This is a genomic window from Paraburkholderia sp. SSBN10T, assembly GCF_056619545.1.
In genome coordinates this window covers 1-57,235 of record NZ_JBWQQI010000015.1, presented here as the reverse complement: position 1 = coordinate 57,235, position 57,235 = coordinate 1, and the positions used below count along the sequence as shown (strand labels likewise).

49 protein-coding genes and 1 pseudogene (1 of these 50 cut by a window edge) are annotated in these 57,235 nt (G+C 61.5%); 33 read left to right on the top strand and 17 right to left on the bottom strand.

What is annotated here, in order from left to right:
• From AC1ECK_RS22330 to AC1ECK_RS22320, 3 genes are all read left to right on the top strand, one after another.
• Positions 1-891 carry the 3' portion of a formimidoylglutamate deiminase gene (locus tag AC1ECK_RS22330; RefSeq protein ID WP_480322804.1) on the top strand. Its footprint begins 576 nt before the window's first position, so 891 of the gene's 1,467 nt are visible here — the last part of the coding sequence; its start codon lies beyond the left edge, outside the window; the stop codon is at positions 889-891.
• Between the two features lie 93 nt (positions 892-984).
• Positions 985-1,797, top strand: a complete 813-nt coding sequence (hutG, locus tag AC1ECK_RS22325; RefSeq protein ID WP_480322802.1) for an N-formylglutamate deformylase — start codon at positions 985-987, stop codon at positions 1,795-1,797.
• 553 nt (positions 1,798-2,350) lie between these two features.
• Positions 2,351-3,016 carry a hypothetical protein gene (locus AC1ECK_RS22320; RefSeq protein ID WP_480323048.1) on the top strand — a complete coding sequence of 222 codons (666 nt, stop codon included), beginning with the start codon at positions 2,351-2,353 and terminating at the stop codon, positions 3,014-3,016.
• Positions 3,017-3,124: 108 nt separating this feature from the next.
• Here the strand turns inward: AC1ECK_RS22320 and AC1ECK_RS22315 are convergent, their stop codons facing one another.
• Both AC1ECK_RS22315 and AC1ECK_RS22310 read right to left on the bottom strand, forming a co-directional pair.
• A complete protein-coding gene (locus AC1ECK_RS22315) occupies positions 3,125-4,153 on the bottom strand; it encodes a D-alanine--D-alanine ligase family protein (RefSeq protein ID WP_480322800.1) in 1,029 nt (342 codons plus the stop codon).
• 266 nt (positions 4,154-4,419) lie between these two features.
• Positions 4,420-5,274: a LysR substrate-binding domain-containing protein gene (locus AC1ECK_RS22310; protein WP_480322798.1), complete on the bottom strand. Its 855-nt coding sequence runs from the start codon at positions 5,272-5,274 to the stop codon at positions 4,420-4,422.
• Between the two features lie 156 nt (positions 5,275-5,430).
• Here AC1ECK_RS22310 and AC1ECK_RS22305 point away from each other — a divergent pair, with 156 nt between their 5' ends.
• Positions 5,431-6,654, top strand: a complete 1,224-nt coding sequence (locus AC1ECK_RS22305) for an aspartate aminotransferase type Ic (protein WP_480322796.1) — start codon at positions 5,431-5,433, stop codon at positions 6,652-6,654.
• 206 nt (positions 6,655-6,860) lie between these two features.
• Entirely contained in the window at positions 6,861-8,249 is a 1,389-nt protein-coding gene (locus tag AC1ECK_RS22300; RefSeq protein ID WP_480322794.1) for a DHA2 family efflux MFS transporter permease subunit, read from the top strand.
• 15 nt (positions 8,250-8,264) lie between these two features.
• On the opposite strand, the gene AC1ECK_RS22295 is transcribed toward AC1ECK_RS22300, so the two are convergent.
• Positions 8,265-8,834, bottom strand: a complete 570-nt coding sequence (locus tag AC1ECK_RS22295) for a hypothetical protein (protein WP_480322792.1) — start codon at positions 8,832-8,834, stop codon at positions 8,265-8,267.
• Positions 8,835-8,951: 117 nt separating this feature from the next.
• Here AC1ECK_RS22295 and AC1ECK_RS22290 point away from each other — a divergent pair, with 117 nt between their 5' ends.
• Together AC1ECK_RS22290 and AC1ECK_RS22285 are read left to right on the top strand one after the other, a co-directional pair.
• Positions 8,952-9,884 carry a helix-turn-helix transcriptional regulator gene (locus tag AC1ECK_RS22290; protein WP_480322790.1) on the top strand — a complete coding sequence of 311 codons (933 nt, stop codon included), beginning with the start codon at positions 8,952-8,954 and terminating at the stop codon, positions 9,882-9,884.
• A gap of 29 nt (positions 9,885-9,913) precedes the next feature.
• Positions 9,914-11,959 carry a DUF3857 domain-containing transglutaminase family protein gene (locus tag AC1ECK_RS22285; RefSeq protein WP_480322788.1) on the top strand — a complete coding sequence of 682 codons (2,046 nt, stop codon included), beginning with the start codon at positions 9,914-9,916 and terminating at the stop codon, positions 11,957-11,959.
• On the opposite strand, the pseudogene AC1ECK_RS22280 reads toward AC1ECK_RS22285, so the two are convergent.
• The 3 genes and pseudogenes from AC1ECK_RS22280 to AC1ECK_RS22270 all read right to left on the bottom strand — a co-directional run.
• A pseudogene (locus AC1ECK_RS22280) lies at positions 11,953-12,336 on the bottom strand (undecaprenyl-diphosphatase); the annotation flags it as partial. The gene AC1ECK_RS22285 and the pseudogene AC1ECK_RS22280 overlap by 7 nt on opposite strands.
• 269 nt (positions 12,337-12,605) lie before the next feature.
• Positions 12,606-13,760, bottom strand: coding sequence for a branched-chain amino acid ABC transporter substrate-binding protein (locus AC1ECK_RS22275; RefSeq protein ID WP_480322786.1), 1,155 nt, complete (start codon positions 13,758-13,760; stop codon positions 12,606-12,608).
• A gap of 568 nt (positions 13,761-14,328) precedes the next feature.
• The gene (locus AC1ECK_RS22270; RefSeq protein WP_480322784.1) at positions 14,329-14,790 is read right to left on the bottom strand and encodes a hypothetical protein; all 462 of its coding nucleotides are present in this window, start codon (positions 14,788-14,790) and stop codon (positions 14,329-14,331) included.
• A gap of 268 nt (positions 14,791-15,058) precedes the next feature.
• Between AC1ECK_RS22270 and AC1ECK_RS22265 the strand changes: the two genes are divergently transcribed.
• Positions 15,059-15,253, top strand: a complete 195-nt coding sequence (locus AC1ECK_RS22265; protein WP_480322782.1) for a hypothetical protein — start codon at positions 15,059-15,061, stop codon at positions 15,251-15,253.
• 95 nt (positions 15,254-15,348) lie between these two features.
• Here AC1ECK_RS22265 and pdxY read toward each other — a convergent pair whose 3' ends face one another.
• The 3 genes from pdxY to glgC form a co-directional block, all read right to left on the bottom strand.
• Complete coding sequence (gene pdxY / locus AC1ECK_RS22260) at positions 15,349-16,212, bottom strand: pyridoxal kinase PdxY (protein ID WP_480322780.1); 864 nt, start codon at positions 16,210-16,212, stop codon at positions 15,349-15,351.
• A gap of 272 nt (positions 16,213-16,484) precedes the next feature.
• On the bottom strand, positions 16,485-17,945 hold the full coding sequence (glgA, locus tag AC1ECK_RS22255; RefSeq protein WP_480322778.1) for a glycogen synthase GlgA: 1,461 nt from the start codon (positions 17,943-17,945) through the stop codon (positions 16,485-16,487).
• A gap of 52 nt (positions 17,946-17,997) precedes the next feature.
• A complete protein-coding gene (glgC, locus tag AC1ECK_RS22250; protein ID WP_480322776.1) occupies positions 17,998-19,269 on the bottom strand; it encodes a glucose-1-phosphate adenylyltransferase in 1,272 nt (423 codons plus the stop codon).
• Between the two features lie 466 nt (positions 19,270-19,735).
• Between glgC and AC1ECK_RS22245 the strand changes: the two genes are divergently transcribed.
• The 4 genes from AC1ECK_RS22245 to AC1ECK_RS22230 all read left to right on the top strand — a co-directional run bounded on the left by AC1ECK_RS22245 (position 19,736) and on the right by AC1ECK_RS22230 (position 27,232).
• The gene (locus tag AC1ECK_RS22245) at positions 19,736-20,824 is read left to right on the top strand and encodes an alpha/beta fold hydrolase (protein ID WP_480322774.1); all 1,089 of its coding nucleotides are present in this window, start codon (positions 19,736-19,738) and stop codon (positions 20,822-20,824) included.
• An 809-nt stretch (positions 20,825-21,633) separates the two neighbouring features.
• Positions 21,634-24,810: a S8 family serine peptidase gene (locus tag AC1ECK_RS22240; RefSeq protein WP_480322772.1), complete on the top strand. Its 3,177-nt coding sequence runs from the start codon at positions 21,634-21,636 to the stop codon at positions 24,808-24,810.
• Complete coding sequence (locus AC1ECK_RS22235; protein ID WP_480322770.1) at positions 24,807-25,985, top strand: trypsin-like serine peptidase; 1,179 nt, start codon at positions 24,807-24,809, stop codon at positions 25,983-25,985. Before AC1ECK_RS22240 ends, AC1ECK_RS22235 begins: the two co-directional genes overlap by 4 nt.
• Positions 25,976-27,232: a hypothetical protein gene (locus AC1ECK_RS22230; RefSeq protein WP_480322767.1), complete on the top strand. Its 1,257-nt coding sequence runs from the start codon at positions 25,976-25,978 to the stop codon at positions 27,230-27,232. The genes AC1ECK_RS22235 and AC1ECK_RS22230 overlap by 10 nt, the downstream gene beginning before the upstream one ends.
• Positions 27,233-27,531: 299 nt before the next feature.
• Here the strand turns inward: AC1ECK_RS22230 and AC1ECK_RS22225 are convergent, their stop codons facing one another.
• Together AC1ECK_RS22225 and AC1ECK_RS22220 are read right to left on the bottom strand one after the other, a co-directional pair.
• On the bottom strand, positions 27,532-27,966 hold the full coding sequence (locus AC1ECK_RS22225) for a GNAT family N-acetyltransferase (protein WP_480323046.1): 435 nt from the start codon (positions 27,964-27,966) through the stop codon (positions 27,532-27,534).
• Positions 27,967-28,374: 408 nt separating this feature from the next.
• On the bottom strand, positions 28,375-30,189 hold the full coding sequence (locus AC1ECK_RS22220; protein WP_480322765.1) for a methyl-accepting chemotaxis protein: 1,815 nt from the start codon (positions 30,187-30,189) through the stop codon (positions 28,375-28,377).
• A gap of 293 nt (positions 30,190-30,482) precedes the next feature.
• Between AC1ECK_RS22220 and AC1ECK_RS22215 the strand changes: the two genes are divergently transcribed.
• From AC1ECK_RS22215 to AC1ECK_RS22200, 4 genes are all read left to right on the top strand, one after another.
• Entirely contained in the window at positions 30,483-31,286 is an 804-nt protein-coding gene (locus tag AC1ECK_RS22215; RefSeq protein WP_480322763.1) for a lipid II flippase Amj family protein, read from the top strand.
• A gap of 202 nt (positions 31,287-31,488) precedes the next feature.
• On the top strand, positions 31,489-31,995 hold the full coding sequence (locus tag AC1ECK_RS22210; protein WP_480322761.1) for an N-acetyltransferase family protein: 507 nt from the start codon (positions 31,489-31,491) through the stop codon (positions 31,993-31,995).
• Between the two features lie 220 nt (positions 31,996-32,215).
• A complete protein-coding gene (locus AC1ECK_RS22205) occupies positions 32,216-33,061 on the top strand; it encodes a protein-L-isoaspartate O-methyltransferase family protein (RefSeq protein WP_480322759.1) in 846 nt (281 codons plus the stop codon).
• Between the two features lie 487 nt (positions 33,062-33,548).
• On the top strand, positions 33,549-34,148 hold the full coding sequence (locus AC1ECK_RS22200; protein WP_480322757.1) for an extensin: 600 nt from the start codon (positions 33,549-33,551) through the stop codon (positions 34,146-34,148).
• A 313-nt stretch (positions 34,149-34,461) separates the two neighbouring features.
• Here the strand turns inward: AC1ECK_RS22200 and AC1ECK_RS22195 are convergent, their stop codons facing one another.
• On the bottom strand, positions 34,462-35,367 hold the full coding sequence (locus AC1ECK_RS22195) for a LysR family transcriptional regulator (protein WP_480323044.1): 906 nt from the start codon (positions 35,365-35,367) through the stop codon (positions 34,462-34,464).
• Positions 35,368-35,530: 163 nt separating this feature from the next.
• On the opposite strand from AC1ECK_RS22195, the gene AC1ECK_RS22190 reads away from it, so the two are divergent.
• The 10 genes from AC1ECK_RS22190 to AC1ECK_RS22145 all read left to right on the top strand — a co-directional run bounded on the left by AC1ECK_RS22190 (position 35,531) and on the right by AC1ECK_RS22145 (position 44,317).
• Complete coding sequence (locus AC1ECK_RS22190; RefSeq protein WP_480322755.1) at positions 35,531-36,283, top strand: SDR family oxidoreductase; 753 nt, start codon at positions 35,531-35,533, stop codon at positions 36,281-36,283.
• Positions 36,284-36,571: 288 nt separating this feature from the next.
• Entirely contained in the window at positions 36,572-37,234 is a 663-nt protein-coding gene (gene nthA / locus AC1ECK_RS22185) for a nitrile hydratase subunit alpha (RefSeq protein ID WP_480322753.1), read from the top strand.
• Positions 37,231-37,902 carry a nitrile hydratase subunit beta gene (gene nthB / locus AC1ECK_RS22180; RefSeq protein WP_480322751.1) on the top strand — a complete coding sequence of 224 codons (672 nt, stop codon included), beginning with the start codon at positions 37,231-37,233 and terminating at the stop codon, positions 37,900-37,902. The genes nthA and nthB overlap by 4 nt, the downstream gene beginning before the upstream one ends.
• A gap of 1 nt (position 37,903) precedes the next feature.
• Positions 37,904-38,272 (top strand): nitrile hydratase accessory protein, encoded by a 369-nt coding sequence (locus AC1ECK_RS22175; RefSeq protein WP_480322749.1) that lies wholly within the window; start codon positions 37,904-37,906, stop codon positions 38,270-38,272.
• A gap of 459 nt (positions 38,273-38,731) precedes the next feature.
• A complete protein-coding gene (locus AC1ECK_RS22170) occupies positions 38,732-39,976 on the top strand; it encodes an alkaline phosphatase family protein (RefSeq protein ID WP_480322747.1) in 1,245 nt (414 codons plus the stop codon).
• Positions 39,973-40,209 (top strand): hypothetical protein, encoded by a 237-nt coding sequence (locus AC1ECK_RS22165; RefSeq protein WP_480322745.1) that lies wholly within the window; start codon positions 39,973-39,975, stop codon positions 40,207-40,209. The genes AC1ECK_RS22170 and AC1ECK_RS22165 overlap by 4 nt, the downstream gene beginning before the upstream one ends.
• A gap of 134 nt (positions 40,210-40,343) precedes the next feature.
• The gene (locus AC1ECK_RS22160; RefSeq protein ID WP_480322743.1) at positions 40,344-41,207 is read left to right on the top strand and encodes a tetratricopeptide repeat protein; all 864 of its coding nucleotides are present in this window, start codon (positions 40,344-40,346) and stop codon (positions 41,205-41,207) included.
• A gap of 578 nt (positions 41,208-41,785) precedes the next feature.
• Positions 41,786-42,241 carry an NUDIX hydrolase gene (locus tag AC1ECK_RS22155; protein WP_480322741.1) on the top strand — a complete coding sequence of 152 codons (456 nt, stop codon included), beginning with the start codon at positions 41,786-41,788 and terminating at the stop codon, positions 42,239-42,241.
• 142 nt (positions 42,242-42,383) lie between these two features.
• Positions 42,384-43,538, top strand: a complete 1,155-nt coding sequence (locus AC1ECK_RS22150; RefSeq protein ID WP_480322739.1) for an epoxide hydrolase family protein — start codon at positions 42,384-42,386, stop codon at positions 43,536-43,538.
• A 383-nt stretch (positions 43,539-43,921) separates the two neighbouring features.
• On the top strand, positions 43,922-44,317 hold the full coding sequence (locus tag AC1ECK_RS22145) for a tautomerase family protein (protein WP_480322737.1): 396 nt from the start codon (positions 43,922-43,924) through the stop codon (positions 44,315-44,317).
• A gap of 12 nt (positions 44,318-44,329) precedes the next feature.
• Here the strand turns inward: AC1ECK_RS22145 and AC1ECK_RS22140 are convergent, their stop codons facing one another.
• Positions 44,330-45,277 (bottom strand): GlxA family transcriptional regulator, encoded by a 948-nt coding sequence (locus tag AC1ECK_RS22140; protein WP_480322735.1) that lies wholly within the window; start codon positions 45,275-45,277, stop codon positions 44,330-44,332.
• 179 nt (positions 45,278-45,456) lie between these two features.
• On the opposite strand from AC1ECK_RS22140, the gene AC1ECK_RS22135 reads away from it, so the two are divergent.
• From AC1ECK_RS22135 to AC1ECK_RS22125, 3 genes are all read left to right on the top strand, one after another.
• On the top strand, positions 45,457-46,266 hold the full coding sequence (locus tag AC1ECK_RS22135) for an SDR family NAD(P)-dependent oxidoreductase (protein WP_480322733.1): 810 nt from the start codon (positions 45,457-45,459) through the stop codon (positions 46,264-46,266).
• A 33-nt stretch (positions 46,267-46,299) separates the two neighbouring features.
• Positions 46,300-47,166, top strand: coding sequence for a type 1 glutamine amidotransferase domain-containing protein (locus AC1ECK_RS22130; protein WP_480322731.1), 867 nt, complete (start codon positions 46,300-46,302; stop codon positions 47,164-47,166).
• 514 nt (positions 47,167-47,680) lie between these two features.
• Positions 47,681-48,184, top strand: a complete 504-nt coding sequence (locus AC1ECK_RS22125) for a lipocalin-like domain-containing protein (RefSeq protein ID WP_480322729.1) — start codon at positions 47,681-47,683, stop codon at positions 48,182-48,184.
• A gap of 302 nt (positions 48,185-48,486) precedes the next feature.
• Here AC1ECK_RS22125 and AC1ECK_RS22120 read toward each other — a convergent pair whose 3' ends face one another.
• The gene (locus tag AC1ECK_RS22120) at positions 48,487-49,461 is read right to left on the bottom strand and encodes a zinc-binding dehydrogenase (protein ID WP_480322727.1); all 975 of its coding nucleotides are present in this window, start codon (positions 49,459-49,461) and stop codon (positions 48,487-48,489) included.
• A gap of 92 nt (positions 49,462-49,553) precedes the next feature.
• On the opposite strand from AC1ECK_RS22120, the gene AC1ECK_RS22115 reads away from it, so the two are divergent.
• Entirely contained in the window at positions 49,554-50,459 is a 906-nt protein-coding gene (locus AC1ECK_RS22115; protein WP_480322725.1) for a LysR family transcriptional regulator, read from the top strand.
• Between the two features lie 114 nt (positions 50,460-50,573).
• Positions 50,574-51,155 carry a hypothetical protein gene (locus AC1ECK_RS22110; protein ID WP_480322723.1) on the top strand — a complete coding sequence of 194 codons (582 nt, stop codon included), beginning with the start codon at positions 50,574-50,576 and terminating at the stop codon, positions 51,153-51,155.
• Between the two features lie 364 nt (positions 51,156-51,519).
• On the opposite strand, the gene AC1ECK_RS22105 is transcribed toward AC1ECK_RS22110, so the two are convergent.
• On the bottom strand, positions 51,520-52,389 hold the full coding sequence (locus AC1ECK_RS22105; RefSeq protein WP_480322721.1) for a sulfotransferase family protein: 870 nt from the start codon (positions 52,387-52,389) through the stop codon (positions 51,520-51,522).
• Positions 52,390-53,084: 695 nt separating this feature from the next.
• On the opposite strand from AC1ECK_RS22105, the gene AC1ECK_RS22100 reads away from it, so the two are divergent.
• On the top strand, positions 53,085-53,678 hold the full coding sequence (locus tag AC1ECK_RS22100) for a hypothetical protein (RefSeq protein ID WP_480322719.1): 594 nt from the start codon (positions 53,085-53,087) through the stop codon (positions 53,676-53,678).
• A 101-nt stretch (positions 53,679-53,779) separates the two neighbouring features.
• Here the strand turns inward: AC1ECK_RS22100 and AC1ECK_RS22095 are convergent, their stop codons facing one another.
• Together AC1ECK_RS22095 and AC1ECK_RS22090 are read right to left on the bottom strand one after the other, a co-directional pair.
• On the bottom strand, positions 53,780-54,187 hold the full coding sequence (locus AC1ECK_RS22095) for a GFA family protein (RefSeq protein WP_480322717.1): 408 nt from the start codon (positions 54,185-54,187) through the stop codon (positions 53,780-53,782).
• 170 nt (positions 54,188-54,357) lie between these two features.
• Positions 54,358-55,353 carry an LLM class flavin-dependent oxidoreductase gene (locus tag AC1ECK_RS22090; RefSeq protein WP_480322715.1) on the bottom strand — a complete coding sequence of 332 codons (996 nt, stop codon included), beginning with the start codon at positions 55,351-55,353 and terminating at the stop codon, positions 54,358-54,360.
• 639 nt (positions 55,354-55,992) lie between these two features.
• Here AC1ECK_RS22090 and hpnI point away from each other — a divergent pair.
• A complete protein-coding gene (hpnI, locus tag AC1ECK_RS22085; protein ID WP_480322713.1) occupies positions 55,993-57,213 on the top strand; it encodes a bacteriohopanetetrol glucosamine biosynthesis glycosyltransferase HpnI in 1,221 nt (406 codons plus the stop codon).
• Positions 57,214-57,235 lie beyond the last annotated feature (22 nt).

Genomic DNA, 57,235 nt, shown 5'->3' with positions numbered 1-57,235 from the left:
GGCTTCGGCGCCCGTGAGCCGCGCGCCGACCAGCAGCGCTTCATCAATACGCCCGAGAGCCTGCTCGATCTGCTGGGCACGCTGCGCGCGGCACGCCCGGAAAACACAGCTTTGCGTTACGGCGTCGCGCCGCATTCGCTGCGGGCGGTCTCGGAGAGGTCGCTGCGCACGCTGCTCGACGGTCTCGATACGGACTTGCCGGGCGCGCCGGTGCATATTCATATCGCCGAACAGACTGCGGAAGTCGACGCATGCCTCGAAACCGAAGGCGCGCGGCCGGTGCAATGGCTGCTGGAGCGTTTTCATGTCGATGCCCGCTGGTGCCTCGTGCACGCGACCCACGTCGACGCGGATGAAACCCGCGCGCTCGCGAGCAGCGGCGCGGTGGCAGGTCTGTGTCTGACCACCGAGGCCAATCTCGGCGACGGGATTTTCCCGGCGCACGCCTACCTCGATCAACAAGGGCGCTTCGGCATTGGCTCGGACAGCCATATCGGCGTCGACTGGCGCGCCGAACTGCGCCTGCTCGAATACGGTCAGCGTTTGTCGCGCCGGCAGCGCAACGTGCTGGCCTCGGAAGATGCGCCGTTTGTTGCCGATCGCCTGTTCGCCGCCGCGCTCGACGGCGGCGCGCATGCCACCGGCCGGGCGGTCGGCGGTCTGAGGGCAGGGCAGCGTGCCGACTGGCTGGTGCTGGATGCGGCACACGCGAGCATTGCCGAACACGCCGCGCAATCGTGGTTGTCGGGCGTCGTATTCTGCGAGCATGGCGAGACGCCGATTCGCGACGTCTACAGCGGCGGCGAGAAGGTCGTCGACAATCGCCGGCATCGCGATGAAGAGCGTGCGTATGCGCAGTATCGGGCGGCGCTCGCCGAATTGCTCAAGTGAGCTGCGTCACTCTTGCGCCGCTCAGTTACGCCGCTGCGCGACTCGGGTAAGCTGCTGCAATCACACCTCCGATCCCACTGATTCCGGACTGACATGACTGCTTCGAACACTCCACCGGTTTTCTCGCTGCACGAGGGAAGCCTGCCGCTACTGATTTCGATTCCCCACCTGGGTACGCGCATTCCCGACGACATCGCCGCGACGATGACGCCCGCCGCCCTGCGCACCGAAGATTGCGACTGGCATCTCGATCGCCTGTACGCCTTTGCGCGCGACCTCGGCGCCTCGATCCTGACGCCGAGCCTTGCGCGCTACGTGATCGATCTGAACCGCCCGCCCGACGGCGCGAATCTTTACCCAGGGCAGGACACGACGGGCCTGTTGCCGGTCGACACCTTCGACAAGGAGCCGCTGTACCTGGATGGGCACTTGCCGGACGAGGCCGAAGTCGCGCGCCGCCGCGAGATCTACTGGAAGCCGTATCACGAGGCGCTGGCCGCTCACCTGGCAGAGTTGAAGGCGCGCCATGGCAAGGTGCTGCTGTGGGAGGCGCACTCGATCCGCTCGCACGTGCCGCGTTTCTTCGAGGGACGCCTGACGGATTTCAATTTCGGCACCTCCAACGGTGCGAGCGCCGCAGCGGGGCTGGCGGAGGCGCTTGCCGCGATGGTCGAGCGTCACGGCGGCTACACGGCGATCGCCAATGGACGCTTCAAGGGCGGCTACATCACGCGCCAATACGGGCAGCCCGCCGAGGGCGTGCATGCGGTGCAGCTCGAATTGACGCAGATTACGTATATGGAAGAGCAGATGCCGTATGCGTATGACGAAACGCTCGCGGCACAGGTTCAGCCGCTGTTGCAGGCGTTGGTGAAGACGGCGCTGGAGTATGTGGCGGCCGCTTGAGCGGCATGTTGAAGAAGACGCGCCGGAGCCATATTACGGCCGCATGGGGCGCGCTTTAGCGCCCGAGTGCGGACGGCATACATGGCATGGACCGAGCCGCGTGTGCCGGCGCGGTGGCGCTGAGCGCGACGACGAGCGCCGCCGCGCAGGCAAGAATCGCGTTCTTCGTCATCTTTCCCTCTTTTCATGGGTGAGGCGCAATCCCCTCATCGGCACCTCATGAGCACAATGCGTGCCGCATAGGTGTGACCCATGCCGCGCTCCCCGTTCTATTGGCGTTGCGGCGCCATGCCCCGCGTGGCGCGCTGCGCCGCGGCGAACTCACCGCTGAGGAACGCCGCTGGGTGCAGCCTGTCAACACACAGGACATATGCGGCGCGACCCGCGTCCCGGCCAAACGTCACATGACGCCGGCCACCTGACGGACATACCGGTTGCGTGTCGCACGGCGAAGCGACTACCCTTTCATCACCACAATGACGCGCAGGCCGCGAGCCTCTGGAGACGTCATAGACTAATACTAATCGGGCGAGAAGAGATGGAAGACCCAGCAATGGAAGATTCCGACGAGTCCCTGCTTCCGATCTGGCGGGCAAATCTGGTGGTGCTGACCCAGGAGGTGGGGGCGGCCATGCGCCTTGCGCGGATGATGACGTTCTCTGCGAGCTACCTGAAACTGATGCTGTCCGGCCAGCGCGAATTCAGCGAGGAGTTCGTGCGCGGTGTCGAAGCGGTGACGGGCTTGCCGAACGGTTGGATGAACACGCCGCACGAGGTGCACGAGATTCCCGCCAACGCACGCGAGGCGATCGATAACGAAATGCCGCTCGCGCGGTTTCGCGGCACCGCGCATCCGGCGCGTAAGAAATCGGTGTTGCGCCCGCCCGAGCCGATCTTCGGCCAGCCGGCGCCGGCGCGCCGCGCGGAGGAGGAGGCCTTCGATGCCGAGGCGCATCGGCGTCAGGTCCACTTTCGCCAGGTGCGCGATCTGGCGGTGCAGGACGTGCGCCGTTTCGAGCGGCATCTGGCGAGCCCGCCGGTCGAACTGGCCGCCCTGCGGGCCAAGATCGAGGACGTGATTGCCGCCGCCGAACTGGAAGACACCGATCACGCCGATCTTGCCGGCCGGCTCGAGCAGATCGAAAAACACCGCCATCTGCTGCTGCGGCATGTGGAGAAACTACAGGCACTGCTGGTTCGGTTGGGCGAAAGCGAGTGAGGTGCCGCTGGGCAAACGCCCGGAGCGCAAACAGCGGGCGTCGGCACCGCGTGGCGCGCTAGCACACGTACACGCGCGCTAGCATCCGCGGACAGCCACGTTGCCCCGTTACTTGCGCGTGCGATGCCGCTCGATCGCCAGCCGGCAGATCCGCTCGCACAGTTCGCCGAATGCGATGCCCCGCGCCTGTGCCGACTGCGGCAGCAGGCTGGTAGCCGTCATGCCCGGCAGCGTGTTGACTTCGAGACACCACAGCACGCCGTGGCTGTCGAGCCGGAAATCGGTCCGGCTATAGCCATCCAGTTTCAAGGTGCGATGCGCCCGCAGCGCGAGCGTCCGGGCGTTCTCTGCGATCTCTTCCGGCAGGTCGGCCGGAAAGATTTCGCGCACGGCGCCGGGCTGGTACTTTGCCTTGTAATCGAACACCGCATCCGGATCGATGACGATTTCACCCACGCTGAGGGCTTCGTCGCCGAGTACGCCGACGGTGATTTCCCGCCCGGCGACGAATTGCTCCAGCATCACTTCGCTGTCGTACGAGCCGGCCAGTTCGATCGCCGCGGCCAGTTGAGCGGCGCTGCGCACGACGGAAAGGCCGACGGTCGAGCCCTGGCTGTTCGGCTTGACGACGAGCGGGTATCCGAGTTGCGCGCCGGCGGTTTCCGCGTCGACCGGCGCCATCAGCCAGCGGGCGGTGGGAATGCCCGCGCTCACGAACAGCCGCTTGGAGATGTCCTTGTCCATGGCCATCGCGCTACCCAGGTGTCCGCTGCCGGTATACGGCAGTTCCGCGAGGTCGAGCATGGCCTGAATCGTGCCGTCTTCGCCGGTGCCGCCGTGCAGGGCGACGAATACCACGTCCACGCCGGCCAGCGTCGCGGCCTGCAACGCGCTGTTCTGGCCCGAGCGGATCATCGCCAGCGCTTCGGAGGCGGGCGGCGCTTCATTGACGCGGGCGCTGAGAAAGCGCACTTCTTCCTCGCCGCTCAGCAAGCCGCGCGATGTGTCGATGGGCAGCACTTCGTGTCCCGCCGCGCGCAACGCGCGCACGACTTGCGCGCCGCTAGCGATCGAGACTTCGCGTTCCTCGCTGGTGCCGCCGAACAGGACGGCAATCTTGAGCGGGCTGGTTTGCATATCGACGGGCCTTCGGTTTGTGGGTGTGACGGGGGAGGTTGGGAGTAACCGGTGGCGCGAAATGGTCAAGCGCACGGCGCGTTATTTTACAGGCGTCCTGCGCTACCGATGCGTATTCCACGCTGCAGAGTTTGCTTTGTGCTTCATCGCGGATCTTGCCGCGAAGCTCGCCTCCAGCCTCGGATATTTTCCCGGATCTCGCTTCCAGCCTCGCGCCTTAGATCCGTCCTCATATCGCGCCATCACGGACTGCCTGGCGACGCGCCTCACAACCGCAGTTCGCTCAGGATTTGCTCAGCGAGGAAATCGCAGGGCGGACGGTTCGAGCGGGCGCTGCGCGCCAGCACGATTTCCAGTTCGGGCAAGACAGGCAGGCCGTGCGCGCGGCCCAATTGCAGAAAGTGCCCTGGCATCGCGCAACGCGCGAGCGGGGCGATCGCGAGCCCAGCCTCGACCATGCTGAAGAGGCCCATCAGACTCGGGCTTTCATAGGAGGTGCGATAAGCGATCTTCGCCCGCTCAAGGGCGTGAATCGCGTTGGCCCGCGCCAGGCTGCCGGCGCCGAACAGCGCCACCGGCAACGGCCGCTCTTTCCAGATCTCGCGCCCGCTTGCCACGGCGCCGGCCCACACCATCGGTTCGAAGCGTATAAAGTCGCCGCTCAGATTCTTCAGGCGCGTCACGCAGGCGAGATCGATCTTGTTGTCCTTGACGAGCGGGGCGAGCGCGTGACTCGGCAGGCCGATCACCTGAATCTCGACCTTCGGATAGCTCGCCGAGAACTTGCGCAGTACCGCGGGCAGCAGCGAGGCCGCGTAATCGTCCGGCACGCCGATGGCGACGCGCCCCTTCACCTCGGGATGCACCATCGACGCCCACGCTTCGTCGCGCAAGGCCAGCATGCGACGTGCATAGGCGAGCAGAACCTGGCCGTCCGCCGTGGGCGTGACGCTGCGCGGGCCGCGCACGAACAGCGGCTTGCCGAGCGCGTTTTCCAGCGTGCGGATCTGCATGCTGAGCGCCGACTGCGAGCGGTGCACGAGCGCTGCGCCGCGCACGAAGCTGCCGGCATCGGCGATGGCGACGACCATCGACAGCACGTCGAGATCCAAGGTTTTCATAGGTATCAGAAAAGCTGATCGAAACGTTCAATATAACGCGTTTGTCTGAACGCATGGGGCTCGGCATACTGGCCTCGCTGCTGAGTGGCCGGGGCTTTGCCCGCTGCGGCCGCCTTTCTCAAACGATGCACCGCACAACGAGCGGAGACCTTCACGATGCCGATGACTTACGACGACTTCAAGCAACTGGGCATGCGCCTCGACATGTCGCGCGGCAAGCCCGCGCCCGAGCAGCTCGACCTCTCGCGCGCCTTGCTCGACGAGGCGGGCACGGTAGGTTTTGTGTCGCGCGACGGCATCGACTGCCGCAACTATGGGCACGGGCTTGGCTTGCCCGAAGCGCGCGAGCTCGGCGCCGAACTGCTCGACGTGCCGGCCGCGCAGGTGGTGGCGGGCGGCAATTCGAGCCTCGAACTGATGCATGACGTGCTGGCGTTCGCGATGCTGTTCGGCGTGCCGGGCGGTACGGCCTGGCGCAAGCAGGACGATGTCGCCGTGCTGTGCCCAGTGCCCGGTTACGACCGGCACTTCGCGATCTGCGAGGCACTCGGCATCCGCATGATCAACGTGCCGATGCACGACGACGGCCCGGACATGGACTTCGTCGAAGCGCAGGTGATGCACGATCCCGCCATCAAGGCGATCTGGTGCGTGCCGCTCTACAGCAACCCGAGCGGCGCGATCTACTCGGCCGAGGTGGTGCGGCGTCTCGCGGCACTGCCGGCCGCCGCGCCGGACTTCCGGCTGTTGTGGGACGACGCCTACCGCTTCCATCATCTGACGTCGCAGCGGCACACGACGCCCAACATACTCGACGCTTGTGCTGCCGCCGGGCACGAGGACCGCGCGCTGGTGTTCGCCTCGCTCTCGAAGGTGACCTTCGGCGGCGGTGCGATGGCGTTTCTCGCCGGCTCGCCGCGCAATGTGAGCTGGTGGCAGCAGCGCGTCGCGCTGCGCACGATCGGGCCGGACAAGCTGAACCAGTTGCGTCATGTGCGCTTCCTGCGCGACCGCGCCGGGCTCGAGCGGCTGATGGAGCGGCATCGTGCGATCGTGAGCCCGAAATTCGCGGCGATCGCGGCGGCGTTCGGCGAGCACCTCAGCGGGCTGGACGGTGTGACGTGGAACGAGCCGGCGGGGGGCTACTTCATCAGCCTCTACACGCCACCGGGGTTCGCGAGGCGGACCGTTGCGCTTGCCGCTGAGGCCGGCCTCGTGTTGACGCCGGCGGGCGCGGCCTATCCGTATGGGCGGGACCCCGAGGACCGGCATCTGCGCATTGCCCCGACTTTCCCGGCGCTCGACGAGGTGCGGCTGGCGGCGCAGGGCATTGCGCTGTCGCTGCGGCGGGCGCTGGAGGAAGGTGCGGTTGCGGAGTAGTAGCCGGGCGTGCCGAACCGAGGCGGGCCGCAGGCGCCTTGGGCATACGCGCGGCCTCGCACAAATACCGCGTGATCCGTAGACGGCATCGTGCGTACGCGGCATCGCGCATGCACGACGTTGTACATGCATGGCCCTGCACCATACCCGGCGCTGCGCGCGCCCGGCGTTTTGCTGCCGCCGCGTTTTGCGGTAAAAGGGAGCGCATGACCGATCGCTCCCGACTGATTCCCGTTATCGTCGCCTGTCCGCTGTTCCTGCAGAATCTCGACACGTCGATCATGGCGACGGCCTTGCCGTCGATTGCCCGCTCGCTGCAGGTTCAGACGCTGCATCTGAATCTGGCGATTACCTCCTACCTGCTCAGCCTCGCGGTGTTCCTGCCGGCGAGCGGCTGGCTCGCCGACCGCTTCGGCGCACGCCGCGTCTTCTGCGCGGCGATTGCGCTGTTCTCGCTGGGTTCGGCCCTATGCGGACTGGCCCAGTCGCTGCCGCAACTGGTGCTGTTCCGCGTCCTGCAGGGCATGGGCGGGGCGATGATGGTGCCGGTCGGACGGCTGATCCTGCTGCGCAGCGTGCCGCCCGCGCGGATGGTGGCGGCGATGGTGTGGTTCACCGTGCCGGGCGCCATCGGCCGGCTGGCCGGGCCTTTGCTCGGCGGCCTGGTGGTGACGATTACCTCGTGGCGCTGGATCTTCCTGTTGAACATCCCGTTCGGCGTGCTGGGCGTGCTGATGGCGCTGAGCTTCATCGACGATAGCCACGAACCGGTCTACGAGCGCTTCGATCTGACCGGTTTCATCCTGCTGTCGAGCGGGCTCGTCGGCCTCGTGAGCGGTCTCGATACCGCAGGGCGCGGACTGGTGCCGCAGGCGGTGACCTTCGCGCTGGCGGGACTCGGCGCGCTGTCGATCTTCGCCTACTGGCGCTACAGCCGCCGGATCGACGATGCGATCATCGATCCGGGCCTGTTGCGCTACAAGGCGTACCGGACCGCCGTGGTGGGCGGCATGCCGCTGCGCATCGCGATTGGCGCCTCGCCGTTTCTGCTGCCCTTGATGCTGCAGCTCGGCTTCGGCCTGTCGCCGCTGCAATCCGGCTCGCTCAGTGTGGCGACGGCAGTCGGTTCGCTCAGCGTGCGCGCGGTGATGCAGCAGGCGATCCGGCGCATCGGCTTTCGCACGCTGCTGATCGGCGCGACCTCGCTGACCGGCTGCTTTTACGCCTGCTACGGGCTGTTCCGGCCGAGCACGCCGCATCTGCTGATCTTCGTCGTGCTGCTGTTCGGCGGCTTGTTCAATTCTCTCGGCATGGTCACGCTCAATACGCTCGGCTACTCCGATATGCCCAAGCCGATGATGAGCCGCGCCACCGCGCTATCGAGCATGGCGCAGCAACTCTCGATCAGCATCGGCGTGGCGTTCGCCGCGTCGCTGCTGGCTCTGACCGCGCATCTGCATGGCGGCAGCGCGGCGCATCTGACGGCGCGCGATTTTTCGCCGGCCTTCGGCGTGGTCGGCGCGCTGACGCTCAGCTCGCTGTTGTTCTTCACCCGGCTTTCGCATGACGAAGGGGCGGAGTTGCGGCAGCGCTGAGGGCCGCGGCTTCGATCAGCGCGGGCGCCGCCGCGCCTGAAACTCCGCTTCGAGCGTCCACGTGATGCCGTCGGGCGCGAGCGCGACGCCGCTCCAGCGAAACGAGTCGGGCGTGATATCGGTGAAGCTCCAGCGGATCGGCGTGCCGTTCGCGTGCGTGCCGATCTGCACGACCTCCGCGCCGACGCGGCGGCCCACCAGTTCGTCGCGCTGGCCGGTGGCCGGGTTGAGATAAGTGATGCGCCAGGCGCGCAAGGCAGGATCCCATACACGTAGCGTGGTGCCGTACATCTTGTCCGCGACGGTGTCGGCGCCGTCCGGGTTGTACGCCGGCGTGTCCGGTTCGCTGCGCGGCGGCATGATCCACACGTCCTGCACCGCGAGTCCTTCCAGCACCCAGGCGAAGTGGATTTCGCCGCGCCGCCGCTCGGCGCGCACATCCTTGAGGTAATGAATCACGTCCATCTCCCAACTGCCGATCAGCCAGCCGTAGACGTCGTCGGCGGCGTCGATCGAGGCCGAGCGGCCGGGGGCGCACAAGGCAAGCGCGAAGCCGTGCGCCGGTTGCGTTTCCTGTGGAATCATCACGCGGACTCCTTCTATGGGCGAACAATCGTCGAGCGGCACATAGCGGCGCTGCGGCAAACCGGGTCGCGCGCCGATGTGCTACAACCACAATACCGGAGCGGACGAGGTGCGATCTTGGGGAAAATTGCCGCGCAGTTGCAGCAGGCGCTCGCGCAGCGCACGTTCGAAGGCACGCCTGGCCGCATCGTTGCGCGCCCGCTGGCCGAGGGCGACGGCTGGTCGGTCGCCGACGTCCTGTGCACGCACGGCCCGCGCGACCGGCCGTTCGAGGAGCAGCACGGCGGCACGTGCATCGCGATGGTGGTGGCCGGCGCGTTCGGTTATCGCTGCGCCGCCGGGCAGGCCTTGCTGACGCCCGGCGCGCTGATGCTCGGCGAGACCGGCATGTGCTTCGAGTGCGGCCACCGGCACGGCGCCGGCGATCGTTGCCTGTCGTTTCATTACGCGCCGGCGTATTTCGAGCGGCTGGCGGCCGATGCGGGCATGAGCGGCGGCGACCTGAGATTCCAGCATGCGCGGATTCCGCCGTTGCGCTTGCTGGCGCCGCTGATCGCTAGGGCTTGTGCGGGTCTGGTCCAACCCTGCGGGCCAGATGACGCTTCCTGGCACGAACTCGCTATCGACCTGGCTGCCGCCACGCTGCAGGCAGCCGGCGCGCTCACCCGGCCGGCTGCCGACGCCGGCACCGCTGCTGCGTCACGCGTCGCGCAGACCGTTTGGCTGATCGATGCGTCTCCGGAGGCGCCTCATACCCTGGGCAGTCTTGCCCGCGCTGCTGGCCTGAGCGAGTTCTATTTTCTGCGTACCTTCCAGCGCGTCACGGGCGTGACGCCGCATCAATACCTGCTGCGCGCGCGTTTGCGCGCGGCCGCCCTGCGGGTGGCGGACGACACGGCCAAAATCGTCGATATCGCGCTGGAATGCGGCTTCAACGATCTGTCGAATTTCAATTACGCTTTTCGTCAGGAGTTCGATGTAAGTCCGCGCGCATGGAGAACCCGTGGCGCACGCAGTCGGCGTGCGTCAGTCAAGGCGCGTGCAATATGAGGCGCTTCGCACGGCGCTGGTGTGCCGCCATGGCATGGGCGATCTGCGGCGCCTGCGTGGCGTCGGCGTCCTCGGTGGCCAGGGCGGACGGCAACGCAGACCCCCGGCCGTCGGGCGACGACCTCGCCCCGTCCACCATCGAACGCGACGTGCATTACTTCGTGATCCAGAAGGACGGATCGGTCGAGGAACACGACGACACCGTACTGCGTGCGAACACGACGAGCGGTGTCGACGACATCGCGCAGCGCTACGTCTGGTTCAACAAGGATATCGAGCAGGTGCAACTGCTCGCCGCCGAGACCATCGACGCGGACGGCACCGTGCATCCGGTCGGCGCGGACGGCATTCGCGACGTGCAGGAGCCGCGCTCGGCCGGCGCGCCGACCTTCGAGGACGGCGTCTTGCGCACGGTGATCTTCCCGGGCGTGGAGCCGGGCTCGCGGATCCATCTGGCGTTTCGCAAGACCCGCACCCGAGCGCTGCAGGCGGGCACGTTCGCGTACCTCGTCGAGCCGACCCGCGATCCGGTCGAACTGCAGCGGCTGATCTTCGATCTGCCCGCCGACGTGCCGCTGTACGCGGATGCACGCGGTTACGCGGCGCTGCCGCCGGTGACGGAGAACGGCCGCACGCGTTACGAGTTCGACTACCGGCACGGCCCGTATGCGCCGCTCGAATCAGGTGCGGTGGGCTATGAGACGTGGGGCGACCGGCTGATGGTCTCGACGGTGCCGGACTATGCGACCTTCGCCGCGCGCTACAAGGCCCCGGCAGTCGATCCCACCGTGAACGATCCGGCCATCGTGCAGCTCGCGCAGTCGCTGACGGCGGGAACCTCCGATCCGCGCGACAAAGCACGCACCCTGTACGACTGGGTGCGCCTGAATGTGCGCTACGTGGCGCTGTTTCTCGGCGAGACGGCGGCGGTGCCGCATAGGGCGATCGACATCCTGCGCAACCGCTATGGCGACTGCAAGGATCAGGTCGCGCTCTATGGCGCGCTGCTGGCGGCGCTCGGGATTCGCAGCGAAGCGGTGCTGCTCAACCTCGGCCCGTACTACAACCTGCCGGACGTGCCGGGCTACGGCGAAAGCGCCATCAATCACGCGATCGTCTGGATTCCGCAATTCTCGCTGTACGCCGACACCACCGCGGGCGGCATCGCGTTCGGTTATCTGCCGCTCGTCGTGATGGACCGGCCGGTGCTGCTGGTCGACGACGGCGTCATGTCGCGCACGCCGGCCGTGCAGCCGCGCGCGCGCTCGGTGCGCTTGCAGATCGACGTCGATGAGAGCGGGGCGGCTTCGTACGCGTACCGGGTCGAAGACGCGGGGGCCACGGCCGAACTGGAGCGCAACGTGTTCCGCCGCGCCACCCGGCAGCGCGCCCAGGCGATTGCCGCGAGCCGGCTGCTGCAAACCGGCTTGCACGGCACCGCGCATTTGCGCACCAGTGACGTTGCGACCACCGTGGGGCCGTTCACCACCACGATGCTGGGCACGCTGCAACACTTCACGTGGACTGACGGCACCACCGCCTTGCCGGCGCTATCGAGTTTCGCGGGAGGGATTGCAAGCCAGGTGCAGTCGTGGCTGGCCGAGCCGCAGCGTACCCAGCCGTGGGTCTGCGTGGGCGGCGACTTCGAGGAGACTTCACAGATCAGCTTGTCCGCCACCGTGCGCGTGACCGATCTGCCGGTCGATGCGAGCGTGCAGGACCGCTTCTTCGATTACGCCTCGCACTATGTGTTCGATCCGGCAACGCGCGTGCTGCAGATCACGCGCCGCTTGCACGCCGATTTCGGCCATCAGGTCTGCTCGGCCGATGAGTTCAACGAAGTGCAGGCGTCGCTCGTGAGGATCGAGCGCGATGCCTCGTCGCAGATGGTCGTGCGCGCGACACCGCCGGTTTACCGTTTCGCGCAGCCGAGCCGGATCAACGGCGCGAAGGCGAACCGGTACAGTCGCACGCTCGCGCCGAACAGCGTATCGAATACGCGTCCTTCGCAAAGTGCGACGCCGCTCGCGGCGATCAGCGCGACCAGCACGGCGCCGAGCATGTCGAGAGGGTAGTGCACGCCGAGATAGATGCGCGCCCACGCCATCGGCAGGCCGAGCAGCGCCAGTACGAGGCCTGTGACGCGAATCTGCGGCAAGCCATGCCGGCGATGCGCGGGCAACAGCAGACTGAAGGCGACCGCCCACCAGAGCGTCAGATGGTCGCTCGGAAACGAGGCATCGGGCGCATGCTGGAGCAGGTTGGTGCCGATGCCGAGGACGAAGGGTCGCGGATGTGGCCACACCACGCCGATTGCGTAGCTGATGAGACAGGCCAGCAAGGCGGTCAGCGCCGCGCGAAACGCCGCACGCCGCCACGGGCCGCGGCCGGCTAGCCACGCGGCGACGAGTCCGCAGGGAATGACCCAGATCAGGTATTCGGCGAAGAACATCGCCATGGTGACGAGTGCCGGGCGCGCCGGCAGGCTTGCGTTGACAATCAGGAAAAGTGAGCTGTTAAGGTGTTCGATGTAATCCATTGCATTCGGGCAAGCGGCGGCATCAGTCTGCCGGTTCTAGACGTGTCGCGGGCCATGCGGGTCTCGCCGTCATGCACGAAACCCACATGGCCCGCGGGGGCAAGCCTGTGAGACACGCCGCTTGCCGAAGGGTTCAGCCGGTCAGGCGCTCAGATGCTCAGATGTGCGCGCAGACCTACGGCTTAGCTGCCGCCGCCCTTGGTCACGATCGGCACCCACGTGCCGCCCTTGACCTGGTAGAGCGTGGAGCCGGCGTTCTTCAGCGAACCGTTCGATTCGAAGGCAATCGGACCGGTCACGCCTTCGAAGCTGATCGCCTTCAGCACCGGGCGATACACCGCGGGCGACGACGACTTGGCCTGCTGCATCGCCTTGATTGCCGCCCACGCCGCGTCGTAGCCGAACGGCGCATACGAGAGGATGTCGACGCCAAAGCGCTTCTTGAACTTCGCCGAGAAGTCCTTGCCGCCCGGCAACTGCGCGAGCGGCCGGCCGTATTCCCATGCCATCGCGCCGTCGGCTGCGTCGCCCGCCAGCTTGATGAACTCCGGATCCATCACGCCGCCGCCGCCCACCAGTTGCGCGGTGATGCCGAGCTGCTTCATGCGCTTGATGACGCCGGCGGCCTGGGTGTCGAGCCCGCCGAAGAAGATCAGATCGGCGTTGGCCGCCTTGATCGCGGTGAGCTGGGTGCTGAAGTCGACGGCCTGGTTGTTGGTGTACTCGTGCGCGACGATGTTGCCGCCGTGCGCCTTCACGGCCTTCTCGAACTCGTCGGCCTCGCCCTGGCCGAAGGCGGTGCGGTCGTCGAAGATCGCGATGCGCTTGGCCTTGGTGACCTCGACCGCGTAGACGCCCGCATTGCCGGCGTTCTGCGCGTCGGTGGAGATCACCATGAAGGTGTTGGCAAAGCCGCGCCCGGTAATGATCGGATTGGTGGCGGCCGGGTCGATCACCGGCGTGCCGGCCGTTTCATAGATCTGCGAAGCCGGAATCGTCGTGCCCGAATTGAAGTGGCCCACCACCACCGAGACGTTGGCGTCCACCAGTTTCTGCGCCGCCTGCACGCCGACGCGCGGGTCGGCCTGATCGTCCTCCGAGACGAGCTGGAAGTTGGCGACCTGGTCGCCCACCTTGATCTTTTGCGCGTTGGCTTCCTCGATGGCGAGCAGCGCGCCGTTTTCGAGGTCCTTGCCGTAGCCCGCATTGACGCCCGTCAACGGCGCCGCGAAGCCGATCTTCACCGGCAAGTCGTCCGCAAAGCCGGACAGCGGCGCGACTGCGAAGATCGCGCCCAACATCACAGCGAGGGGTTTCAGCGTATTGCGAAAACTCATGGTCTCTCCTTGCTTCGACAGGTTCAGTTATGAAAATCGAAAATCGCTAAGGGTGCAGCCGGCCAGGGCGGCCGGGTAGGGCTGTCATGTCACGCTGAAGCAGCGCCCCGCGCGGTCGACGCGAATACGAAGACGCAGGCGTTGGGGCTCAGGCTTTGCAATGAAATGTCAAGGGCGGCTCGATGCGTGCGGCGTGGTCTCCTTTAAATGGGGCCGAAGTGAGTGAGGGTACGAAGGATCGTACGCCGGGAACAATGATGGAAAACACCGGGAAGCGGGCGCTGCGGGCAAGCCCTGGTCACGTGCGCGGCTTCTTGCGTTTGCCCATCGGCATGGCGCGAATATAGAAAGCCAATTTGCGAGCGTCTTGGCAGTTCACGGCGCTTTGGATGAGAATTTCGGCATAGCCGCCGAAGCGGGCGGGCGACAGGCGGGTGTCAGGCGAATGGCGCGTGCCGATGCCGGCACACGTGAGAGGTCCGGCGCGAGACCGCCGGTTGAGCGGAAGGGAGGGCGGTGCGGGAGCGGCGGCGCCGCTTGGCGCTGACGGCCCCGTGTTACTGCCCGTTTACTGCTCGCCCTGCAATCGCAGCACTTCTTCGCGCAGGCGCACGAGCGGTTCTTTGGTTTCGTCGTCGGCCCAGGTTTCGAGATCGTCGATGGCGCGCTGGCAGCCGTCGAGCACCAGGTCGAGATCGACCGGCACGCCGTTGGCGAGCGCGAACTGGAGGGTCTGTGCGAACTGCTGGCACTCGTCTTCGCCGTACGAGATGTCGAGATTGTCCGCGATCACTTCGGCGATATTGCTGCGGGCCTTGTCGTCGGCCGTCACCAGATCGATGATGCCGCGCGCCACCGCGGGCGAGTAGTAGAGCGCGATATCGAGCCATTGCGCCGGGTCGAAATCCGCCTCGCCGAACTGGTTCTCGAAGTACTCGATGGCTTCCTGTTCGTGCGTTTCGTCGGCATCGACGCTGATGCACAACTCCTCGAAATATTCTTCCCGCTCGCTGCGGATCTGACCGTCCATCTGTGCCTCGTTTGCCTGTAGCGGGTGCTTGAAAAGGACTGCGTGCACCACGCGGCACGCATTATAGGACGAGCCGCTGACAATCGCGCGCGCGTGCGGTTCGCGGCGGGATTGCGCGCGGATTGCAGCGCGGCGCTGCAATAGTGTGTTCCGTCCAGGGGGGATGCGCCGCGGCGCGCCGGTTGTTAGACTCGCGGGCCGCGACGCCCGGTGCAGGACGGCTGGTTTGCGGGGCGGCTTTTTGTTTGGACTTGTCTGGAGAAATACGATGAAGGGAGTGTGGTTTTCGCTTGTTGCCCTCGCGCTAGGCGTAGCGGGGGTGGTGAGCGTGGTGCCGACGATTGCGGATGCGGCCGGTTTGACGCGTGCCGGGGTGCTGGCGGTGATCGCTGGTCATGATTTTCCGGGCACGGCGCCGTTGGCTGCGAGTGGCGGCAGCGGTGGAGCTGGCGCCGTCAAATAAGGCTGTCGGATAGGGCCGTCAGATAAGCTTGTCAAGCAAGGCTGTCAGGCGAGGCTAGCAAGCAAGTCTGCCAAACAAGGCCGTCAAGCAAGGCATCACACCGTCTCGACGGTCCACGCATCGAACCACTCGCGCGGCTGGGCGATTTCGTCCTGCGCGGCGATCAGTTCCAGTTCATAGCGGCCCGCCTGCCAGGTGGCCTTCACCACCGCGTTCACCGCAGCGAGCGTATGTTCGAAGGCTACCCGGACCGGGTCGCCGAGCAATGTGCGGGCGACGAACACCGCGCTCGTCAGATCGCCCACCCCGACCGGCTGCCGCGCAAACGGATAGAGCGGGCGCTGGACCATCCACGCTTCGCTCGCAGTGACCACCAGCATGTTGAAGCGGTCCGCGAGACTGTTGCGGTCGAGCAGATGCTTGACCAGCACGATCTTCGGGCCACGGCTGAGCACCTCGCGGCAAGCTTCCACGGCTTCTTCGACCGTATCGATCTCGCGGCCTACCAGCCGCTGCAATTCGCTGTGATTCGGCGCCATGCCGTCGCTCACCTCGGGCATGGTGCGCACGAGAAACTCTTGGATGCCCGGTTCGACCTTGTAGCCGGTGGTGGTGCCCATCACCGGATCGCAGAAGTACCAGGCGCGCGGATTGGCCGCCTTGACGGCCTTGACGATTTCGATCACCGCCTGGGCCTGCTCGGGTGTGCCCAGATAGCCCGAGAGCACGGCATCGCAGCGCGGCAGCACGCCGATCGCGCCGATCCCCTCCACGAGGTCCTGCATCTGCGAAGCGTCGATGGCGCTGCCGGTCCAGTGGCCGTATTGCGTGTGATTCGAGAACTGCACGGTATTGAGCGGCCAGACGTTGACGCCGAGACGGCACATCGGGAACACCGCGGCGCTATTGCCCGCGTGTCCGAAGACGACATGTGACTGGATGCTCAGGACGTTTTTCATGATCGGTTTGCCGGCGCGATGGAAGGGGCGCCGTTCTTGACCGTTTGCGACCCAAGGTGCGTCAGCGCCTAGGTTCGCTTGCGGCCGGATTCGGTGTGCAATAAACAATACATGAGTTTTCGCGCGGCTGGCTTGATCCGGCCCCGTGGTGTTGCGCCGAGCCATCATTGCGCGCCTGACTGGCACGCGTCGGCACGTGTGGCGGTCCGCCGCCGAGCGGCGGCAGAGGAGGGGAGCAGGCGCCGGGCAGGGCTCGCCGGCCGGCGTCTGCCTCAGGTCAATTCGCGGTATAGCGCAAGATAGCGTTCCGCCGAGGCGCCCCAGCCGAAGTCCTGGTGCATCGCGCGCCGTTGGGTCGCCTTCCATTCGCCATGCCGCGCATAGAGCGCGAAGGCGCGACGGATCGCGGCGCCGAGCGCCTCAGGTTCGAAGCGCTCGAACGCGAAGCCGGTGGCCAGATCGTCGGCGAGATTTTCCAGCGACGCGTCGACCACGGTGTCCGCCAGCCCGCCCACGCGGTGCACGAGCGGCAGCGACCCATAGGCGAGTGCATAGAGTTGCGTGAGTCCGCACGGCTCGAAGCGCGACGGTACGGCGACCACGTCGCTGCCGGCGATGATGGCGTGCGCGAGCGCCTCGTCGAAACCGAGTTCGACCGCCACCGACTCGGGATGCGCATGGGCCACCCGTTGCAAGCCGTTTTCGAGCGCGGGATCGCCGGTGCCGAACACGACCAGTTGGCCGCCACGCTTGACGATCTCCGGCAGCGCGGCGAGCAGCAGGTCGAGGCCTTTCTGCTCGGTGAGGCGGCTCACCACGCCGAACAGCAGCGCATCGCTCTTGCTTGCGAGGCCGAAGCGTTTCTGCAGGGCGGCTTTGCAGGCGTGCTTGCCGGACAGCAGGGTCGAGGTGTAGTGCTCGGCGATCAGGCCGTCGGTCGACGGGTTCCACACCGAGTAGTCGACGCCGTTCAGAATCCCGGAGAGGTCGTGCGAGCGGGCGCGCAGCATGCCGTCGAGCCCGCCGCCCTGGGCGAGCGTCTGGATTTCACGGGCGTAGGTGGGGCTCACCGTGGTGATGCGGTCGCTGTAGTACAGGCCCGCTTTGAGAAACGACAACTGGCCGTAGAACTCGATACCGTGCATGCCGAAGAAGTCGGCCGGCAGCGCCAGTTGACCGAACTGGTGAGCCGGGAAAATGCCCTGATAGGCGAGGTTGTGCACCGTGAAGACGCTGCGTGCGACAGCCCGGCCATGCTGGCGCTCGGCCGCTTTCAGATAGGCCGGAGCGAGGCCCGCATGCCAGTCGTGCGCATGGACGATCTGCGGCGCCCAGGCCGGATCGAGCTGCTGCGCGAGTTGCGCGGCCGTCCAGCCGAGCAGCGCGAAACGTTGCGCGTTGTCACCGTACGGCACGTGCTCCGCGTCGAGATAGGGGTTGCCTGGCCGGTCGTAGAGCGAGTCGGCGCGGATCACGTAGACCACCAGACCGTTGGCCGGCAGCGTGCCCTGTTCCAGCGTCACCTGCGGCGCGTCGAAGCGGCGCCCCAGGCGGGCGACCGGGCGCAGGTCGGTGAGGCCCGCCACGACCGCCGGAAAGCCCGGCAGCAGAACCCGCACATCCGCACCACGCTCGATCAGTGCCGGGGGAAGGGCGCCCGCCACATCGGCAAGACCGCCTGTTTTCAGGAGGGGATACAGCTCGCTTGCGACGTGCAGGGCGCGAATCGTCATGGGCAATTTTCCGGTTGTGCTGAGCGTGAGCTCGGGTTTGCAGGTCGCCGTTCTACTGGTCCGCTGGCTTGCCCCTGAGCGCGTCCGGCGTCACCAGCACCACGCCGCTGTCGGTGCGGTAGAAGCGTTCAGCGTCGAGCGCCGGGTCTTCGCCGATCACCGTGCCGTCGGGGATCGTGCAGCCGCGGTCGATCACCACCCGGCGCAAACGGCAACTGGCGCCGACGGTGACCTGCGGCAACAAGACTGCCTCATTGATGTTACAGAAAGAATTCACCACCACATTCGACGACAGCACCGAGCGCGAAATCTGCGACCCGGAGATCACGCAGCCGCCGCAGACGATCAGGTTGGTGGCCGAGCCTTGCAGCCCGTTCATGTCGCGCACGAACTTGGCGGGGGGCAACTGCTGCTGTTGCGTCCAGATCGGCCAGTCGGGGTCGTAGAGGTCGAGCGTCGGGATGGTCGAGGCCAGATCGAGATTGGCGGACCAGTACGCGTCGATGGTGCCGACATCGCGCCAGTACGGCTCGACCTTCGGGTCCGACGACACGCATGACATGCTGAATGGATGCGCGATCGCATGACCTTGCGTGACCACACGCGGCAGGATGTCCTTGCCGAAGTCGTGATCGGTTTCGGCGCTGCTGATGTTCTCTTCCAGCAGCGTGTACAGGTAGTCCGCGTTGAACACGTAGATGCCCATGCTGGCGAGCGCCGTATCGGGCCGCCCCGGCATGGCGGGCGGGTCGGCCGGCTTTTCGACGAAGCCGGTCACGCGGCGGTTTTCGTCCACATGCATGACGCCGAACGCCACCGCGTCCATGCGCGGCACCTCGATACAGCCGACCGTGCAGTCCGCGCCGCTGCCGACGTGGTCGCGGATCATCCGCGTGTAGTCCATCTTGTAGATGTGGTCGCCGGCCAGCACGACGACGTATTTCGGCCGGATCGAACGGATGATGTCGAGGTTCTGGAACACCGCGTCCGCCGTGCCGCGATACCAGTGTCCGCCTTCCACGCGCTGCTGCGCAGGCCACAGGTCGATGAATTCGTTGAACTCGCCGCGCAGGAAACCCCAGCCGCGCTGCACATGCCGGATCAGCGAGTGCGCCTTGTACTGCGTGACGACTGCGATCCGCCGGATGCCCGAATTCAGGCAATTGGACAGCGCGAAGTCGATGATGCGGTACTTGCCGCCGAAGTGCACGGCCGGTTTGACGCGCTTGTTGGTCAGCGGGCCGAGCCGCGTGCCGCGTCCGCCCGCGAGGACGATTGCCAGGGTGGCGCGTTGCAGATCGTTGAGGCTTGCCGGAGTTTCCATGCTTTGTCTCCATTGTCGAGCGGAGTGGGCGCTTTAGCGCTTGCCCCGGTTCCATGCAACTTGGTTGCCGATCTCGTACCCCGGATGATGCTGGCTTTTTTTCTTATCGATTCTGGTCCAGATATTCGCTTCTGTCGCGCTGCCGTTGACAATTGTTTGCTATTTCTAGCACCGATTTGCGGCCTGCGAATAGTCTGGATTATGTGGATGCCCAACCTGTCGGTGTCCTGCGCAAGATCGCAGCCTGCCGTTCAGGCGTCCGTACGGAACGGCGCATAGCGTGGCGAATGGTGCGGCGCAATAGGAGGATAGGGGGCACGCGTGCCGGGCTCGCAGCAGGATTCGGATGGGAAACGTAAAATCGGCCGCTCGATTGCGCGGCGGCTGCGCTGCGCTCCGCTCGAGCCGCTTGGTCCGCCCGTGGACACTGCCTCGCTGAACCCGGATACGCCGGACCCTAACGCCTATGAATTTCAGCCGCCACAACCTGTTAGCCCTCGCGAGCGCTTGTGCGCTGGTTATCTCCGTTGCGTCCCACACGGCGTTCGCCGCGAGCGATAGCGCGGACAGCAATCTCGCGGCGGCGAGCACGGCGGCCGGCAACGACGGTCCCGCCTACGGACCCGAACTGCAAGGTTTCGACTATCCGGCGCCGGTCGAACAGTTCGACTTCACCTCGCAAGGCGTGGCTTTGCACATGGCCTATATGGATGTCAGGCCCGAGCATGCGAACGGCCGCACGGCAGTCTTGCTGCACGGCAAGAATTTTTGCGCCGCTACCTGGGAGCCGACTATCCAGCGCCTGAGCCAGGCGGGCTACCGGGTGATTGCCCCGGATCAGATCGGCTTTTGCAAATCGAGCAAGCCCAAGCACTATCAGTACAGCTTCCAGCAACTGGCGCGCAATACGCATGCGCTGCTGGCTTCGATCGGAGTGCAGCGCGCCACGCTGATCGGCCATTCGACCGGCGGCATGCTGGCGATCCGCTACGCGTTGATGTATCCGCAGGATACGCAGCAACTGGTGCTGGTTAATCCGATCGGGCTCGAGGACTGGAAGGCGAAAGGGGTGCCCTCGCTTTCCGTTGATCAATGGTATGAGCGGGAGTTGAAGACTACCGCCGACAGCATTCGCCGCTATGAACTGGCTACCTACTATGCGGGCCATTGGCGCGCCGACTATGAGCCGTGGGTGCAGATGCTGGCGGGTATGTATCGGGGGCCGGGCAAGCAGATCGTGGCTTGGAATTCGGCGCTGCTTTACGACATGATCTATACGCAACCGGTTGTGTATGAGCTGGGTGAGCTGCAGATGCCGACGCTGCTGCTGATTGGGCAGAAGGACACTACGGCGATCGGCAAGGATGCCGCGCCGCCGGAGGTGCGCGCGCAGATTGGCCATTATCCGGAACTGGGCAAGGCTGCCGCGAAAGCGATTCCGCACGCAACCTTGGTTGAATTCCCCGACCTCGGTCATGCGCCACAGATGCAGGATCCGCAGGCGTTTCATAAGGCGCTTTTGGATGGGTTGGCAGTGGTGTCGATGAACCGCTGAGCGTTCGAACGGGTTTCTGTCCCGTCGCCGTACTTCTGCGTCGTTCACCGCTAGGTGAAATTGCCTGAGGCTATTTTGCGGTTCTTCGCGGAGTTCCGGGGAGTTTGCTTGCGGACAGGTTGTAGTCGGCCATGATGAGTCATTCGTCGTCACAATTTTCCGGAGGCTCAGATGGCGGCTCAGCACGTGGAAGCAGTCGATGCTCGCTGAAAAATTCGAAGGGTTAGATAAGATGAGCGTTCTCAAAACTTCTGCGTCTGTACGTGCGGCCCCACATATATCGAAAGGTATGTGAAATAATCGCGAAGTATTTTTTTGGCGGCAATAGGCACGCCGGTAAATCGAAGAAGATGCGGTCACATTTTAGATTCTTTGCGGTGGAAGAACTCGGTTGCTGAATTTTCGGCCAAAAAACGATCGTTTAGAAACTAAGTCTGATGATACGTGTGCTAGCCAACGCAGATAAACGAAAGGTACAGAACCAACGTCTGAATTAACCTAGAATTATCAGAGATGGTCGCAGAAGGTTAAATTCAACTGATCGAACAAGTGGGTATTGGTGATCGAAAGTTGATCGACTAATATCAAATGGGCATGACCTTGCGACAGCTAAGCACGTTGGGTATGCATCAACCACACGCAATTAACGTCAGAATCGTAAGATTGTCGAGCTTCCTTTAGGCGCTTAATTGATCCTTGCCGCTGAAATGGACGGCACGTCCGTATGATCGCGAATGAGTTCGCGCGAGAAGTACTCATCCTTTTAATAACAAAGTTCTTCAAGTCGCAAACGAAGCGGGGGACGCGCCATGTTCAATCGCCTGTTCGTGATGTTGGTAATCGCACTGATATCTTCAAGTGCCTTTCCGCAAGACCAGCAGGTTGTTAGAGGCCAGGTTTCGCTGAGCAAAGACGAAGTAATCGCGGCGAAAAAGCTTGTGCTCGCTCCAGGCGCAGAGATCGTGACGAACGGTTACAACCTTCTGCTTAAGGCCCAGGAGATCACGGTTGGAGAGGGTGCGGCGGTGCGGGCGTTCGATTCCCCGGCCGCGGTCAACAGCGACGGAAGGGATGCGGGTACGTTGGTTCTGCGCGCGAGCCGCGTCTCCGGGTCACAATTGAGTGTCGATCTGACGGGTCAAAAAGGTGGGATACGGTCTATTCCCGACTACAGAGAGTATTCACCCTCTTCAGCGGCAGTTCAGGTGGTCTGCCCTCCCACCGGGCCAACCGCTGGAGGTGATGGTGGTGTGGCGACTGTTGACGTTTCAGAGGGAGGCAGCAAAGTTGTTGTGGCTGTGCAGGGTGGTCAGGAAGGTGAAATGCCCACGTTGCAGCGCAACGTGCAGGCAGGCTGCCCGTCACAAGTCGCGGGCGATGATAACAGTAGTGGTCTCGCGAACGGTCAATCTTCAACGGCAGGAAAGCCAGGTCACTTGGTCAATAGTGACGGTTATCTGACGATTTCGATTACAAATCGAAATGCCGCGCCGGGACTGGCGGAGTCTCTGATTCAATTGTCCCAACTGGCTCGCTCCGAAACGTTTGCCACATTGCGGCGTTCCGGCCAGCAAGCCGATACTGATTGCGAGTCGGTTGCGCGGTCGGACATCAGCGGCAGAACATTCGACCTGGCTCGGTGTGCTGCAGTCTGGCCGCCGCGCACCGAGGCACCCGAGATTAGAAAGTTCGAAAAGGCGTTTGCGGGGGACGTGAAACTCAAGGGCATTGATGCGTTCCCCGCGGTACAAGTTACGAGCTTTCGATATCAACAACGCTTAACTCTTAGCGAAATAACCAACAGGAGTGCCAATCAGGTCTACCGGGCCGACGCGCAAGGCGTGTACCAGATAACAGAAAAATATAGGAAAGTCCTCTGCAACCCGAATGTCACGTTCATTCCAGAAGCCGAATGCACTGTTAGAGTGAGTCCCCAGTTACCTGGTGCGGCGCCGGTCTTCTATGTCTCACAGACCGGTTACAAGATTCGGGCCCTCACCAAGATGCCCCGTATTTCCGTTGCCCAAATCGCCGAGAGGTTGCAAGGCCCCGTCGAGAACGCTATTTTCGGTCGAACGCCGCCACCTCACGGATCCGTCGCATTGCTTGTCAATATCACTCGTACGGAATCCAACGCAGTCTCGGAGGTGTCCGCGCTGGTTTCGGTCTCTCAAACGAATCCAGCCCGAACTGCTTCCGAATTGTGGAAATCGGCTGGCACTGCCCCGACGGACGTCGAGCTGGCCGAGAAAGACAATTCACCCGCGTTTCTGCTCTTCGATCAGATCAAGGATGATCGCTCGATGCAGCTTGAAGACTGGGTGAATACGTTTGAGACAGGCGTGCGATCTGCGACATCTTCCGGTTGCAAGTTTGGCCCAGCCACGGACTGGCACGTGGATGGAGCCGCGAGCGTCCTTTTCCCGAGGACAAGTGAGGCGCTATTTAGCCAAGGCTCGAGCGCGACAGGAGGGGTCAGTCCGGGCACGGTCAAGGGTTTCATCCTGACCGATCGCCATTTTATTGGCGATTCGGAATTCGATGACGGCCAGAAATGGTGGTTGTCCCCGAACTACGGCGACGGCCATCCGGTAGTCGGAGTCGTGGTGTTTAGCGACCCGTTTGCCGACGAGGAAGCGATTGATATGGACTCAGCCCTGCACATGTTGGATTCGAGCGAGTCGAGGCTGCTCGTCATGTCTGCGCACCAGAGTCGGGACGGAAGTCCCCCAGCTCGGTATGACAGTCAACCTTGGTATGTGACGGGGAGCTATAACTACAAGGGGGATTGCGATAAGAAGTATTGGCCAAGCTGTCTGGGGAGAAACTCTAGGGTTCTGGTGGTCGCACCTTCAGAAATTAGTACCGATGCTCCCAGAAAGGCGTCGCTGCTCTCCCCTGAGCTCGTTGCGCTAGGCGGATCCACCGTGAAGATTGCAGCACCCGGCAAGTCTATTCCGGTCTGGTCGCCTTGCGCTTCACAGCCGGTCGTGGTGAATGGTACCGCTGCGACGCCGAACTCAAATCAGTCCAGCTCAGGATTCCACAATGAAGACGGGTCGTCTTTCGCTGCCCCGATGGTCGCGCTTGTCCTTGCGCGAATGATGGAGATTGGTCCGGAAAGGTACAGTCAATACGCGGCGGCACCTGTGTGGCGCCTGCTTGCGACGGCCGATCCGTTCGTCAGGCCAGACGGTTCGATCAACCGTTCGGACGTTGCGTTTGGCGAACTCAACGCGGGTCGCGCGCTGCGTGGCATCACGGACGAAGAGACGGGCCCGGAGGGGAGGGCGACGGTCTATTTCAGAAGCAACGGTGCCGACGGAAATCTCAAGATCCAGTCTGCAGTTGTTTTGCCTTACCCGTGGACCGACGCAGACAAGAACGTCGAACCGCAAGGCAATCCCGTTCAATACGGCTTGGACAAATATGAACGTGGCGTGCTGGCATATCAGACGGTCACAGCGAATGGTGATTTTCATAATGAAAGAGCCCTGGATTTCCGGGATGTTCTTCGAATTAAAAGATCAACTTCGGTCGGGCCCCACGGCGAGTTATTGTTCGACATCTATTATCTAAAATCGAACGATGCAGGAACGGAGCGATTCGTTGACGTGTATCCTGCGGTCCGCCTCGGCGTGGGATCGCAAGTCGCCTTCCCGGGATTTTGCACGGAGGATGGCAGAACTAGCGGCCCCCTGTCCGGAGACGCTTCCGGTCAGGCTCGGCCAGCCTGCCTATATATGTGGGATACCACTTCTCAAGCTGGCTTCGTGCCCATCGATCTCAACGGGATAGAAGAGATCGTTGCTCCGCCAGCTCATCTTTGGACGCATTTCGTAAAAGGAATCCGACCCAAAGAGATCGCAGGGATTACTGGTAAGGATTCACCCTGGCGTGCTGAGTATTGCAAGGTTGGTCCGCGCCCGAAAATGATCTCAGTGCTGGCCAAGCTCGGACAGCCGACAAGGACGACATGCCAATGATCCGGATCCGCCGTCACTACTGGTGCGCACTTCTTTCGGCCGTCGCGCTCATGGTAGGCCACATTGCGCCTTCCTCGGCGCAGACGCCTCCCGTGGTCGATCCCGAATCTGTCGATGACCTGTTCACACAACCGCTGATAATCAGCGATAAATTCAACGGCGGTTACTTTCGCGCAAGCTTGACGAGCGCGGATCCAATTCCTGATGACTGGAATTTCAGTCTCGACGACGGGATGGGCCACACTCGCAATTTCAACCGGGCCAATATCAAGGCTTCGCTGATAGGAGTGCCCTCATCGCGCGAAATTTTGCTCGATCTACCCGCCATGCCTGGCAGCCGCATCACAGCGAGTTCGCAGCAAAAGAACCTCAAGTTATCCGTGGTCGCGCTCGTCCACTTTTCGCAAATGAGTCAACAGCAGATGATCAACAACGGAAGGATCGACATGTTCGATGGGGACGTGGACGGCACGATTAGGGCGCTTGGCCCGTCGTTCGGGCGACTCGAGATGCTTTCCTCAAGCGGTGCCATCTTAGGCGTCTGCACCGCGTTTCGTGTTCAGAGCACACTCTGGATGTCAGCCGCCCATTGTGTCGCGCGTTCGGATGAACGTGACGATGTGGCCCGCTGGCGGATTCAGCCGCTGGACTATATGGCTGAGGAGGGCGGCCCGCCTTATTGGGCAATGCCGATCGCAACAGGGCAGAAAGATGGCAAAGCCGATCCTTCCGCGCCGTTCGCGCCCGAAGATCTGGACTACGCGCTATTCAGCATGAGCGACGACCCTGGTGGTCGATCCCTCACACTCGCAGATAACGGTCCTCCGGCGGAGGGAACTTTGATGGACCTGCTTCAGCATTGGAACGGCGCATTCGGACCGCACGCCGGCAAGGGACGATCCACCGGCAAGGACTGCAAGGTGTATCACCGCTATGGCGCTAGAGATATTTCATATCCGGAGTTGTGTCCAAATGGATTCCAGCACGGTTGCAGTAGTGACGAGGGAGCTTCGGGAGGTCCGTTGATCGACATTACGACCCTCAAGGTTCTTGCGATTCATCTCGGCGGCGGACTGCCGAAACAGTTCAATTGCTCCATTGAAATTTCAACGGTGATCAAGAGTCTGTGCAAGTCCAACAACGCAATCGCGAAGGAGATAGGAAGGTGCCCATAATCTCGTACGTAAATGCAAAGTCCGTTGTTCCTCTTGCTTTGGCAACCACTATCGGAGGATGCGGAACTGGGGGGTATGTTCCGCCGGAAGCGCTTGCGCCGCCGACGGTCGCGTTCAGCAAAGATGTTGCAACCTTCGCCGCGGACGTCCAGAAGTATCAATTGACGCCTTATCCACGGTCAGTCAGGAGTGACCTGATCGCCGCGGTTGTTAGAAATACCGCGGAGACCAACGGCTGGACCGATGCAACATTCAGGCAAGGGCTCGCGACGCTCAATGTCGATACGTACTTATGTTTGCCGCGATATTCCGTTGAAAGAGTGTCCTCCAGAGTGCTTTATGTCGGCGCAGTAGCAAGCGCCGCGGGATCTCTCGAAAGCGCGCTCGGCGCCTCGTCTCCTCAAGCATCGACACTCTTGAAGGCGTTGGGGACCGACTACAGCATTTCTGTCAAAACACTACCGGTTCCGACAACTTTTGACGACTGGACGGCGGGTGACGAAGGCAAGAAATGTCTGAATCAAGTAACTCAAGGAGACCCCTACGTCACGCGCTCGTATATCGGAAAAGAATTTGCCTTGGCCGCGATTCCGGCTGCGGTCAGCTTGGTCGACACGGTTTGGTCAATCGCAAAGCCGGTCGTGACGAACGCCTTGAACAACGTCGACATCGAAAGGCGTAACGCTGCCGTTCGCGATTACTTCTCCAACCCGAGCAACGTACAGTTATTAGAGGACAATTTGGCAAAGACCGAGGTTTACCTGGATCGCGAATATAAACTGTCACAAACGCGCGCCTCGGGTAGAGCCGCGACTGCGGCACGGTATCTTCTGGACCCCAGCTCTCCGCACTGGAAATCTGTTCAATCAGTCCTTGGGACAGCGCAATGCAGGGTAGCCACCGCTGCTCTACATGCGAACAAGACCACGCCGGCAGGTGTCCGGTGCCTCGATTCAGCGATGGCCGCCTTGGCCCCAGCTCTGCAGTCGGCATTGGACACAGCAGACGCCTTTGACACTTCCATGGACTTACAAATGCCCGATCCAGGAGAGCGGCTGAGCAAGCAGATTAATACGCTGCAGTCGATTGCGCTTGGAAATCAGCCGCCGGCAGATCAACTGAAGGCACTATGGGCCGCCATGCTTAGGTATAGCGCGCTTTATGAAGCAGTTGGAACCGCTGATTCCGACGCGAATAAAAAGAAAATCACAGACGACTGGACGGACGTGAAGAAGTCTTTACAGTGAAGTAGCTTCTTGTGACACGCGAAACTGAGCGAGTGCGGCCACGCGCGAACGATTATGAATGCTGTCGGGATGAAGATTGTAGTGGCCGATGACCCGCGGACCCAAGCGGCGGTTGAACACCGGAAGCGGTCATTGTGACCAATAAAATCTTGTCGGCGGCTCCGGGTCGACTCGGGCCGGTCGACGTCGGCCCGGGTTCGGCCACGATCAGTGAACGTGAATCGTGCGCGTGGCGTGGCGGATGCTATCGTCGAGGCACGCGTCGATTGACGAGGCAGGCGTGAAGTGACCGGCATGCGTCAAGATGGCTTGTAGACGTTCGGTCGCAAAACCTCCATGAAACGCCATACGTTCCCGAGTTCGGTAAAGCCGAACTGCGCATAGAGGGAATGCGCGTCCGATGTCAGCAGCAGAAGACGACGAAGGCCAGAAAGATCCGGGTGTTGCATCACTTCGTGCATCAGCCATTTCGACAAACCTTTGCCCCGGTGCTCCGCCAGAATGAACACATCGGCGACGAGTGCGAACGTTGCCCTGTCAGTGACGACGCGAGCCAGGCCGACCTGCACCGCCGCATGATAGACGCCGAAGCACAGCGAATTAGCGATCGACTTTTCGACGACCTCTCGAGGTATGCCAGCGGCCCAATACGAATCTTCCGACAGAAACCTGAAAATCATTTCGTGGTCGAGGCGCGCTGCATCAGTCGAAATTTCGTATCCAGCGATAGTCATGGTCACAGTGCTGTCCTCGTGGAGTTGGCGATGGGCGACGAGCTTCGTCGGGTAACTATCAAGCCGCATCGATCGGTGCGCCATCGCCTGTTGGTGGCGCCTCCACCGTGAGTCAACCTGACTCCAGGCCCGATACGTCTATCGAAGATTCTGAAGGCGAGGCCCTTCGTTTGACATGTACAGTGCCTTTGCTCTTACCAACACAGTTGCATTCACCATGTGATACAGAAGGGCCGGCATTGAAGATGGAGCGCGTCTACGCGCCACAAGCGTAGCTAGTGGCGAACTGGTGCACCCCTCACCGAGTGTTGAATGGCCGCTGTCCCAACCAGGGACCGTCGCCTTACCCCCCCGACCTACGGTTGGCGACCGTGAACGTTGACGATATGAGGGTTCGCCCAATGCGCATTACGCGCGTGCATCGGCGTGGCGCAACTGGAACAGCGCCACAATGCCCGACAGGCCGTGCGCCTGCTCATTCAGCGTCGCCGACGCGGCGGTCGATTGCTCCACGAGAGCGGCGTTTTGCTGTGTCGCCTGATCCATCTCGGCGACACTTTGGTCGATCTGGCTGATGCCCGCGCTCTGCTCGCGCATCGCGCCGTCGATTTCGCCAATAACGCGATTGACACGATCGATTCCCGCGACGATTTCCTGCATCGCTGCGCCGGCTGCCTGGACTCGCTGTGCGCCCGTGCTGACGCTGGTCTCGGAGGCCTGAATCAGGTCCTTGATCTCGCGCGCGGCGGTGGCGCACCGCTGCGCCAGCGTACGCACTTCTCCCGCCACCACGGCGAATCCACGGCCGTTCTCGCCAGCCCGTGCCGCTTCGACTGCCGCGTTGAGGGCGAGGATGTTGGTCTGAAACGCGATGCTGTCGATCACGCCGATGATTTCGGTAATGCGCGCCGAGGACCTGGCGATATCGTCCATCGTAGTGACCGCGCTTGTCACGACTTCGCCGCCGCGCGCCGCCGCCTGGCTCGCCGAGGTGGCCAGCCGCGTGGCCTCCATCGCGGATTCGGCCGACTGCCTGACGCTGGCGGTCAACTGCGTGAGGGCCGCCGACGTGTTCTGCAGATTGCAGGCGGACGTTTCCGTGCGCTGCGACAGATCGCGGTTGCCCATTTCGATTTCGCTGGTCGCGGTTTTCATGTTCTCCACGCCGGCACGCACGTCCAGTAGCACCGTGCCGATCTTGTCGACAAACGCGTTGAACGACGCGGAAATCTGCGCCACTTCGTCGCGGCCGACCACCGGCAGGCGATGCGTAAGATCGCCACTGCCCGAGCCGATGGTATCCATGGCATCACGCACCTGCGAGAGGCTGCGGAACGAATGCGAGGTGAAGAACGCGGCGATGCCCACCGCGGCCAGCGTCAGCAGCACCATCGCCACACCCAGCGCTTGCAGGACGTTGGCCAGACCTGCCGTTGCCTCCGCCTTGTCTAGTGCGATCACCAGATACCAGTCAGTACCGTGCACCGGCTGCGCTTTGAGCAGCTTCGCGCCCCCGCCCAGATCGACTTCCATCGGCGCACCGGCTTGCGCGAGCGACGCCAGCGCGTCCGGCGTGAGTGCCGCGGAGATGTTGGTTGCCTGCTTGAGAATCAACTTGGCATCCGGATGTGCGATAACCTGGCCGTCGCGCGTCACCACGAAGGCGAGGCTCGAGGGCGTCGGGTGCACGGCGGCGACCACTTCGCGCACGCCGTCGAGCGGTACGGCGCCGCTCAACGCCCCGGTCGCTTCGCCGTTACGGATCATCGGCGCGGAAAACGACACATAGGGCACACCCGTCGACGCGTCACCGTACGGCTTCGTGACAATCAGTGTGCCGGCCGCGACGGCCGCCTTGTACCAGGGGCGCGCGGTCGGGTCGTAGTCCTTGGGTGTGGTGCTGCTGGTCGAGAAATAGGTCTTGTCGGTCCACCCGACTGTGGTGATCGGAAAGCCGTCCGCGGCACTCATATGCTTGACGAAACCTTGCGGATCCCCGTGCTCGACTTCCTCGGCGGTGACCTTCACGGCCTGCGCTTTGGCTGCCACCCACTTGTCGATGGCCAGCGCATTGGCGCCGGCCACGGCGCTCAGGTTCTGCGCGATGGTCTCCATCGTGTTGGCGCGTACCGTGGTGTAGGCCGCGGCGCCCGAGAGCGCGAGCGCTCCGATTACGGTGGCGGAGGAAATGATCAGGATGCGGGTTCGGAGTGACGAAATCATGTTTCCGTGAAGGATGGAAGGGTGTTGCACGAATCGGAACGCCTGCTGCGACATCTCGGTACGACCCGAGCCGAACCACGGTTTCAGGTCTACCTTCACGAACTACGGCAAATAAAAGGAGAACTTGAGGCGCTGTTGGCGACGGGGGGGCGAGGGCGGGTGGGGGGCGGGGCGGACCGACGGCGAGCTTCCTGGGGCGGCCAACGACGGTCACGGTCATTGAGCCAGGATCGTCAATCGGCCGGAAGAGTGCTCCGGTAGACTACGGTTCGTGTCAACTTCGCGGCGACAACATGGACACTCAGCTTTTGATCATATGCGGGCTTACCTTCGTAATCCATGTGATCGCGACGCTTGCGTATGCCGTAAGGATTGCGGGTGTTCGCACGCGCCGAATCGCCGTGTCATTCTCTTTATTCGGGATCATCGCCTTAGTTTCCCGAACGGCAAATTCCTTCCAGGGACCATTCATAGCGAAGCGGGTTGAGCTGGATATCGCTCATCACATGGAGCATGGCTTGCTCGGTGACTTTCGGCTTTTCCTGTTGACCGCAACGGTGGCAAGCACTGTCGGTGCTTTTCTAATTCCCACCTTCCAGCGTTATTTCAGCCGCGCTGTCGATCACTTTCAAGCAAATCGCTCGGTCCCTCGCCTACTACTTCATATCTTCAGTCGCGGGGGTGTCAGCTACATTCGGATTGGAGCGCGGCTCCCGTCCCGGCACAACGTCACCCAATTGGCATCTGGCGCAGGCGTTTCCTGGAAAGTCATAGGACTGAACGTTATCGCGATGGCGATCTGGACGGTCGGCGTTTTCGCATCGCTTTATGCTGGATACATGAAGCCAGATTTGCGAGTTACATGCGCGAATCTCTCATCAGTTATAAATGGCTTCGCGACCGTAGTACTGGCGGTCGTCATCGATCCGCAAGTTTCAGTGATGACGGACGACGTAATTGACGGTCGCGTTTCGGAAAACAGCTTCCGGCGGGCCATTACAACTCTCGCGGGCGCACGCGTTCTCGGGACACTGTGTGCGCAGGCGGTGCTCGTTCCAGCAGCATTGATCATTGTTCGCATCGCCGAACTCATTTAGCGCGACGCGTTAATAGCGAAAACGCAAGCGTCTCTTGCTCGGCACATCGAGTCAGAGGTGTCAGGCACGGCGCGGCCAGACACCGTCTTTCAGATTGCTCCAATCTATCTTGGCAAATCTGATGATTGGTTGGCGCAGCATAAGGGCGAATTGATAATCTTCGCTCTTCTTCCATCAAGACTGCGCAACGGAGAAATAAGCGATGACCTCGAAAAGCATCCGCCGGGCAACGGCAGATGATGTGCCGGTACTTACACAGATCCGGAACGACGCACAAGCAAAGAAGGTAGCGCATCGCGACTACGCATGGGGCAAGGAAGGGGGCGGAGTCTCAGAGCAATGGATGCGAAACAATGTCTCTCAAAAAGAAGTGTATGTCGTTGAGCTGGACGGCACTCCGGTTGGAACGTTTTCGCTTGATCTAGACGATGAACAGCGCTGGGGGCCTCAGGGACCGATCGCCTGTTATGTGCACGGGCTTAGTGTGCGGAGAGGCTATAACGGACGAGGACTCGGCGGCTTCATGCTTGACTGGTGCGCTAACAGGGTGAGCGGCTTGAACCGGCATTATGTCCGGCTCGACTGCCCCGTTCACAACGCGAAGCTATGCGCCTACTACGAGTCGCTTGGCTTTATCCGCGTAGGACTGTGGCCGGAACCTGGACCCGGCGGCTATGTCTGGTCACTGTACGAAAAATTGGCCCATTAGCGCTGCACTACAAGATCATGAAAATCGAAGTCACTGACTTGCGGAATGATCAGGATGAAGCATTTGTCGCATCGCAACTCGGTTCAGAATGTACGCTCAGATAAGACCGTAACCGGCCACTTTCGGCCGTTCGACATCGCGGGCTAGATCGTTGACAACCGATAACTTCGCTCGACTTTACCTGCTAAGCTAGTTCCGTTCCTTTACGGAGAAACGGTCGATGACGAACGTAGAAGTGCTTCGCGCCTTTTATGCGCGATACATAACGGCCATGGGAGCGTGCAGAGACCCGAGAATCCAGCAGGCATTTGCGATGGTCGAAAGGGAAAAGTATCTGGGTCCCGGTCCATGGAACGTATACACGCCGACAGGATACGTCTCGACCGACACGTCCGACCCTGCCGTTCTCTATCAGGACATTCTAATCGGGCTCAAGACCGATCGAGGCATTAACAACGGTGAGCCGAGCCTCCATGCGCGTTGTCTGGACGCCGCAGCCATCTCGCGGGGCGAAATCATCACACACATCGGTTCGGGAACCGGCTATTACACAGCACTTCTCGCGTACCTCACCGGTGAAGCAGGGCGTGTGGCGGCGTATGAGATTGACCCGGGTCTCAGTGTGCATGCGACGTCGAACCTTGCTCACCTGGAACACGTCCGGGTGCTCGAAGAAAGCGGAACTAACGCAGTGCTGCCGCGATCGGATTTGATTTACGTGAGCGCGGGTGCGACGCACCCATTGAATAGCTGGCTCGAAGCGCTCAATGATGGCGGCCGTCTGATTTTCCCATTGACGCCAAACCGCGGTCTCGGCGGCATGCTGCTTGTGACACGTGTCGCCCCCAACTCATACGCGGCAAAGTTCATCTCCCCGGCGATGTTCATCGAGTGCATCGGCGCTCGCGATGATGCGACCGGGGAATCCCTGATCAGCGCGTTCGAATCAAATACGACTGCTGCAGTTAAGTCGCTAAGACGTAAAACGCCCGCGGACCAATCTGCATGGTTCGTGGGGGCCGACTGGTGGCTATCGACCTCCGAGCCGCACGATTTCTCTGCTTGATATCGAGGTCGAATTTCCACTAATGGGCACATGTGACAGGCGCGTATGGGTCGAGTACCACCTATCGCCGATGAGCACGGACCGGCCAGTTGCGGCCGTACGCCCGTGCGTCTTTGAAGACATTTGACCATCGCTTACTGCTCGAACACCGGTCGCTCGCGTAGATCTTCCGCGTCGGATAGCGTTCGCAGTCGTTAGACCAATCAGAACAGCCGGCCTGCGCGAATGCTCGCGTCTACGGCACGGACGGCCGACACGGCAACTCTCCGGATATCGCTCGCCCATTCCTGCTCGTCAGGTCCGCCATTGCGGTCATTCGTCTGATAAAAGCCGTGATCAGTCGTTTATCATGGCTAGCTCACGTCGTTTGCAGGAGCCGTCAGTAAATATGATGAATACCCGAAAGATCTTGATGATTATTGGAGGGCTCCTGCTCGGAGCAGCAGGGACCACGTACTTGATGCTCCTTCAGGCGGACCGCCGCTCAATGGCAGAAGTCATGGCCGCCGTGGATGAGTCCGCACGCCGTCCCGTCGTCGATTCGCACATCGGCGATCACGTGACGGAAGGCGGCATCGACCAATCGAAGCTGTCCGGCGCAATCACGAAAAGCACTGCGATCGCGCCGGAGCCGGTGGTTCCCGCTCCGGCTTCTGCTCTGGCCGTAGCACCTGCGCCCATGACGGCCGCGCCCGCATCCAGTCCGGCCGCCGCACAAATCACCGGGCAACTGAAACCGGAGGCACAACCGAGGCAGGCGCCGTCAACGGCAGTCGCATCGGTGAACGTGCAGGACTCGGGTACGTCGAAGGTGGTTCCGGCGCATCGCGCCCTGCGTGGACGAGACGGTCTGGACCGTCGCGCGACACCGACCCGAGGCTCGACACCGGAAACGGACGAACTGGTCAGGGAATCGGCGAAGCTTGATCCATCGCTGCCTCCGCCGGACATGTCGGCCGTTCGCGCCGCCATGGACCAACGTAGCTCCAAGCCAGGTACAGGCTCGAATCCGGTCGCGGCCGCGATGACGGATCAGCTCGTCAGGGAATCGTCGAAGCTCGATCCTTCGCTACCGCCGCCCAAGTAGCCGACTTCTCCGGCAGCACGTGCGGCTGCATGAACTCTTCCAGCACTTGAGCACCGCGCTCCAGCGCCTGGCGTAAGGTGTCCGAAGCAAGCGAATTGGCTGTCGCCGTCTACAGTTGAGCACTGTGGAATGACCGCTATCAGGGATAGTTGCCCGCCTGATCAGGGTCGCGTGCTGCTGATCGCCGTCAGGCAGTGACCGGCCATCACCCGCCCCTCGCGCGCTACTAGGCGCTGACCGCTTTATCGAGGCAAGCGGACATCGCACGCGGTGATTCAGGGGCGCCCACGACCCACTCCGCGCCAGGCCAGCGTCAGACCCCGGCGGTCGTGACGATGTCCGCCCATCCTTCCTCGTGCATCGACGGAATCTCCAGGAACCGTTGCGCCACAAACTCCATAAACGCGGTCGCACGCCGCGACAACAGCCGGCTCGCGCCATAGACGATCTGCACCGGAGCCGGCGGTGAAGCGTAGCCGGACAGCAGCGCCTTCAACTGCCCGCTGCGCAAGGCATCTTCGAAAAGCCATAGCGGACCGTATCCGATGCCCATGCCGCTGCTCACTGCCTCGCAAACCGCATCCGGCGAATCGACACGAAAGCGGCCCGCGACAGCCACCTCGGCACCGCGAAAATTCCACGTCGTTCTCGACGAAAGCAGGGTGTAGACGATGCATTCGTGGCTAGCCAGATCTCCGGGCGTTTTCGGCACGCCGCGTCGCTCGAGATAGTCGACGCTCGCAACGCACACGCGCCGAAACACACCGATGCGCCTCGCACGTAGCGCGCTATCGGACAGGTGCCCAATGCGGATCGCAAGTTCGACCGCCTCGTCGACGAGATCGATGTACCGATCGCTCATTTGCAATTCGAGTTCGAGCCGTGGGTATCGATCCATAAACGCCCGCATGCAGGGCATCAGGTAGCGCCTGCCCAAGGTGGTCGGACAGGCCACACGCAGCAGCCCGCCGGGCTGCTCATCGCCGCGGGCATTCGACTCCGCCTGGTTGACCGCATCGAGAATCTGCCTTACCTCGGCGTAATAGCGCTCACCTTCCGGCGTGAGGGTGAGCTTGCGCGTCGAGCGGTGCATCAGCCGCGTCTCCAGATGCTGTTCGAGTGCTGCGACGTAACGGCTGATGTTGGGCTGACTAAGGCCCAGTTCACGTGCCACCGCCGAAAAGCTGCCCGTCTCGGCCGCGCGCGCAAAGCAGGACATCAAGAGAAAGCGGTCCAAAGCCGACCTCACTCATACATTGAATGCATGAATCATATACAAATTCTCTGACTTATCGCGACTGGCGAATGGATTCATGCTGAGGCCTCGGTCAACAGCGGCGGCACGCCGCGATGGACTGTCCTTCATCTCAAGGAGCTCACTTATGTCTCGGCTGCAAGGCAAACGCGCGTTAATAACCGGTGGCACCAGCGGCATCGGACTGGAAACCGCAAAACAGTTTCTCGCCGAAGGCGCGCGCGTCATCGTTACCGGAATCAATTCCGATTCCATCGAACACGCCCGAACCGTACTCGGTGCCGACACGCCAGTGCTGCGTGTCGATTCCGCCAGCGTCGACGCGCAAGCCGCGCTAGCGCAGTCGGTCAAGGACCGATACGGTCAGCTCGACGTGCTATTTCTCAACGCGGGCATCTCGGTATGGCAGCCGATCGAGAACTGGACCGAAGCGAATTTCGGCCGTTCGTTCGACGTCAACGTCAAGGGTCCTTACTTTCTGATGCAGGCGTTGTTGCCGGTGTTCGCGAACCCGGCGTCGGTGGTGTTGAACGCATCCATCAATGCGCACGTTGGGGCCGCACGATCGACCGTGTATGCGGCCACCAAGGCAGCGTTGCTTAGCCTCTCGAAGACGCTATCGACCGAACTGCTACCGCGCGGCGTCCGCGTCAATGCGGTGAGCCCGGGCCCGGTCGACACGCCGCTCTACGACAAGCTGGGCATTCCTGATGCGTATCGCGCTGAGGTCAATCAGCAGATCGTCAACTCGATTCCGGTTGGACGGTTCGGACGGACGAACGAGATTGCACGCGCCGTCGTCTACCTCGCGTCGGACGAATCCGCGTGGACCGTGGGTGCAGAGATTGTGGTCGACGGAGGCAGAACGCTGAACGGGTAGGATGCGTGCGCCCTTGTGGGCTGGCCAGAGTGTGTGACGTTAGGTGAGACATCACGCCGGGGCGCCGGCGTCCGCTTACCGTCGCATCAAAGATGTTGATGGGCTCGAAGTGCAACGGCCGGTTGGGGTCGGGATATGCCCTCCGCATATCCCGTCGCTGGCGAAGGATCGCGCGATGGATTGATTGGTCAGGGTGCGGCCATGCGCGGACGATCTACCGGCCGGATTGCATTTGAGTCCGGCACCAACCATACTCGTTCTGTCGGGCAATCTTCCGGGTGAACTTCAATGAGCGATTCTCAGGGCAATCTGCACGAGCATTCTCATACCGACGCCCACGACCACAACGGTACTGCGTTGTCGGAGATGGAGTTGCGTGTCCGTGCGCTGGAATCTCTGCTGGTAGAGAAGGGGTACGTCGATCCCCATGCCCTCGATATCCTGATTGAGACGTACGAGCACAAGGTTGGACCGCACAATGGCGCGCGCGTGGTTGCGAAGGCGTGGCGCGACCCGGCGTACAGGCAATGGCTGCTCGACGACGCTACCGCCGCGATTGCTTCGCTCGGCTACACCGGCAGGCAGGGCGAGCACATGATTGTGCTGGAGAACACGCCCGCGGTGCACAACATGGTGGTCTGCACGCTGTGTTCGTGCTATCCCTGGCCGGTGCTTGGGCTTCCGCCGGTCTGGTACAAGTCGGCGCCGTACCGCTCGCGCGCGGTCATCGATCCGCGTGGTGTCTTGAAGGAGTTCGGCTTCGAATTGCCCCCCGAAGTGGAGCTTCGCGTGTGGGACTCCACCGCGGAGGTCCGGTATCTGGTGTTGCCCATGCAGCCTCCCGGAACCAGTGACTTCTCCGAAGAGGCGCTGGCTGAACTGGTGACACGTAACTCGATGATCGGGACAGGTTTGCCGAAGCCACCTGAGTCGAAACTGGAGCCCACATGAACGGCGCGCAAGACCTCGGTGGCATGCAGGCATTCGGTCCGATACGGCCGGAGGCCGACGTCTCGCTCTTTCACGCCGACTGGGAGCGCCGGGTGCTGGCGATCACGCTGGCGATGGGTGCAGTCGGCAAGTGGAACATCGACATGTCTCGTGCCGCGCGAGAGAGCTTGCCGCCTTCACAATACCTCTCCAGCAGCTACTACGAGATCTGGTTCGAAGGACTGAAAAAGCTGCTGCTGAGTGAGGGGCTAGCGACAGCGGAGGAAATCGTGACTGGCAAGTCGACGAGTGCGCCGGCACCGGTCCAGCGAGTGTTGATGGCCGATCAGGTGGCCGCTGCGCTGCTCCGGGGTGGCCCTGTCGATCGCGCCGCGGCCGCCGACGCACGCTTTAAGATGGGCGACAGGGTGCAGACCCGCCAGCTGAATCCATCCACGCATACCCGTTTGCCGCGCTATTGTCGCGGCAAACGAGGGCGCATTGTCGCCGTGCACGGCGCGCACGTTTTTCCCGATGCCAACGCGATCGGGCTCGGCGAACAACCGCAGTGGCTCTATACGGTGCGCTTCGATGCCGCCGAACTCTGGGGGACGGATACATCAGCGGCATCGATCTGCATCGACTGCTGGGAACCGTATCTAGACTACCTGAGCGCCGGGCCTGCCTGACATGACTTCCGCCCACCCGAACATGCCTGAAGTGCGCACCACCTTGCCGGCATTGCCGTGCGACGACGCGGGCCCCCTTTTCAGTGCGCCGTGGGAAGCCCAGGCGTTCGCGATGACGCTGGCCTTGCACGAACGCGGCATGTTCACCTGGGCGGAATGGGCAGAATGTCTGAATCAGGCAATCTGCGATGCGCAGGCCGCCGGCGACCCGGACCGTGGCGACAGTTACTACAGTCACTGGCTGACCGCACTGGAGCGCATCAGCACCATAAAGGGACTGGTGACGGACGACATACTCCGGCAGCGTCGCAATGCGTGGGACATCGCTGCACGCCATACCCCGCATGGGCAGCCGATTAACCTCGAGTGACAGTGTGTGCCCCCCGCACCTGTCAGAGGTCTTTGTACGGCGTTCTTGGCACTCCGCCGCTGCCGCAGTGACTCGGGCGCCCTCCGGAGAGCGCTGCATTGTGGCGCCATGTGCCAGGATTGCGCTCTGGGATTGGTCGTCGTTGGGCTCGGTTCGGCCATGAGCGGCCGGTGGACAACGTGGCCTCGATTGTTGACAATTGAGGCGCCTGCCTCAGCACGAACATTCTCCGAGCGCGAAGCGATGAGTCAATATTCCCAGCCGCACTGAGTTGGTGCGATTAGCGCTTTTTCACGCCTTCACTTTAAGATGTTCAAGAACGCGGCGCACGGCCCTTGACTGAGATAATGGTTGCGGCCAGCGCGTCCTGGTTGCCGCAGGTGTGCACCAAACTTCAGGGCGACAATCACGAAGTAGAAGAACAGCTCGGCGGTCCAGCGAGAGACAGGAGCACCCTTCATGAACACAAACGCAGCGGCCGCAGGCGGTTTGGAGCAGATCATCCAGCACGTATTCGTGCTGATGCTGGAAAACCGGTCCTTCGACCACCTGTTCGCGCTGTCGGGGATACCCGGCATCGCCGCCGCCACTGCGGCGAACACCAACGCCTATAACGGCGCCGTCTACGCGTTCGGCAACGGCGCGCCCGGCCAGCTGCCCACCGACCCGGGGCATGAATTCACCGATGTGATCGAACAGCTGTGCGGCGCGAATGCACGGTTCCAGCGAGGCCAGCCCTACCCACCGATCGACAACTCCGGCTTCGTCGCGAATTACGCGACTACCCGCACGGAAGGTGCGCCGCCGCAGAGCGGCGCCGTGGACGACATCATGCGAGGCGTCGACATCCAGACGCAGTGCCCCGCGTTGTACCAGCTCGCGACGCAGTTCGTGCTGTGCGACGGCTGGCATTCATCGCTGCCCGGTCCGACCTGGCCGAACCGCTATTTCCTGCATGGCGCATCGTCGGGCGGGCTCGATCACTCGCCCACGTCAAGCGAGATGGCGGAGTGGGAAGGACTGGATGGCTTCGTCTATCCGAAGGGCTCGATTTTCGACGCGCTCGGCAAAGACAACTACCGTCTGTATCAAGACCATCTGGGCGATCCGCTTGGTCGCATACCGCACGTGGCATCGATCAAGAACATCAGCTTTTGCGACGTCAACGACCTGTCGCACTTCGAAGCGGACCTTGCGGCCAACTACACGGCCCGCTACACGTTCATCGAACCGAGCTACGGCGACGTCGTGAACAACACCTACGAGAACGGCAGTTCGCAGCATCCGATGGACGGTCTCACCGCCGGAGACCAACTGGTCGCTCGCGTCTACAACGCGATCCGCAATTCGACGCTGTGGGACAGGAGCCTTTTCGTGATCCTCTACGATGAGCACGGCGGTTTCTACGATTCGGTCATGCCAGACAGGGCGCCGCCGCCCAACGACGGCGCAGCCGCGACGCTGAACGCGAACGGATTCGGGTTCGATGTCTACGGCGTGCGCGTGCCGGCGATCGTCGTGTCGCCCTGGGTCGCGCAGGGGGTTGTCGATAACACGCTATACGATCATAGCTCGATACCCGCCACTCTCGAACGTCTGTTTGGTCTTCAGCCGTTGACAGATCGCGACAGGAACGCCAATGACGTGCTGTCACTGATCACCCAGAGCTGCCGCCAGGACTGCCCAGCGAGGATAGGAACATGACCCCGACGATAACCCGGCAAGCGCATGACCACGAACCAGTACCCGATCCCAGTACGCTGTTGGGTCTGCTGCACGTGCTGCGCAAGGCGCATATGGAGCTGGTCGGCAAGGATGTAGCGCATCAGCGCTTCAGTCGCGTGTCCACGCGTGGCGACGCCAGACAGTACATCGAGGAAGTGATGCCGCATCTGATGCGGGAGCGCGAAAAGCGGCTGCACCGCGGCGGCAGATAAGCTCTGTCGTTGGCCAAGACAGCGGAGTCGGGCGCGAGGCGAAGCCCGGCCAGAAGCAGACGATCGACACGTTCTCTGAAATCGTCAACAATCTAGTCATATGATGCCGGCACGAAAATAGGGGAGCCCATTACATGATGCGCCGCGGTTTGTTCTGCTTCGCCACACTATTTGCAGCGGGGTTCCTGACGTCATGTGAAAGCTCGCCGACACCGCCTGCCGCTACTGCAAAGGAAGTAACGCCAACCACGACGGCCGCCGCAGACAAAAAACTTGAAGAAGCGACAGCAGCGTTTATGCGAATGGACTATTCGACCGCTGCCGCGATCTGGCGACCGCTTGCTGAACAAGGTGACCCGGCAGCAGAAGTCGGTATGGGCAAGCTCTATGATTCCGGATCGGGAGTTCCCAAGGACCCGATACAAGCCACGGCCTGGTTCCAGAGATCTGCGGATCAAGGCTTAGCCGAGGGTGAATGCGCGTTGGGTTTTAGGTATCTGGAGGGGCTCGGCGTCCAACTCCGCGATCTTTCTTTAGGGTTGACGCTGATGAAAAAGGCAGCTGATCAAGGAAGTGGAAGCTGTGCGGAATCGGTCGGAGAACTTTATAGAAACGGCCTGTTTCGCGTCCCCAAAGATACTGTTCAGGCAGCGGCATGGCATCGTAGGGGGGCAGAGTTGGGGGATGCACTTGCGGAAAATCGACTTGGAATCGACTATCAGTTCGGCATCGGGGTATCGCAGGATTCTGCACAGGCGACGTATTGGTATCGAAAAGCTGTAGAGCAAACACGCGAAAAAGCTGAACAAGGCGATGTCGCTGCGCAACTCAGACTAGGCAACGCTTACGAGATGGGAATGATGGGCTTGCCTACGGACAAGGCGGCAGCGTTATATTGGTGCCGAAAAGCAGCGCGACAGGAGAGCCGCATCAAGAGCTTCGCGGAGCAATGCACCGCACGTGTCGCGTCGCAGCCCCCTGCGGCCGAAACAAAGTAACGTCGGTCGCCGATTTGAGCGTCTGTAGCAAATCTTTAGCACGTTTGCGTTTTGAGTTCGACGATATAGTCACCTAATCTCCCTCATCGTCACAAATCGCCACTGTCCCATGATAGATAGGTCCGGAAGCACTCTTTTACCGACAGGAATTGTGTTGTTGTGCGTCGCCTGCGTATTGTGCAGCAGCGTTCCCGCGATGGCAGCTTTGGACACAAGCTTTCGGGGTAGTGATGATCCCAATGTCATGGCATGCCCGGAGGCGAACTTCTACCCGCGAAACGAGTTGGGCATCGTGTTCACGTGTCAGTATCTTAGGCACAGGGTCGAAAATCGCAAAGCGCTTACCCAAGGTAGTACGGCATCCGGTCCGCAAGATCTCTCCACACTCAACCTCACTGATGCCTTTCACGTCGTACGCGATAAGCAGCATCCCGCTGCTGCTGTGACTTCTTCACCCCAGTTCCGCGTGCCGAATACACCTCCTTAAATGTCTCTTCAGGAGACGGCCAAAGGTCCGTTGTGGGTCACTTCCCGATGCATACTCTACTTCCATTGACATCTACTTCCAATTGAATCCGATGCGCGAACGTCCTTCGGCCAGGCTGCTGATCACCACTCCAAAGCGGCGAGTGCTGCTGTTCCGGTTCGTGCACAAAACTGGTGTGCTAGCGGGCAAGGTCTACTGGGCAACGCCGGGCGGTGGTGTCGAGCATGGCGAGACATTCGCAGACGCTGCAATACGAGAGCTCCGTGAAGAAACAGGCATTCGAGAGGCGCAGGTATCCATGCCGGTCGGACGGCGCGAAGTGCCCTTGCAGTTGCCAGATGGCGAGCGTGTACTCGCGGTCGAACAGTATTTCGTCGTTAACACGGACACGGAATCCATTTCACGTGACGGCTGGACTGCGGAAGAGATGGAAGTGATGGCGGATCACCTATGGTGGAGCCGGGAGGAATTGTCCACCACCAGCGAGACTATCTATCCGGAAGGGCTAATCGAGATGCTAGACGAGGCAGGAGTTTTCGGCGGCTGAGCGGCCGCTTTGAAGCAAACCGAGGGGCTCGAATGGGTCGCCTACGGAACTTCGCCGTCATACAAAGCCCAGCCAACCGTGGTCGTTCGACACGGTCACTTAGATCGTGGAGAATCGACTGTATCCTTCCAGAGGAGGTGCCATGCATATCGAGCCATTTCAAATTTGCGTGTTCGATGTTGAGATCGACGACTTGCGCCGGCGTTTGCGCGACAGCCGGTGGGCATCCTCGACGCCGTCCGGGCCGTGGCAACAGGGCACAGACACCACATGGCTGCGCGAACTGGTGAAGTACTGGGCCGACAGTTTTGATTGGAGGGCCGCGGAACGCGGTCTGAACCAGCAGCCTCAATTCATGGCCAACGTGAACGGTCAGCGTGTGCACTTCGTTCATCAGCGTGGTGTTGGACCCCGACCCTATCCGGTGGTCCTCACGCATGGGTGGCCCGGATCGTTCTTCGAATTTCATGAGCTGGCGGATCGTTTGCGCGACCCGGCTGCATTCGGTGCGGACCCGAACGATGCCTTCGACGTCGTTATTCCGTCACTGCCGGGCTTTGCGTTTTCGCCGGCGCCTGCTGCCGCTGGTACTTCGGCGTTTCAGGTAGCCGATCTGTGGGCATCGCTGATGCGAGGTCTTGGGTACCAGCGATTTGGCGCTCAGGGTGGTGACCTGGGCGCGGGGGTGTCGGTCGTGCTTGCCTCGCGGCACGCCCAGGTAGTCGATGGAATTCATCTAAACTTTCTGCCGAGCTCGTACGAACCGGCAATTGGCGCCACTGATTCGCCGCTTAACATCGCAGAACAAAACTACCTTCGAGAGAAAGGCGAGTGGGCGGCGCTCGAGGGTGGCTATGCGCACATGCACGCCACGAGGCCGCAAACGTTGGCCGCGTCGCTTAACGACTCGCCGGCCGGGCTGGCTGCGTGGATCGGCGAGAAGTTTCGCGCGTGGAGCGATTGCGACGGGGTTATCGAGAGGCGATTTTCGAAAGATGAGTTGCTTACCAACCTGTCGCTCTACTGGTACACCCAGAGCATTGGTACCGCAATTCAGATGTACTGGGAAAATCGGTTGCAACCCCTGCGTTTCACCCCCGGACAACGGGTATTGCCGCCGGTGAGCTTTGCACACTTTCCGAAAGAGATTAACCATCCGCCACGCGAATGGCTGGAACGAGTGTTCAATGTCGCGCAATGGACCGACATGCCGCGCGGTGGCCATTTCGCGGCAATGGAGGAACCTGAACTCCTCGCGGTCGACATTCGTCGCTTTTTCAGGCGCTTCCGGCAGTGAGTTCGTTGAAGAATCGTCCTTGGGCGGGATGCGATCCGCGTTTCGCGATGGTTCACTGGTGGAGACGATGAAGGTCGTTCGAGGTTGACCGCGGTTCGTAGTCGGGCCGCCTTCGGCCAGGAAGCGTCACCCATTGTGACCATCGTTTGGACATTCGTGAGACCGCTTCGCGCCGTCAACTGCCATTCGACCACCGATCACGTCGCGTCGGATGAATGCCTGGCCGCATACGAAAGCGCCCGCGCAAACGGTCCCGTCGCGTCCACAAAGTGATCCTCAGCGAGCAAACGCGATCACTCGCGTGTCCGGAAACCTTGCGCATCCGACATTGGAGAGGCTCCACGTCCAGTGAAAAAATGGGGCTTTCAAGGAGTGTGACGACCATGCCCTACCTGCAACTGGACGTAAACGCCCACTATTCAGTGGAAGACAAGCGGCGCCTGGCGCTGAAGATGAGCGAGACCTACGCGCGGATGATGTCGGTCGACATCAGGCGTATCAGCGTCGCGATTCGAGAGCTGGGAGATGGCGGTGTCTGGCGGATTCCCGAAGCCGGTGAAGAGCCCACCCCGGTCGCGGTCATGATGCTGGACATCAGAAAGGGCAGGACGCCCGAACTGCGTATGGACGTGGCCAAAGCGCTGTGCGCGCACTGCATCGAAATTCTCGGCCTGCGTGAAGACCGGCTCAACGTCGAATTCACCCAGCATTCCGGGGATGAGATGTATCACCCGGCGCTGGGCGGCTATAGCCCGGAGTGGACGCCGGGCGAGCAGTAAGGCGAACTACGCTTAAAGCGCAAGGGGCGTGACACCCGACGCCCGCTGTATGGTTTGCGGTGGCTGACCGAATGCACGCAGGAACGCTTGACGCATCCGTTCCCGGTCACCAAAGCCTGTCTCTCTCGCGACGATCTCGATCGGGTGGCGAGTCGTCTCCATCATCAGACGAGCGGCTTCAACGCGAAGCCGCTCGACTGCCTTCGCGGGCGATTGACCCGTTTCCTCACGAAACACGCGGCTGAACTGACGCGGACTGAGCCGTGCCGCTTCGGCCAGCCGCTCGACCGACAAATCGCTCGCCAGGTTTTCGCTCGCGAAGGTGAGCGCCATTTGAACGCGGTCCGAGCGCGCGCCCATCTCCAGCAGCGCCGAAAACTGCGACTGACCGCCACCGCGACGCTGATAAAGCACGAGCTTGCGCGCAACCATGCGCGAGGTGTCCAGCCCGAAGTCGTTTTCGACGATCGCAAGCGCGAGATCCACGCCGGCGCTCATGCCGGCCGACGTCCAGAGCTGTCCATCCACGACGAAGATGCGGTCTTCTTCGAGCTGTACGTTCGGATACTGCTTCTGGAAGTCACGCGCGTGGAACCAGTGTGTCGTTGCGCGCTTTCCTTCCAGCAGACCTGCAGCAGCCAGAACAAATGCACCCGTACAGATCGACGCAATTCGCCGTGAATGGCGCGGCGCTTCCCGAAGGTAATCCACCAGCGCAGCCGAAGGAAGGCGGCATTCGTTGTCGCCCGCCACGATGAGGGTGTCGTAGCCCTCTTTGGCAAGTGGTTCGCTATGAACCGAAAACCCCTGGGACGAAGCGATAGGTCCACCGTGCTCGGACACGATGCTGAATTCGTAAGCTGCTTCGCCGCGCAGCAGATTGGCGTATTCGAAGACGCTCGCCACTGCCAGCGCGAGCGACTGGAAGTTGGGATAGACGACGAGTCCGACGGTATGCATTGACGCCTCGCAAGTCATGGCTTGATTCGTTGAAGGTAGCACAGAACGGACAGCAGCGTAGGTGAAGGCATGGCATAAATCATTGCATATATGACATTGAGGTCGTGGGCGGCCGAGCTCAGAATTCGCTCCATGAACCGACGCCCGGTTGGTTCAACCCCCCACTCAAAGGACTCAAAATGACTTCCTCTACGAACGGTTTCGCGCTGATCACCGGCGCGTCGGCTGGCATTGGCGCCATCTACGCTGACCGTCTCGCCAGGCGCGGCTTCGACCTCATTCTGGTGGCACGCAACCGGACCCGACTGAACGCTCTCGCCGAGCGCCTCACGAAAGAGACGGGCCGCTCGATCGAAACGATTGCCGCCGATCTCAACGACAAGGCTGCGCTCGCGAAAATCGAGACCCTGCTTCGCGAAGACCCGCGCATCACGATGCTGGTGAACAACGCGGGCGTCGGCTCGGTTGCATCGGTTCTCGACGGTCACGTCGACTCCATGGAATCGATGATCAACCTGAACATCACGGCACTGACGCGTCTCACCTACGCGGTTGCGCCTGCGTTCGTCGCCAGGGGCTCGGGCACGATCATCAACATCAGTTCGGTGGTCGGCATTGCAGTCGAACTGCTGAACGGTGTGTACAGCGCCTCGAAATCGTACGTGCTGAGCTTCGGCCATGCGCTTCAACGCGACCTCGCAGGCAAGGGCGTGCGTGTGCAGACCGTGCTGCCGGCAGCGACGGCAACCGAGTTCTGGGACGTCGCCGGCTATGCGAAGCAAAAGGAAGCCGCGAGCACGATGACAGCCGACGATCTGGTGGATGCCGCGCTCGCAGGCCTCGATCAGGGCGAACTCGTGACCATCCCGACGCTGCACGATGGCGACGACTGGACGAAGTGGGAAGCCGACCGTCGCGCGCTGGCTCCCCGGTTCGCGAATGCCAAGGCCGCGCCGCGCTACACGTCGAACGCCACGACCGCCCAGTAAGCCCATCAACCCATAATGCGAAAGAGATGAATCATGAACCTCCTTAAATTCGGCACCGCTGCGCTCGCGATGGCCTCTGCCTTTGCATTGCCGGTGGGCGCGTCGGCACAGTCACGCGGCAAGGTCCTCGTTGTGATGTCGAGCGCGCATGAGCTCGACCTGCGCGATGGCAAGCACTACGAGACCGGCTACTACCTGAACGAGTTCGTCGTGCCGTATCGCAAGCTTGTCGAGGCAGGCTACGAGCCGGTCATCGCGAACCCGAAAGGCGACATGCCCGTCATGGACGCCAATTCGAACAACAAGATGTTTTTTGGCGGCGATGATGCCGCGCGCGCTGACGCACTGAAGTACGCGCAAGGCATCGCGCAGTTGAAGCATCCCAGGACGCTCGCTTCGGTGGTCGCCGAGGGAACAGGCGGCTATGTCGGGCTCTTCATTCCGGGTGGCCACGCCCCGATGGTGGATCTGCTGAAGGACCGCAATCTCGGCAAGATCCTGGTCAGCTTCCATGACAGCGGCCGTCCGACTGGAATCATCTGCCACGGGCCCATCGTGCTGCTGTCCACGCTGAAGGACCCGGACGCCTTCGTCGCATCGATGATCGCCAATGATGGCAAGGCGAATTCGCTCGCTGCAGGCTGGCCATATGCCGGCTATCGCATGACCGTGTTCTCCACGGGTGAAGAGCAACAACTCGAAGGCCCGAACGGACTCGGCGGCAATGTTCAGTTCTATCCTGTGAATGCACTCGCAGAAGCGGGCGCGCATGTCGATACGGTGGCGAACTGGCACAGCAACGTGGTCGTCGATCGCGAACTGATTACGGGTCAGCAGCCGATGTCGGCACCGGAATTCGGTGACGTCCTGGTGACGAAACTGAAAGCGCGTACGAACTGATCCCGGTTATCGAGCAAGTTCGTGAAAGGACTGGATGGCGAATATGCCATCCGGACCCTGTATTGCGGCCTGTCATGTCAGGTCGTGAGCGTAAGCCCGTTGTGGCGCTGGTCACTTCGGTGTGCGCCGCTTCTGCTCCAGCGAGGCCCGATTGCGAGACCTGGTGGTCCCGTAAGGGCCGGAGTCACTCCTAGCTGTCACATCGTTATTTTTGCCAGTCTAGGTATTCACTCATAACCACCGCCGACCAGCGTAATTCGGACAATTACGAGATTGGCGCCCCCCAAACCGCGCTCCCAATTCATGTTCCCCCCGGAACTGAACATCACAAGCTATAACGACGGTACGTGCGCGATGAATGGCTCCAGTAAGTGTTGAGAGTAGTGCCCACAGGGCCAAGGGACTCTAGGCCGATACGGTGAGACCCAACTGGACGGCGCTAAAGAGCACGACTAAGTTTCCAGCCGCACAGTGTGCCGATTGTGAGAGACCAACTTCTTCAGAGGGAGGCCAGATGAAAGACTCTGCTGTCATAGTGTGCTGCATGCTTTGTGTCGCAAGCATGCAAGCGATCGGACAAGAGCGGCAGAACTGCACCGGCCCGCAACTAGGGACATGGGCGCTCCAGTCAAACACGACCGAAGACCTGGCTACCGGCGAGAAGACCGAGTTGTTCGGCGCGCATCCAAGCGGTTATATCAGCTATGGTCCCGATTGCCGGATGTCTGTCATCCTGATCAAGGAGGGGCGAAAGGCGCCTAACAGTTTCGTACCAACCGACGCCGAGCGCGTCGAGCTCTACAATGGGTTGGTCGCATATGCAGGGACCTATAGCATTGAGGGCGACAAGGTTAGTCACCATATTGATGCTTCGTGGAACCAGTCATGGACGGGCACGACTCAAGTGCGTCAGTTTCGAATTGAGGGCAATAGCCTGTACATAAAGACGCTGCCCGCCAGGAACCCACTCACCGGCAAGACAAGCTCGTCGGTGTTGATCCTGATTAAGGTCGAGTAGTGTTCGCAGGGGCTCGTGTATCCACACCTGGTGGAGTGCTTGACCCGCTGTGCCTGAGGTACTTAACTCAGCAGACGACGACTCGCGTCAGTCAGATAGTGAACGGCTAACTTCACGAGTATCGACCGTCGTCATCTGTTGACCGTGGACCGCGTCGATGACCATGAGGCGGCCCGAGTCCGAAGGGCGGCTCAGGGTCGGCTTCGGAAGTTAGTCACCCCGGGCGTGGCGAGCACTTGTGATGCTGGCGGCCACGTCCGTATGTGGCTCTTCATCGAAGAGCGCAGTTTCGTCCAGTCACCCTAAATGAGCACGACCAACTTCCCTGGGGCTTCATTGCGCTCCATCAATTCATGAGCGATCGGTACCCCGGCAAGGCGGAATACCCTTGCGGGTCGACCTCGATAACAACCGCTTGCGGCCCGGTCTGCGATTTTCTGCAGCGGCACGTCCGATAGTGGAAACTCCGGAGTCCCAAACATGAAGCTACCAAAAAAGCTTAGCTGAACGCCGCTTGACATATGGGCGAGCGGATCGAACTCAGCTAGTGGTGTGAGCCCGCCCAGAAATCCGGCCACGCACACGCGGCCGCCACGACGTGTGGCGCACATCGAGTCGAGAACGGTACTGTTTCCGATGAGGTCGAGCACCGCGTCAACCTTGCCGCCGGGCCATCCGGGCGCGGTACTTAACTCTGCTGAACTCATCACCACATGTGCGGCTCCCTGCGAGCGGAGCATGTTTTCGCGATCGGGTCGACGCGTGGTTGCAATGATCTCGGCGCCTAGTTGGGAGCCGATATCGATCGCCGCCAGCCCGAGGCTCGAAGTACCTCCGCGCACGACCAGCCGCTGCCCCGCCGTGACTTCCAGATTCCTGTAAAGACACGTCCACGCAACCGCGTAAGCTTCCGGAAGGGCGGCGAGTTCCGCCCAGTCGAGGGTGGTTTCAAGGGCGAGGACATTGGTGGCGGGTACGACGACATATTCTGCATAGCTGCCGTCGATCGTTCGCCCCATACCGCCCATCAGCGCGACGACCGTCCGGCCCTCGGCCAGAATCCCGGTTGCATCCTCCACGACAGAGCCAACACATTCGATGCCGCTCACTTCCGCCACCTCTCCCCATAATCCCCGCCGCATGTAAAGCTCGGCGCGGTTCAGACCAAACGCCCGGACACGAATCAGGACACAGCCGGGTTTTACGACGGGGAGCGGTCTCTCGACGATGTGAAGCACCTCAGGACCGCCGAACTTGTCTCTCACGATTGCCTTCATGTCGATCTCCTCAGTTTGAGACTGAATGGTAGGATCGCTATTCGTCGAAGAAAATTACTATCTTTCGACAAAGACTGAATGGTATTTCTACAATGAACGAACCCACGCTTTTACAGTTGCAGTGCTTTGACGCACTGGTCGCCGAAGGCAGCTTCGCCGCGGCCGCCACGCGGTTAAACCGCACGCATCCAACGGTCCATGCGGCGGTGAGGGCGCTTGAAGCTCAAGTGGGAATGATCCTGCTGGACCGGGCCGGCTACCGTGTCACGCTTACTGCTGAAGGCACGGCGTATCACGAGCGGGTGGCGCAGTTTCTTCGTCAGTACGACAATCTCCGGCGCGAAGCGGCTCAGCTTGCTGCTGGACAGGAGGCTGAGTTACGCGTAGTCGTGGGTGACCTGTGTCCATTGCCCGAGACGCTCGGCACGCTCAAACGGTTCTTCGAGACCAGTAGCGGCACGCGCCTTACGCTTCTGTTCGAGGCGATCAGCGGGCCTTGGGAACGGTTGCAGAACGGTGAGTGCGATCTGATCTTCCATCACCTCGACAAACCCTCCCCGGCAATCGAGTCGGTTGAACTCTTCGAAGTGAAACTGGTGCCGGTCGCCGCGCCACGGTTTCTCAGGCAGTTGCCTGTCGAATCACTGGTGCCTGCAGACCTGAGGCCCTATGTTCAGTGCATCATCCGCGACACGAGCAAGCACCCCTCTGACGCTAACTACTATCTGATCGAGGGCGCGCCAACCTGCACCGTGCCTGACCAGTTGATGAAGCGCGAGTTGATCGTGCAGGGACTAGCCTGGGGGCACATGCCTTATCACCTTGTTGCTGGCGACCTCGAGGAAAACCGACTGGTGTCACTTGAGGGGCGGCACCTGCAAGGAGCGACGCTCAAGCACTACGCCGCGCGGCTTAGAGATGCCGCGCACGGTCCGGTCGCGCAGCGTCTTTGGACTGAGTTGCTAGCGCGGGGCACAAGCCGAACGCATGATTGCTAAACGGCCGCTTCGGAGCGCGATTGTGACATTCGCAGGCGTTATCTGACGGGCAGAAACGGGGCGAATTGAGCTGGTCATCATCCGGCTGGATTCGGCCAGGAGCGGACTTTCGACGTGCCGCCGAAAGTCGACGAGAATCACTCGATAAATGCTATTTGGAAAACTACCTATGTCGCACTTGACCGACGTTTTGTGGACTGCAAGTACCTCTATCTCGACAGGTTGTTTGAGCCGGCCGAGAATCAACTGGCAATGCGAGTGCTTGAGGCGACGGACGGCGGCCCGGTAACGACAGCGATCCTCGACGCTGAACCGCTTGAGCCCGTGAAGGAGATACTCGCCCAGGCGAGAACCATCGAGCATCTCGCGGGTTGCAGCATTTTCGACATAACGTGGCGCAGCTACGTTGGATATTCCATGCTGAATGAAAGCTTCGCGTTGCCGGAGCCAGAGACTTCCACCCGCATCGGTCGTCTCTTCGTTGAATATACGTCGTCTGCCTACCTGGAGTATCTCAAGAGAGCGTCGTGGGCCTGTGCCGACTACCCTGGTCCATACAGGCATTGGGCCGCACTTTGTCTAAATCATGTAGTTGACGTCGCGTCCGTGGACGATCCAACAGTCGCTATCTCGGTCGCGTCAACAAACCAGAACATCCCAGCCGCTAACTTCAGCGTGCCGGTCCAACGCCGCTGAGATCTATGCTCGGAGTCTTTCGGTGCGGCGGAGACAATGCAATCGACGAATGACCGCTTTACGCTTTATCGACTGACCGCTTCACGCCCTGAGTCAGTCCGTCAAGCTTTTAGAGGGGAAGTATGAGGCATGCGCGCGGCCAGTCGCGGACCTTCGATTCCCGGATGCGGACAGCCCCGAGAGCCAGACGGTGACGGGGTCCTGGCGCAGCAGATCAGCCCTGTCGCGTTGGCTGACGTGGATCGGGGCGGGTTTGATGTTGCGTGGCGGAATGACGCTTTCGGGAGTGTGCTTCATCGAATTGCTTCTGTACTACGGTCCCCATGGCGGCCGAGTGTGAGAGCGTCTGGCACGCGTGCGTTTGTCAGGCCGCGTAGCCAAAGCGATTAAGACATTCCTTGACGTGCTCAGGCGTCGCGGAAAAATCGTAGTCTTGAAAATTTCTCCATGCACCGACGCTATCCGTGAATACAGAACTTGGCTTCGCTGATGCCCATTGATTCATGGCGACCGACGAGATATGGCCACTGGGTGATTTCCCAAATTCACTATAATCAACGTTGCTTTTGGGATCCAACATTGATTCCTGATACTCGACTCCAAGGAACCGGCATATTTCCTCCAGCTTATCTTTCGGTTGTTCAACGAAATCTTCGTAACGAACTGTCAAGATCTGTTCAGGCGCCAGAAGCCGGGTGCCCAAGGATTGAATGCGGTTGACTTCCGCCGCCCAGCGCATCATGTTGTGTTCGATATTTTTGTGCCACCAGGACGTTCTGGTATACGAAATCGCGACGTCGCGCCCGTCTCGCACCATGTGTAGGTATTTGGAATCAGGAAACAGGTCATCCAGTATGTCGATACGCTGCCCGTACCACGGTGTCTGTTCGATGCATATCGACTTGTTTTTCGCTTTTGCGATTGCTGAGTAGAAGCCACCCATAAAATCCTTTAACCTGGTGGCCGGGTACTTCTGACTCCTGAAGTAACTGCGGTAATCGAAAAAATCTTGAAGATCATGCGGGCAGCGTTTCTGGACAACCCCGATAAATTGATCCGCAGTAGCTTCGAAATTTGCACCGACTTCGAAGATTTCATAAAAGCCATAGCCATTGCCAGCGTACTGGAACAGGAGTTGGGTCTCGGGGGGGACGCAGATCTGCGAGTGACTGTTGAGGATTGACGCCAGCATTGTGGTGCCGCAACGCCCCGTGCCGATAATGAAGCCATTCATTTAGGTAAATCCTCTGGTTGAAAATGATTCGCTCGGCCGGCCAGTGCCAATCCATCGGAACAGTAGCAGTGTTGCCACGGCTCAAGACGACACGACTGGCTGCTGAAACGCCGAAGCGGACTTCAGTTCATCCGCGTACCGTCGGCGCAGCACGGATGGAGTCGGCCCGCCGATTCGCATCAGACCGTCCTGCAATCGGCAAAGTCGTTCAGGTAGATGGCCAATGCGGTTGGCATATCGTAAAGCATGCAGCGTAATCGCGACAACTGACCTGGATGTCGATGATTGACTACGGAGGGGACGTGGTAGCTGCGGCGACTGTGCCAGCGGTTACTCTTGGCCGGGAGCGGATGGTGGCGCTCCGGCGCGAACCGGGTTCTCACGTTCGGTGCCACCGAGGCGCCGACTCGTTGGATGATCGGAGGGAGTTGAGTAACCGTCTCCTGACCTTAACTCCTTCAGGAGCGTATCGGCAAACTGTGACAACACGGAACTCCGTAGTCAGGGGCGAGGGCGCCTAAGAAACAGCTCCACGAACGTCTCTTATCGAGAATGCCGACTGGCCGAAGTGGGGCGAACGGAGTCGACTGCGTCGGGCAGGGAGCGGCCAGTTTCGGCCGTTCGACGTATCCCCATGATTGGTCGACAATCCGTCTGTTCGTCTCGTCAACGGCTCTAAATTTCGAGGACACAACGTGCAGTTTCTAGCTGGAATCATCGGTTCTGCGGTGTCTCTTTTAGCGGCCATTCCGTATGGATATGCAATTTATAGACGGGCCATCCGCCCACACCTGTTTAGCTGGTTGATTTGGTCCGTCGTGACGGCTATCGCTGCCGCCGGTCAATTTGTGGCCGGGGCAGGTCCTTCAGCATGGTGCACAGCGGCGATTGCCGTTACATGTTTTCTTACGCTCGCGGCCAGCATTTTCAGAGGTGAAAGAAGCAGAGCAAAGTCTGATTGGTTTTTTCTGAGTATCGCGTTATCAGCGATACCGATTTGGGTACTGACAAAGGACCCTACGATATCGGTCTGCCTTGTGACATTAATCGAACTTGCTGGCCTCGGTCCGACAGTCCGCAAGACTATTCAGGATCCATGGAGTGAAAATCTCACTTATTTTTTATTGTGTGTCCTTAAATATGCTCTGGCAGTGCTCGCACTTAAGACGTGGAGTGTGGCCGTTGCGTTTTATCCAACGGTCAACATTTTGGCATCGATGGGTGTTTGTATCCTGATGATTGTTCGGCGTCAGTCGCTGCCCAAAGAAGGGAGCAACTCTCGACGATAACCCGTGCTTCCCGAACATGCGTCGGGCACCAGCCGGCCAGCCTCGGCCGCTCGACAATGCGACGGTGGGGAGGCCCACTAGATGATTTCCAATCGACAGAATCAAAGATGCCGGGTTTCCGATGGCGGATTGCCCCAATCGTTTTGCAGGCCATTCACGTAGACAATCGGTGCGCTCAACGCTTCGTCAACGTCAAGGTCATCGACGCACATGATGTTGATATTAATGTATGGGAATCCAGTTGCGTTTGGCATATCAACGCGATCAAATACGTGGACGCCGCACTGCTTGCAGAACGGGTGATGTGCAACCGGGTTTTTGCCCCGGTATACCATCAGTGCATTTTCATCGGAAAGAAGACGGAACGCCTCTGGGCGAACGTTGACGAGCCAGAGCCGCACCTTGCTACAGAAGGTGCAGTTGCATCTCACTGTGCCCTGGCTGAAATCAATCTGAGCTTCGAACCTCACTGATTGGCAATGACAACCTCCTTGATATGTCCGCAGCATTGAGCGCTCCTATGGAGTGAGATGCGCTCAGCGTGATTCGGATTTGTCAGCCAAAGGTAATATCGAGCGCTGCTAAAGGCTAGCATTCCGATCAGGTATGGGCAACGCTGCGCATTGCGTCGCACCAATTGGGACCAACCCGGACGTTATTGCTCCATTATCCAACGGCCCTATCGCCCACTAACAATCGCTTCCCGCACCTGCGCTGCAATCTCAAACGACCGCAGCCGCGCGGCGTGATCGTAGATCAGCGCGGTCAGCATCAACTCGTCGGCGCCGGTCTGCTCGATCACCGACAGCAGCCCGGCCCGCACGGTCTCAGGATCGCCGATCACCGAACAGGCTAGCGACTGCGCGATGCTGTTCAATTCCATTTCGGCCGCCTCGACCCGCTCGACCGGTGGCTGCAGTTGCCCCGGCGTGCCGCGCCGCAAATTGACGAACTGCTGCTGCAGCGAGGTGAACAGCCGCTGCGCGGCCTCGTTGGTATCGGCAGCAAACAGATTCACACCAACCATCGCATACGGCTTGTCGAGCACAGCCGAGGGCCGGAACTGCGCGCGATAGAGCCGCAGCGCCGTCAGCATATGGTCCGGCGCGAAGTGCGACGCGAAGGCGAACGGCAGGCCGAGCGCCGCTGCCAGTTGCGCGCTGAACAGCGACGAGCCGAGCAGCCATAGCGGCACATGCAGCCCCGCGCCGGGCACGGCGCGCACCCGCTGTCCGGGCGCTGGGTCGGCGAAGTAGCGCTGCAGCTCGACCACATCGTCCGGGAACGAATCGGCGCTGCCTTGCAGGTCGCGGCGCAATGCGCGCGCGGTCGTTTGATCGGTGCCGGGCGCGCGCCCCAGACCCAGATCGATGCGTTCCGGATAGAGCGAGGCGAGCGTGCCGAACTGTTCCGCGATCACGAGCGGCGCGTGATTGGGCAGCATCACGCCGCCCGAGCCGACCCGGATCGTTCGGGTGCCACCGGCGACGTAGCCGATCACCACGGAAGTTGCGGCGCTGGCGATGCCGGTCATGTTGTGATGCTCGGCGAGCCAGAAGCGTCGGTAGCCCCATCGTTCCACATGCTGGGCGAGGTCCAGCGTATTGCGGAGGGCCTGCGCCGCGTCCGCGCCGGCCGTGATGGGGGAGAGGTCGAGAACCGAGAAAGGGATCATGGCAAGTTCGTCCGTGGCCCTGCGCCGCGCGGCCCGCGCCGAGCGAGGTGCTCGCACGTCCGTAAGGCCGTCGACAGCAAAGGCAAAAGCGGATTGTGCCAAAGCGCCAGGATTCCCGCTGACGCGGTGACCAAGTCCCCATTTCGAGCAGAGTGTTGCCTGTGGATAGGGCGTGACGCTTGCGTGTAAGGATTGCCGTGAGCAATACTTTGCCGGCGCTGCTACAATTTTGGCGACATATGAATGTGCGTGCGATTGCCATTCAAAAGCGCGATACAGTTAGAGGCAGTTAAACGCTGTTAATCGTGCCGGCGTCTTCGCCCCGTGAGTCCTGTCAGCCCTGTGGCTGCGGCCTTCCACGGGGTTGACAGAAGTGCATCCGGATTGAGCCTTTGGATTCAGCGGACCTGTCGCTGTCTATTTGCTTTCGATTGCCTGTCATATGCCCGTGTCAGTATTACGGCAAATTACGTGAACCGCCTTCGCACGTCGTGCGTTAACCATCATGCGCATTGCAGCGCCGATTGTTCAGACGCAAGCAGAAGGAGTTCCGATAGTGAGAGCGAGCGTATTCATGCATCTCTTCTTGTTGAGTGGTAGTGCTATTGCCGGATGGCGGGTCACCGGGGGTCGTGGCCAATGACGGTGTATTCACTATCGGGTTTTGAGTGGCTGCTGGTTGTGTTGTGCTGTGCCGCCACGGCGTATGCCGGTGTCGCCGCGGTGGCGATGCCTTTTTTCAGCAAGCGCATCAGTGTCCGTCGCGGCGGCTGGACCTCGGTCAGCGTGCTCAAGCCGCTGTGCGGGACCGAGCCGCGCCTGTACGAGAATCTGGTGACGTTCTGCGAGCAGGCGCACCCGTGCTTTCAGTTGCTGTTCGGCGTGTCGTCTCCGGTCGATCCGGCGATTGCCGTGGTGCGTCGCCTGCAGGCGGCCTATCCGCACTGCGATATCGAACTGGTGATCGATTCGCGCGTGCACGGCAGCAACCTCAAGGTCAGCAATCTGATCAACATGGCGCAGCGGGCGCGTCACGACATCATCGTGCTGGCCGATAGCGATATTGCCGTCGAGCCGGACTATCTGGACACGGTCACCGCGCCGCTCGCCGACCCCGACACCGGCGTCGTCACCTGCCTGTACCGAGCGCAGAGCGTCGGCGGCTTCTGGCCGCGGGTGGGGGCGATGTTCATCAACGAGTGGTTTGCGCCTTCGGTGCGGGTCGCGCATGCGGGCGGCTCGCGCCGTTTCGGCTTCGGCGCGACGCTGGCGTTGCGGCGCACGACGCTCGAGGACATCGGCGGCTTCGAGGCGCTCAAGGACTGCCTCGCCGACGACTACTGGCTGGCCGAACACGCACGCTCGCTCGGCCTGACCACGGTGCTGTCGTCGGTGATGGTCGCCACCGATGTGATCGAGCCGACTTTCACGACCCTGTGGCTGCGTGAGATGCGCTGGCTACGGACGATCCGCTCGGTGAACCCACCGGGATTCGCGTTTCTGTTCGTCACCTTCACCTCGCCGTGGCTGCTGGCCGGGGCGCTTCTCGCGGCCGGGCTGAGCGGCGGACTTGCCACAGGAGCAGGAGAGGGCGCGCATCCGCTGATGGCGCTCATCTTGTCGATCAGCACGGTAACCGGTATCGTCGCGCGCATTCTGTTGCATGTGCGCAGTTCCCGTATTTCGCGGACCTTCTGGCGCGATCTGCCGCTCGTGCCGCTGCGCGATACCTTGCTCGCGCTGCAGTGGTTCGGCGCGACATTCGGTTCGCAGGTCGTGTGGCGCGGTGCGCGGATGCCGGTGGTCAACCGGGTGGCGCCGCCGCCCAGGCCGGTCGTCGAAATTTCCGATCGTGGATAACTTTGAATTAACGCAGGTTGCT

Excerpts from the sequence above, each read along its gene's own strand:
- AC1ECK_RS22240 (WP_480322772.1), top strand. The coding sequence starts at position 21,634 with ATGTTCAATCGCCTGTTCGTGATGTTGGTAATCGCACTGATATCTTCA.
- AC1ECK_RS22235 (WP_480322770.1), top strand. The coding sequence starts at position 24,807 with ATGATCCGGATCCGCCGTCACTACTGGTGCGCACTTCTTTCGGCCGTC.
- AC1ECK_RS22245 (WP_480322774.1), top strand. The coding sequence starts at position 19,736 with ATGAATTTCAGCCGCCACAACCTGTTAGCCCTCGCGAGCGCTTGTGCG.
- AC1ECK_RS22300 (WP_480322794.1), top strand. The coding sequence starts at position 6,861 with ATGACCGATCGCTCCCGACTGATTCCCGTTATCGTCGCCTGTCCGCTG.
- AC1ECK_RS22200 (WP_480322757.1), top strand. The coding sequence starts at position 33,549 with ATGGCAGAAGTCATGGCCGCCGTGGATGAGTCCGCACGCCGTCCCGTC.
- AC1ECK_RS22140 (WP_480322735.1), bottom strand. The coding sequence starts at position 45,277 with ATGCATACCGTCGGACTCGTCGTCTATCCCAACTTCCAGTCGCTCGCG.
- AC1ECK_RS22210 (WP_480322761.1), top strand. The coding sequence starts at position 31,489 with ATGACCTCGAAAAGCATCCGCCGGGCAACGGCAGATGATGTGCCGGTA.
- AC1ECK_RS22095 (WP_480322717.1), bottom strand. The coding sequence starts at position 54,187 with ATGCTGCGGACATATCAAGGAGGTTGTCATTGCCAATCAGTGAGGTTC.
- AC1ECK_RS22125 (WP_480322729.1), top strand. The coding sequence starts at position 47,681 with ATGAAAGACTCTGCTGTCATAGTGTGCTGCATGCTTTGTGTCGCAAGC.
- AC1ECK_RS22115 (WP_480322725.1), top strand. The coding sequence starts at position 49,554 with ATGAACGAACCCACGCTTTTACAGTTGCAGTGCTTTGACGCACTGGTC.
- hutG (WP_480322802.1), top strand. The coding sequence starts at position 985 with ATGACTGCTTCGAACACTCCACCGGTTTTCTCGCTGCACGAGGGAAGC.
- nthA (WP_480322753.1), top strand. The coding sequence starts at position 36,572 with ATGAGCGATTCTCAGGGCAATCTGCACGAGCATTCTCATACCGACGCC.
- AC1ECK_RS22305 (WP_480322796.1), top strand. The coding sequence starts at position 5,431 with ATGCCGATGACTTACGACGACTTCAAGCAACTGGGCATGCGCCTCGAC.
- AC1ECK_RS22225 (WP_480323046.1), bottom strand. The coding sequence starts at position 27,966 with ATGACTATCGCTGGATACGAAATTTCGACTGATGCAGCGCGCCTCGAC.
- AC1ECK_RS22120 (WP_480322727.1), bottom strand. The coding sequence starts at position 49,461 with ATGAAGGCAATCGTGAGAGACAAGTTCGGCGGTCCTGAGGTGCTTCAC.
- AC1ECK_RS22270 (WP_480322784.1), bottom strand. The coding sequence starts at position 14,790 with ATGGACGGTCAGATCCGCAGCGAGCGGGAAGAATATTTCGAGGAGTTG.
- AC1ECK_RS22285 (WP_480322788.1), top strand. The coding sequence starts at position 9,914 with ATGGCATGGGCGATCTGCGGCGCCTGCGTGGCGTCGGCGTCCTCGGTG.
- AC1ECK_RS22135 (WP_480322733.1), top strand. The coding sequence starts at position 45,457 with ATGACTTCCTCTACGAACGGTTTCGCGCTGATCACCGGCGCGTCGGCT.
- glgA (WP_480322778.1), bottom strand. The coding sequence starts at position 17,945 with ATGACGATTCGCGCCCTGCACGTCGCAAGCGAGCTGTATCCCCTCCTG.
- AC1ECK_RS22130 (WP_480322731.1), top strand. The coding sequence starts at position 46,300 with ATGAACCTCCTTAAATTCGGCACCGCTGCGCTCGCGATGGCCTCTGCC.
- AC1ECK_RS22265 (WP_480322782.1), top strand. The coding sequence starts at position 15,059 with ATGAAGGGAGTGTGGTTTTCGCTTGTTGCCCTCGCGCTAGGCGTAGCG.
- AC1ECK_RS22160 (WP_480322743.1), top strand. The coding sequence starts at position 40,344 with ATGATGCGCCGCGGTTTGTTCTGCTTCGCCACACTATTTGCAGCGGGG.
- AC1ECK_RS22220 (WP_480322765.1), bottom strand. The coding sequence starts at position 30,189 with ATGATTTCGTCACTCCGAACCCGCATCCTGATCATTTCCTCCGCCACC.
- AC1ECK_RS22170 (WP_480322747.1), top strand. The coding sequence starts at position 38,732 with ATGAACACAAACGCAGCGGCCGCAGGCGGTTTGGAGCAGATCATCCAG.
- AC1ECK_RS22195 (WP_480323044.1), bottom strand. The coding sequence starts at position 35,367 with ATGTCCTGCTTTGCGCGCGCGGCCGAGACGGGCAGCTTTTCGGCGGTG.
- hpnI (WP_480322713.1), top strand. The coding sequence starts at position 55,993 with ATGACGGTGTATTCACTATCGGGTTTTGAGTGGCTGCTGGTTGTGTTG.
- AC1ECK_RS22315 (WP_480322800.1), bottom strand. The coding sequence starts at position 4,153 with ATGCAAACCAGCCCGCTCAAGATTGCCGTCCTGTTCGGCGGCACCAGC.
- AC1ECK_RS22295 (WP_480322792.1), bottom strand. The coding sequence starts at position 8,834 with ATGATTCCACAGGAAACGCAACCGGCGCACGGCTTCGCGCTTGCCTTG.
- AC1ECK_RS22105 (WP_480322721.1), bottom strand. The coding sequence starts at position 52,389 with ATGAATGGCTTCATTATCGGCACGGGGCGTTGCGGCACCACAATGCTG.
- AC1ECK_RS22090 (WP_480322715.1), bottom strand. The coding sequence starts at position 55,353 with ATGATCCCTTTCTCGGTTCTCGACCTCTCCCCCATCACGGCCGGCGCG.
- pdxY (WP_480322780.1), bottom strand. The coding sequence starts at position 16,212 with ATGAAAAACGTCCTGAGCATCCAGTCACATGTCGTCTTCGGACACGCG.
- AC1ECK_RS22275 (WP_480322786.1), bottom strand. The coding sequence starts at position 13,760 with ATGAGTTTTCGCAATACGCTGAAACCCCTCGCTGTGATGTTGGGCGCG.
- glgC (WP_480322776.1), bottom strand. The coding sequence starts at position 19,269 with ATGGAAACTCCGGCAAGCCTCAACGATCTGCAACGCGCCACCCTGGCA.
- AC1ECK_RS22205 (WP_480322759.1), top strand. The coding sequence starts at position 32,216 with ATGACGAACGTAGAAGTGCTTCGCGCCTTTTATGCGCGATACATAACG.
- AC1ECK_RS22320 (WP_480323048.1), top strand. The coding sequence starts at position 2,351 with ATGGAAGATTCCGACGAGTCCCTGCTTCCGATCTGGCGGGCAAATCTG.
- AC1ECK_RS22145 (WP_480322737.1), top strand. The coding sequence starts at position 43,922 with ATGCCCTACCTGCAACTGGACGTAAACGCCCACTATTCAGTGGAAGAC.
- AC1ECK_RS22190 (WP_480322755.1), top strand. The coding sequence starts at position 35,531 with ATGTCTCGGCTGCAAGGCAAACGCGCGTTAATAACCGGTGGCACCAGC.
- AC1ECK_RS22155 (WP_480322741.1), top strand. The coding sequence starts at position 41,786 with ATGCGCGAACGTCCTTCGGCCAGGCTGCTGATCACCACTCCAAAGCGG.
- AC1ECK_RS22150 (WP_480322739.1), top strand. The coding sequence starts at position 42,384 with ATGCATATCGAGCCATTTCAAATTTGCGTGTTCGATGTTGAGATCGAC.
- AC1ECK_RS22175 (WP_480322749.1), top strand. The coding sequence starts at position 37,904 with ATGACTTCCGCCCACCCGAACATGCCTGAAGTGCGCACCACCTTGCCG.
- AC1ECK_RS22215 (WP_480322763.1), top strand. The coding sequence starts at position 30,483 with ATGGACACTCAGCTTTTGATCATATGCGGGCTTACCTTCGTAATCCAT.
- AC1ECK_RS22165 (WP_480322745.1), top strand. The coding sequence starts at position 39,973 with ATGACCCCGACGATAACCCGGCAAGCGCATGACCACGAACCAGTACCC.
- nthB (WP_480322751.1), top strand. The coding sequence starts at position 37,231 with ATGAACGGCGCGCAAGACCTCGGTGGCATGCAGGCATTCGGTCCGATA.
- AC1ECK_RS22310 (WP_480322798.1), bottom strand. The coding sequence starts at position 5,274 with ATGAAAACCTTGGATCTCGACGTGCTGTCGATGGTCGTCGCCATCGCC.